Below are 55778 nucleotides of genomic sequence, written 5' to 3'. Positions count from 1 at the left end.
CCTCACCGCCGAGCAGGCCGCCGCAAAAAACTAGCAACGAACTCCGAGTTTCGTCAGTCGTGCTGGCTGGTGAAAAACGGAGTTCCGTTCGAAAGTGTTTTTGAGTCAGGTCCGCTTACCGACTATGAGCAGTTCGCCTTCTCCATCATGTTCTCCGAATTTGAGGGGGCAGGCGTCTGGAACTGGTCGACCATGCAGTTCGACAAAGAGGATGGGTGATCATGGATTTCAACAGTCTCGGGTCACTCGCCCTTCACCTGGCTGCGCAGGAGGTGGCGATGCTTGAGAGCCTGCATAAGGGCCTTGAGCAGTGCGCCAAACGGGTCGAGGCAACCGCGAAGGCAGAGATCGGCTTCTACCAGAACGGGATCGGTCCATTCCCCACCTGGGCCTCGCTCGCCGACGCTACGGAGGCTTCGAAGTCTCTGGCGGGTTACCCGATGGATGCTCCGCTGCTTGCTACTGGCGAGATGCGCAACAGCATCACCCACCGGACGTCAGGTCTCGAAACGGTGATCGGCTCAACGGATGAGAAGATGGTCTACCACGAATTTGGCACGCCAAAAATGCCTGCAAGGCCTGTGATGGGCCCTGCGGTGCTGCGCAACAAGGAGTACATCCGCCGGGTGCTTGGCGCTGCGACGGTGTCTGGCCTGATCGGCGGGTTCGGAATCCACAAGTCGTTGGGCTACGACTCTACGGTGTGACCCAGAAGCTGCCATCTGAACCCTTGACCTGTATCAGCCCATCGCTGCGACCCACGACAGGGAACACCCCGCTGAGCGGCTGACACATGTAGGTAGAGAGGTTCAGCAGTGACTCGCGCATTTCCTGCCTTTGCGCGACGTAATGCGGCTCCTCAGAAACGATGTTCCGCATCAGCGTGGTTCGGGATTTCTGTGTTGCTAGGTCAGCGCAGCCGTATTCGCCGCTGAGTTCCAGCTGCGCGCCCATCGCGGCAGCTGCGGTCAATGAGAGCGCGACCGAAAGAAAAATTCTTCTCATGGAATCACCCAAAAATAAGCGCGTAAGCGACGAAGCCGAATGCGAACAGCCCGCCGCCGGCGAACACCAACCCAAGACTGCTGAACGTAAACAGCAGCAGAGCATCCTGAATACCGATGACCGGCTTGCGGCGCCTGGATCGGGCGGCAGGCGCCGGTCTGCGCCGCTCAGATGCTTCGATCAGCTGAATAGTGCTGTGCGACTGCCGGTATTCCTGAATCTGTCCATCCACCCACTGGTATGTCCGTCGACTGTTTGCCATGTGATTAAACACCGCGAAAGGGAAGGTCATTATGGCATTCGAGGCGTATTCCGTCGCCGTCAAGCTGTCGCTGATTAACCACGTCAGCTCGGGCCTTCTGCTGATCAGTAAGGGGCTGGGCGCAACGGGTCAGGACGTCGACAAACTCAACTCAAAGCTGGCATCGATCGGCAAGCAAGGCGCCATTGGAGCAGCGATGTTCGCCGGCGGCCTGGGCTTGGCTGCAATGTTCAAGGCCCCACTGGAAGAGGCGAAGAAGTTTCAGAACGAGACCGAGCGCTTCCGCTCCCTTGGCTTGGGCGATGCGGTCACTGCTGATGCTGTGAAATTTGCCACCGGCATGAACAGCTACGGCACCAGCATTCGCGAGAACCTCGGCCTGCTGCGTGACGCCCAGACGGTTTTCGGTGATTTCCACGAAGCGCAGATGGTCACACCGCTGCTGGCGAAGATGAAGTTCGCCAACGCCGCGCTCTACGGCGACGAAGCCGGCGGCATGAAAGACAAGGCCTTCATGGACATGTTGAAGGTCATTGAAATGCGCGGCGGCCTTGCCAGCGAGAAAGCCTTCAACGACCAGGCCAACATGGTTCAGCGCGTTCAAACTGCTACCGGCGGCCGGGTTGGCGCAAACGAGTTCCTCAACTTCATCAAAACCGGCGGCGTTGCCGCCAAAGGGATGAAGGACGAGAATTTCTACTATCAGATGGAACCCCTGATTCAGGAAATGGGCGGCCAGCGGGTCGGTACTGGCCTGATGTCCGGCTATCAGAACTTGGTGCAGGGTAGGACCACTGTTCGCGCCGCGAATGAGCTGATGCGCCTGGGCATGCTTGACCCCAAAATGGTCGAGTACAGCACCACCGGGAAGCTGAAGCAGGTGAAGGCCGGCGCGCTCAAGGGCGCCGACATGATGGTCGCCGACCCGATGAAGTGGATGCAGACGGTGATGCTGCCGGCATTCGCCAGCAAAGGGATCGTCGACAGACAGGCGATTCTCAACGAGATCGGCGCGATCTTCACCAACCGGACCGCGTCGCAGCTCTACTCGACGATGTACCTGCAACAGGCGCAGATCCAGAAGAATTTCAAGTTGAACAGCGGTGCAGCCGGTATCGACGAACTTGATAAGAACGCCAAAAACACACTGGCGGGCAAAGAGCTTGAATTCGCCGGAAAGTGGAAGGACCTGATGCTCAATCTGGGCACCGTGGTACTGCCGCTGGCCATCGCTGCGCTCGACAAGCTGAACCCTGCACTGAAAAGCATGGGCGAGTGGATTGCCGCGAATCCTGGGCCGGTCAAAGCCCTCACCTACGCGCTACTGGGCCTGTCCACCTTCCTTGTTGCTGGCGGCCTGATAAACATGGTGATCGCGGCCGGGCGCGGCTTCTGGCTGCTGGGTCAAGCGCTGATTTTCCTGAACGCAACGGCGCTCGCCCCGCTGGTTCCAGCCATCGCCAGGCTGGGCACCCAGTTGTTAATCATGGGTGTGAGCGCTTATCGCGCCACGGCAGCCTTTGTGCTGTCATCTGGGTTTGTTCGGGGCATGCTGATGGCCTTCCTTGCGCCAATCAGGCTCATCGGCACTGCGCTCTACTACTTCATCGCTCCGCTGGGCCTGTTGCTCACACCCATCGGCCTTGTAGTCGTGGGACTGACGATCGGCGTGCTGCTGCTTTGGAACAACTGGAAGGAGATCAGCGGTGCACTGAAGCTGATCTGGGTCGACATCAAAACAGGCATATTCAAGCTTTTCAAGGGCGACATCGGCGGGGCGTTCAAGTCGTTTGCGTTGGTGTTTCTAACGCTTTGGCAGACGATCTTCAACACGCTGATTCAGGGCGCGAACACGATCCTGCCCGCCTCATGGCAGATCCCGAAGACGTCATTCGCCGACAGCTATCGAAACAGCCAGGCGGCACCGCCTATGGCGCCATCGCGAGCCACCGGCGCGCTGCTGAACAACCTCACCACCAAGCCCGCGCAAACGCTTGTTGCTCCAGTGCCTGCAAAACCTTCGCTGATGGCGCAATTGACGACCCCTGTTCATCTGGATGGGAAGAAGATTGCCGAGGTCGTAACAAACATCCAGGCCCGCGAGGCTTCCAGACCGCAGACCGGAACCCAAGGTTTCGACCCTACCCGCAGCATGTTGAGGCCTGGCACGTCCAGTCTCGTCGTCCCGAGGAATTAACCGATGAGCTTCACAAGCTTCCTGGACAACTTCGCTCCGGGCGGGGACCCCTTTGCCACTCGGTTGATCGTCGGTAACGTTGAGTTTACCGGCCTTGAAGTGCCTGAGGCGGTAACGATCGGCGCCAAACAGCAGTTGGTCGTGCACAAGCTGGTCGGCGGCCGCAGGGTCGTCGACGTGCTGGGCGTGGATTACGACAACATGTCGTGGTCCGGGTGGATGGTCGGCGCCACTGCGGGGGATCGGGTAAATGAACTTGAAACCCTGCGCGACACCGGTCGGCCGCTCAGTTTCAACATGGACGGTTACTACTTCAGCGTGGTCATCCAGTCGTTCAATGCGCGGTTTGAGCACGTATACCGGCGGTATTACTCGATCGACCTGCTTGTCATTGACAGGCTAGATGCGCCAGTCAAGGAAAATGCACTCTCCGGCACGCTGGATGCGTTGATCAATAGCGACGTCGGCGAATCACTAGGCCTGGCCGACATCATCAATTCTGACACCGTGACCACCAGCATCAACACGGTGAAGGATGCTGTCTCGCAGGTGCAGGGCTTCGCAAACGCCACGATTGATACCGTACAGACAGTGATCCGGCCGCTGGTAGCCGCCCAAGGAGTAGTTCAGTCGGTAATTGCCCAGGTCGGCGGGTCAATCAATGACATCACCACCCTGGGCGGCTTGATCCCCGGCAACCCGATCTCGACGGCCGCGAACAACGTCCTGCGCCAGGGCGCCGCGCTGACCCAGCTCGCGCCGCTCTACCAGATGCAAAGTGTGCTTGATCGCCTCCAGAAGAACGTTCTGGCCGGGCCGCTGGCAAATGGCACGTCCAGCATGACCACCAGCAACACCACCCTTCAGCGTGTGGCCGCAGACAGCTACGGCGACCAGTCCAGATGGACCGAGATAGCCGCGGCAAACAACATTCACGACCCGATGCTCGGGGACATCCAGACAATCAAAATACCCATAGGTGGATAATTGGACGTCAACGCGCTTGAAGTCGCTCCAGCAGCGCGCCACGTCGTCGGCCGGGTCCGCCTCAATGGGGTGGAGGTGCCGTTTGTCTCAGCCGATGTCGACAGCAACTCATTCTATTCGGCGGACACATTCACGGCGCTGTTCGCTCTGTCAGCCATGCCGGCCGATACGGGGACCCTCGCGTGGTGGAGCTCGCAGACCGAGATCGAGCTTGAGGTGTCGATAGGGGTCGGGGACGAGAATGCCACCAGGTGGGACAAGCTGCTGATTGGCGGCGTTGACCGGTGGAATTTCCATCCAGCGCGTTTCGAGGTGAGTGTCGAGGGCCGCGATTACACGGCAAAACTCATTGATACGAAGACCAGCGAGAAGTTCGCGAACTACACGACCAGCCAGGTCGCCGAACTGCTGGCGGCGCGGCGCGGACTCAAGGCTGTCGTCACGAAGACAACCACCAGCGTGGGCGGGATCACCAAATACGACCACACCCACGTCAACGACGAAAGATCGGAATGGGACCTGCTCAGTTATTTCGCCGGCATCGACGGGTTTCAGGTCTATGTGACTGGCAATGAGCTCCACTACGAGCCCGCGCTCGATCCGGATAAGGCTGATCAATACCTGATCCGCTGGGTTGCTCCTGGATCGCTCGCATACCCCATTGCGAACGTGTCTGACGACCTCAGTTTTGAGCGAGATCTGACGATTTCCAAGGGCGTAACGGTGCAGGTCAGGTCGTGGAAGGGTGGCAAGGCGTTCACCGAGAGCTTTCCTACGAGCGCGGCGAAAGGCATCCGCCCAGGCGATGCGAAGTCAAAGCGGCAGGTGTACAGCGTCGTTCGCAGCGGCCTCGACCGCCAAGCAGCACAGCAACTCGCCCAGAAACTGCACAAGCAGATTACCGACCACGAGATGCGCATGAGCGGCTCGATGCCGGGAGACAACCTGCTCACACCCAAGACCATCATCAGGGTGGAGGGCACGCAATCAGCCTTTGACCAACTGTATTACGCGGATTCAGTGCGCCGCTCGCTTAGCTTCGAGTCCGGCTATTCGATGTCCTTCACCGCGAAGAACCACAACCCGAATTCAATGGTGCTCCCATGACGATGGCAAACCTGCTCAACGCTGCCAGGCAGTATCAGGGCGACGGAAGCACGTACTCGCGCAGCGGCACCATCTCCGGCTACGACCCGGGCAGCCACTGCGTCAAGGTCACCATTCAACCGGAAGGCTACGACACAGGCTGGATTCAGCTTGCGGCATTGGGAGTCGGTAACGGTTGGGGGGTGATGGTCGGTCCTCAAATCGGCGATGAGGTCTCGGTTGCCTTCGATGACGGCGATCCAAACCTCGGGAAAGTGACCGGCCGCTACTTCAGCGACGTGAGTCCGCCTCCGGCGGTGCAATCGGGCGAGACCTGGATCGTCCACAAGTCGGGGTCGCTTCTCAAGTTTCACAACGATGGATCTGTCGAGTTGGTGGCTGTAGGCGTGGCGACCTACACCGCCACCTTGCATCAGTTTCACGGCCCCGTTGCGGTGGACAACAACGTCACCGTCACCGGCGGAGACGTCAAGGCCGACACCATCAGCCTCAAGCTGCATAAGACCAGTCAGGTGCAGTCCGGCAGCGGAACATCCGGAGTTCCAGTCCCATGAAAGACCTGAACCACTACGTCGGGGATGACCTTTCACTGTCTCCGACCGGCAGCCTGTCGCCTGTCGAAGGCATGGAGCGCGGGAAGCAGCGGATCTTGCGGCGGCTGATCACCAACCCCGGCGATTACCTGTTCCACCCCGAGTACGGCGCTGGCCTCGGCCGGTACGTTGGCGCGCTGATGAACATCCCGGAGATCATCGCGATGATCCGAGGGCAGATTCTGCTCGAAGAGTGCGTCTCAAAGCAGCCAGCACCGGTCATTTCAGTTTCGTCTTCCAACGAGACACTTTCCGTCAATATCAGCTACACCGACGCGCCCCTGGGTGAGCCGGTGACGCTCTCGTTCGAGGTAAATCGCTGATATGGCATCCCTCAACATCAAAGACTTCACCACGCTGGTCAGGGATCAGGTCACAGCGATCCAGGGCAGGGCGGCGGGGCTGGTCGATTTCACAATCGGCTCCTTGCTGCGCGCAATCTGCGAGAGCAATGCCAGCGTGCTGCAGTGGCTTCAGCAACTGATCGTCACACTGCTGGCCACAACGCGCGCATCGACGTCATCCGGCGCTGACCTCGACAGCTGGATGGCAGACTTCGGCTTCATCCGGTTATCCGCCAGTTTCGCCACCGGCAACGTGACGCATTCGCGGTTTACTCCGACGAACTCGGCACTCATCCCGGTCGGGTCGCTGGTCGGCTCGACCGATGGCTCGCAGCAGTACTCGGTGACCATCGACGCTACGAATCCGCTCTACAGTGCCACCCTCGGGGGCTATCTGATCCCGGCAGGCACGGCATCGGCTACCGTCCCGGTCATTGCCAGCACGGCAGGCGCAGCAGGCAATGCCCTGATCGGTACCGTAACGGTCATCGTGGGCAGCATCAGCGGTGTAGACACTGTCACGAACTCGACCGTGTTCACCAATGGGGTCGATCCAGAAACTGACTCGGCCTTCCGGGCGCGATTCATCCTGTGGGTGCAGTCGCTTTCGAAGGGCACCAAAGCCGCAATCGGCTACGCCCTGGCATCGATGCAGCAGGGCGTCACGTACACCCTGACGGAAAATCAGGACTACAGCGGCAACACCCTGTACGGCTACTTCTACGCAGTGGTCGACGATGGCAGTGGGGCGCCGAACAGCGCCTTTCTCGCGAGTGCGGCTGCGGCCATCGAATCAGCCCGAGCATTCACAACCCGGTATGGCGTGTTTGCCCCGGTGCTGGTCACGGCCAACGTCAGCATGACGATCACGACAGACGCCTCGGTTGCCCACGGCGTTGTGGTTGCTCAGGTGACGGCAGCGATTCAGGCCTACATTGCCAGCTTGAGGCTGGGCCAGATCCTGCCGTACACCCAGCTGGCTGCAATCGCCTATGCAGTAACGCCCGCGATCACCAACGTCTCCGGCGTGCTGCTGAACGGCGCCACCGCTGATCTCTCGGCAACAAACAAACAAGTCATACGACCCGGCACAGTGGCGGTGGCATAAATGAGCATTGGCGACCAAAGCGACATGCTTTCCAGGCTCAAACGCCTGGTACCGGCCGGCTGGTTCGGCGACACCAACCCCATCCGCGATGCGTTGCTGTGGGGATATGCCCAAGCGCTTGCATGGGGGTACACCCTCTACCTGTACGCACAGGCTCAGACCAGGATCAAATCCGCCAGCGATGGGTGGCTTGACCTGATCGGGCTGGATTTCTTCGGCAACAACCTGATTCGGTACACGAGCCAGACTGATTCCAGCTACCGGAATCGCATCCTGATCAACATTTTCCGCGAGCGTGCCACCCGGCGCGGCATGGAGCAGGTGCTGTTTGATCTGACGGGGCGGCATCCGATCATTGTTGAGCCTGCGAAGCCCGATGATTGCGGGTGTCTGGGTGTGACGCTGGGGCTCGGTGTATCAGGACCAATCGGTTCGACAAGTTGCCCCTATCAGGCATTTGTCACCGTCTACCGCCCCTCTGGAAGTGGCGGCGCGAACTGGCCCGGTCTTAGAACGAACGCCTTTGGCCTCGGCGTGGCCAGCGGGCTCATTCCACAAGCCCAGCTTTTCTCCGAAGTTTCGGATGCGGACATCGTCGCGGCCATAGAGGCGACGAAGGCCTACGGCACCACCGTCTGGTATCGAATCACCAACTGATTATTTTCATTCATAGATGCCCGCCACTGAGCGGGCTTTTTTATTGGGGAACCCATGGACAGACAGATCGTATACCCGGGCCAAATCTTGCCGGAAACCAGCCTGCTCCAGATGACCAAGGATTCCATGATCGGCATGGCAAAGCTGGCGTCCGCACTGCTGGGCACCAGCACCTATGCCAGCGGTTTCGCAGTAACGCCAACCGGCCCTGCATCGCTGCAGGTGGTCTACGCCCCAGGCGAGATTTACAGCCTGTCCAGCATTGATTCGCTGGCTTTCTCAACTCTTCCGGCCGACACCACGCACTCGATCCTCAAGCAGGGGATTCTGCTTGATGGTGGCACGCTGAGCTGTCCGGCACCTGGGACATCAGGGCAGTCGATTAACTATCTCGTGCAAGCCACCTACCAGGATTCGGATGCAGTCCCCGTTCTCTTGCCTTATTACAACAGCGCAAACCCTGCTATGCCGTATAGCGGGCTGGGCAATAACGGCCTAACCCAGAATACGGTTCGCAAAGGCATTGCGGTTGTGAACGTCAAGGCAGGCGCGTCTGCGGCTACCAGCTCACAGACGACTCCCGCACCGGACGCGGGGTATGTTGGTCTGTACGTGGTGACGGTGGCCTTTGGCCAAACCACAATTACCACCAGCAGCATCGCTGTTGCTGCGGGTGCGCCAATCATCAACTCCACAATTCATGGGCTGTCTCCAGTATTCAATGTGCCCGTTTCGGTTCCTGCAGCAGTGAGCAGCCAGCAGGCAATAAACCTTGGTCAACTGTCCCTGATCAAGGGTATTCAGAAATTCACCTCGAACAGTTCGTTCACCGTGCCTGCCGGCGTCACTCTGATCTGGGCTAGTGGTTGTGCGGCAGGGGGCGGGGCTGGATCCACGCTGAACACGAATGCATCGTCATATCTGACTGGAGGGTCAGGCGGTGGCGCTGGGCAATCGGTAATTCGTCAACCTATCAACGTGACCCCCGGGCAAATTATACAAGTAGTCATTGGTGCGCCCGGCGCGGGCGGCACCGCAGCTGGCAATAACGCAACTGCTGGCGGCGCTACCCAGCTCGGCACCTCCGGATCGCTTCTCAACCTGATTGGTGGCTCGCCCGGTACGATTGGGGTAGGTGGGACCGCATCACCTGGCAATTACGCCGGTCCGTTTGGAGGCGCTGGATATCCCAACGGTGGCGCAGCAGCTGATACGACGGTCTATGCAGGGGGCGTGGCGGCAGGCGGATTCGGTGGCGTGGGCGCAAGTACACCATTTGGCAATGCCGGGGCCCCAGGTCGCGGAGCTTCTGGTTCAAACCCCCCCGGCCTTGCAGGTTCTGGATACGGAGCAGGCGGCAGCGGGGCTGGCGGTGCATACAACTCAACGGTCAGCGCGCCCGGCGGTGCTGGGGCGGCAGGACTTCCAGGCATACTGATTATCGAGTGGTGATAGGCATGGGCAATTACGCGATCATTCAAGATGGCTCAGTCATCAATACAACCATCTGGGACGGCAATACGGAAACATGGTCGCCACCTGATGGGCAGCTAGCGGTGCAGATTCCAGAAGGGTTGGCGGTTACGGTTGGCACGCAATACAAAGATGGTGCCTTTTTCATAGAGTACGCCGAGGTGTCCCCAGACCTTGTTCCAACACCCGCTGACATACTACGCAAGAATACTATCCAGCGAGATGCGCTGCTTAGTATCGCCGCGCTAGCCATCGCTCCACTTCAGGATGCAGTCGATCTGGAGATGGCGACGGCCGCTGACGTGGCCCTGCTGAAAAAGTGGAAACAGTATAGGGTCGAGGTGAACCGAACTAAAATCACCGAACCGGCACCATCGTGGCCATCATCCCCGTGACAGCCATAATGTGCTGGTAGAAACTATGATGCTAGGAGGAGGATTGTGTTTCACATCGAGAGATATTCCTTCCTCTTAAAGCATGGCGAAACCTAAGCACAGGTCGTTCAATCAGATTATATGAAAAGATGCTGAATATAATTGAACCGACAAGTATGCAGATAATGTAGCCAGTGCTACTTGAGGGCGTGTAGCCAAATGCTTCAGCGGCATACATAATAACAAAATGGTTTAGAAACACCCCATAGCTAATGTTTCCGAGCACCTCGTCAGCTTTGCTATATCCTAACCGAAGCAGCAGTTTTATGACCGGTAGGCCAAAGACTATTCCGGCAGAGACCTCGGTGGTGTATCCGAGCCTGGGAAGGAACCCGGTTAGCGATGCGGTAAGCGCCACTAACGATACCACCCAGGCCAGCAACAGCAAGGCACTGCTTGTCTTTGTTACCCAATAGAGATAGCTACCGCATAGGAATATAAAAAGAGTTCCGGGTAACAGCCTATAGCCGTAAACATCTGAGTCAATAAGTCCTAGAGCAGGTACAATAGAAAATAAAAGCGACAAAGCAAATCCTACATAAGTTAGTCTATATATAATAAGAAATGGGATGGCTATGTAGAAGAACGCCTCCAGTCCTAGTGACCACGCTGGAGGAATTATTAGTGAATTAGTAATGCCAAACATGTATAGGTCCAGCGGCGCAATAGCGAGGCTTGGAATTATGTTAGTGACGCTTATTGCCTCTTCACTCACATTTGGCGGCAACCAAAAAATGATTATTATGCAAGATAAAGCAAAGTAAAGTAGAAACTGAGGGTACAAGCGCAGAGCCCTATCTATATAAAACATTCGAATGCGCGATTGGCTGTTATATCTTTTCGACACCAGCGCCGTCATTACAAAACCGCTTATTATCAGAAAGGAAACTACAGCAAAAACACCTGGATTATAAGTAAATAATCGAACGCCCATGTGAGACAAGGCGACAACAATAGCGAGCACTAGCCGATAGGCGCCCATATCCATATCCAATTGAGATTTGAGCCGCGCATTATGCCTACCAGATCGACACAGTGAAAGTGGCGCCGTTTGTTGAGAGCCGGATCGGTGTCTGTCGGTCCAAAAAACCAAAAGCACAGACCCCGCCACATGCGGGTCTTTTTTTGCCTGGAGGAAAGTGATGCCTATGACCACGCAGCAGCTGCTGCAGATTCTCCCTAATGCCGGCCCTCAAGCCGGCATTTTTGTGTCCGCCCTCAGCGCAGCGATGGGCAAGTATCAAATTACGACTCCGGCACGTTCTGCAGCGTTCATTGCTCAGGTTGGGCACGAAAGCGCTCAACTGACTGCGGTCGTTGAAAACCTCAACTACAGCGCCCAAGCACTGCAAAAGACCTGGCCCAGCCGATTCTCGGCGGAAGTTGCCAGTGCATGTGCCCGGCAGCCCGAGAAGATCGCAAACATTGCCTACGCCTCGCGCATGGGCAACGGCGCACTTGGCTCGGGTGATGGCTGGAAGTACCGAGGCCGCGGCTTGATCCAGGTGACAGGGAAGTCGAACTATCAGAAGTGCGGAGACGCACTTGGGATGGACCTGATCACGAAGCCTGAATTGCTTCAGGAGCCTGCGAATGCTGCGATGTCTGCGGCATGGTTCTGGTATGCAAACGGCCTGAACGCGCTGGCGGACGCCGGCGACCTGCAATCAATCACGCGGAAAATCAATGGCGGCTTGAACGGCTACGCCGACCGGGCCGAAATATATGAGCGAGCTCTGAAGGTGCTGGGATGAAATGGTCGGATATCGGCAACATTGTGGGCAAGGCCGCGCCCGTGGTCGGGACTCTGCTCGGCGGCCCGGCCGGCGGGATGGTGGGCGGCCTGATCGCGAACGCGCTGAACGTGTCGCCAGATCCTGAATCGGTGAATGCAGCGCTGGCAAATGATTCTGGCGCGTTGCTGAAGATTCAAGAGCTTCAGATCAACTCCAAGGTTCAGCTAGAGCAGCTTGCAGTCGCAGCTGAAAACAACCGCCTGCAAGCCGAGGGCGCTCAGTTCGCAGCCGAAGCAGCAGACCGCGACAGCGCACGGCAGTTGGCCGCCAAGCAGCCAAACGACCTAATCAGGCCGGCCATCACCATCATCCTGCTGGTAGGTGCGCTGTCGATCCTGGTGTGCATCTTCACCGGGGTCGGCCTGGAGGCGCTGCAGAACCCGGTGGCGGCCAGCACTATATCGCTGCTGATCGGGCTGTGGTTCAGCGAGCTGAAGCAGACGCTTGGCTTCTACTTCGGCATGACCAAGGAATCGCAGACCCAGAACGCCATCGTCACGCAGTTCGCGGTCGAGCCCGGCACGGTCACCAAACCAGATAAGTAAAAGCCCGCCAGGGGCACTCATGACCCGGCCATTTGGAGTAGAAATATGCGGACTGATCAATACATTGCTGGCCCGCTGGGGATCGTTACGATTGCCCTAAAGGCGAACGGTGGCAGCCTGAAGGTTGAAAAACAGGTAGGTGACGATTGGGTCGCTTCTGACACGTTCGCCCAGGATGGTGCTTGGCGCTTGAATCTCGGTTACTCACAGACCCGGTTCACTCCCGCCGGCGGCGCAGCCTTCGAGGTTTACCCATGAGCCTGCTTGTCAGCAACGGGCCATTGCGTTATGCGATCCGGCGAGGCCTCGGCCTACTTGGCGACAGCTTTTCCGGTAACTGTCACACCATTGCGGCCACGGCTTACGCTACCGAGGCCTACGGCTATGCCGGCATGGTCGCCGCCCGCACCGGGCTGTTTCCGAGCTATCTCGACAATCAAGGGAAAGTCGGCGATCACACCGGGCAGTTCATGGCGCGCCTTCCTGCATGCCTGACATCCGTAACGGCCGATCTGTGGCTGTTGCTTTCGCGTACCAACGACAGCACCACGTCAGGCATGACGCTGGACGACACAAAAGCCAACGTGATGAAGATCGTCACCGCCTTCCTTAGTACGCCAGGAAAGTACCTGATCGTCGGCACCGGCACGCCGCGCTTCGGCACCAAGGCGCTGACCGGACAGGCTTTGACTGACGCTGCTGCTTACAAGGACTGGGTGCTGACCTACGTCCGCCAATTCGTACCGGTCGTGAACATCTGGGACGGCTTCACCGAGGACATGACGGTCGAGGGCCTGCATCCGAACATCCTAGGCGCGGATTTCCTCAGTTCTAAGATCGTGCCGATCATCACGGCGAGCTTCGACTTCCCTGGCATTCCATTGCCGACGGATGCAACCGACATCTATTCTGCCATCCGCCCCTTCGGCTGCCTGAACCCGAACCCGCTGATGACCGGGGCCACTGGCGTGATCAACGCCTCCGCCAGCCCGGTCGGCGGCTCGGTTCTGGCCGACAACTACAAGGCATCCGGATCAGGCCTGACTGGCATCACCACGCGCTGGTACAAGGAGCCTGCCGCGTATGGTGAGGCTCAGTGTATTGAGCTCGGCGGGACGCTGGCGGCAGCCGGCGGCTACCTCTACCTGCAGTTGAACTCGAATATCACCCTGGCAAACCTCCTGGCCGGCGACGTCATCGAGATGGTTTCGGCGCCGGAGATCGTCGGAAACAGCCGCGGCATCCTTGGATGGGAGGCTGAGCTGATCATCACCAAACCAGTTTCGGGCACGTCGACCACCATCTATTACCGCTCGATGGACAAATATCAGGAGCCGTTCACGTTCCCGGCGAACTGGAAAGGCGCACTGGAAACACAGCGCTATACGTGCGACGTGACGGAAACCGTCGTCACCGCGCGCATGGGACTGTACCTGGCCGCCGGCATCGCGCAGGACTCAAAGGTAAAGGTTGCGCAGTTCGGCGTGCGCAAGGTCTGATTGCCTCCGGTCGGCAGCAATTGACGCCAGCTTAGCGGCTTCGGTTAACTGGACGCATATCCAGTTGTAAGACCAATCCATGATCCCACCTTCAAAGCACGTCGCCGATCCGCTGGCCAAATGGAAGCGCATGATCGAGAACAGACAAGATCTCGTCACCGACCCAGATGGTCAGCGGACGAAGCTGCGGGAATTGGCGATGCTTGCGTATCAGCGGTACCAGGTTGATGCCAACGAGCTGTCGGACATGCTGGAAGTCACTGACGCTGCGCGCGAGTGGGGACTGCTCGAATTGGAGGAGGGTTACCACCTGGGACTCTTCCACCGCCCGGAGCATGATATTGAGGCAGGGACGCAGTGTTTCTATAAAGGGAAGCTGGTTCGGATTCTGTGATCGTCGGCAGGACGCCGTGGGAGGGGTGCGTGAGATTTGCGTGACTTCGCGTGACCTTATAGTGATCTATGGCTATTCGATTGCAGCGAGCGCCAGAGAATTCAGCTATATGCCTTATTGTTGCTTAGGTAACGCGTGCATGGGGTGCTAGGGGTCGAGTGTTCGAATCACTCCGTCCCGACCATATTTTGTAAAGGGAATCAGCCACTTACCGGTTTGATTCCCTTTTTCATTTCTGGCTTGCGCAAAACTGGCGCAAAACTGGCGCAAAACTATCCGGCGATTTCGCTGATATCGAGGTCCGGAATGGCCTCCGACCAGATCACTTCTGCGTGCTCCTTCTGGTAGTTTTTGGTCATTCCCTCGCTGGCGTGCCCGGCGATCCTCTGCCCATCTTTCCCGGCTTTCTTGTACAGGTGCAGCGACAGTGCCCTGAACAGATTTCTGAGGCTGAAAGAGCGATATCAGCAAGTTTCCAGTTCAGGGTGGTGCTGAAGTCTGCTGGTAAGCAGCCTGGTACCGTAATGAACCGTCTTAGACTGACCAACTCAGGGAATGTCGCGGAGAAAGTATCAGTCGTGCTGGAGCCGGGCTTCGACTCCTTTGGAGACTGGAATGCAGGCACGATGAATACCGATGGCGCTTCCGAAGCAGAATTAGAGTTCGTCCCGACTAGCGAAGATCTGCTCGGCACATGCACGGTCACTTATTCAGCACTGGACGGCAAAAAGCGAAAAGCGTTTTTCACCTATGTCATTCCTGCGAGCGAACAATGGATACAGCTTGAGAGGGTGAGTTAGCTGGGCTACGCGTCATCAACGCCTCCCACGGCCCGAGCTCTTCGCACCATGTCAGCCGCAATCAGCAGAGAAGGTGATGGGAGTACTGGACGATATCAATCAAAGGTGGGGCCGGGGAACGCTGCGCATCGCTAACGTGCCCTCTGATCCGGACTGGGGAATGCGGCGGGAAATGATGAGCCAGAGCTTCACCACAAAGCTTGATCAACTTGTGACGGTGAAATGCAACTGAATGGAGAGGGGCATGGCCGTAAACGACGCTAAAGAGCGGGAGCTGAAAATCTGGAATGACTATCTTGACCATGAAGCCAGGCGGGAGAGTGCGGCGGACCGCTGGCACGGCGAACTGCTTGGTCATGCCAATGCGCTGGCTCGTCTGGGAGTGATCGATGAGGAGGAGTTGCGCGAAATGCTCGAGCTTGCCGATTCGGCATTGGAGCATGTGAAGGCCCAGCTCGAGACGCGGGAGTGGCTGGAAGAAAAGGGGTAGGGGTTGATGTAGTTCGGCAGGATGCCGGGAAGGGGATGCAGCTCGTACCACTTTCCGTACCATCCAATGGGGAAAGTAGGGGGTTATAGGGTGATCCATGGGCACTAGAGGCCCATGGAAGGCGCAGATGTCATACACCTGCTAATCCGCACATTCGGCGAAAAGCTGTAGCAAAATACAGGTGTAACTTATTGATTCTTATGGGGGCATGCGGGGCGTTTTGGTTGGCCCGGTTAACCGCTGTATCCGTTCCGAATCAATATATTAGCGGAAAGTCCCAGTCAGTGCGTGCTAAACTTTGCTCTTGCAATCGCCTATATTTCCGTTAAGGAATGTGAGTTTATCCTTCACGCATGAGAGTGTGTTATATGAGAGTATGGACGGTATTAATGCTTGTGGTTTTTTCAGGTGAGCTTTCAGCAATGGACTTGTCGAGCTCGCTGGAGGACTATAATCATATGCCACCTTGGAACCAGACCATCCATAGTGATGATCCTGATTTGACCAGTCGCTTCACAGGCAAAAAGTTCATCTGTACTAAGGTCGAAGATCATACTCCGCAAGAAAACGAGATGGCTGCTCGTGCCTTTAATGAATTCATGACGTACTCCCTGATCGGGGAGAAGGACGAGAATTTCTGGTTAGAGACTGCTCATCGTCAGCTCCGGGTAAAGTTGCTCGAAGCCGCTGTCAAGGCGGGCAGTTGGCGGGGTGACTATGTCGATGCCCTTTGGTCATCAAAGTTTGAAAGAAAGCCTGAAGTGCTTGCGGAACTCTCCGAACGGGTGCGCCATTTGGCAGCCACGGTACCCATGGCCATGTATCGATACGGTAAGTCTCTCTGGCCTTACCAGAACAGCGACATGTACTACCTCATGGATGCGGCGATTGACCGGGGCAGTCCTCATGCAATGACCTACGTGAGCGGTAACATTCTCGTTCGCTCCAATGAGTTGCGTCCGCTCGCAAAGGCTATGCTGGAGTGTGCTGCCAGCCAAGGGCATACAGAAGCTTATGATGGACTTGGGACGCTGGCGGATATGGAGGGCCGCCGACTGGATGCTTATCGTTTATGGGCAAAAGGCGTCAATGAAGGATGCGAAAAATGTATTGCGAAAATGGAAATGCTCAAGCGAGCACGGGCCAATACCCCTGCGAAGCTAGAGGTTAAAAGGCAGTTGCTTAAAAAATTACAGTTGGCGGATCCGTCCAGTGCTGAAAAGTATAGAAAGGAATTGCAGTATCTGAATTTTCAGGATATCCAGATAAAAATTCCAGAACTTGAGCAACTGAAAAAATTCTATTCAGATAATTTTCTATATCAAGTAACTGAGCTTCCCGAGTCGAGGCTGCGTCCTTCAGGTGATCTGATTTTTTATCCGAGCGACGCTGAGTTGCTATTGTTATTGCAGGTGGAAGCAGGGCTCGTTGGCGAGCTCTAACACGCCTTGACGATGGCTTTCAAGGCGCTTGACCTAGTAGACGCACAACGGTTGTCACAACATGGGCATCTGCACTGCCTTCATCCGCTGCTTTGCGGAAGTACGCTGAGACATGCTTTCATCCTGCTGCAGCCCAGCCGCACAGTGTTCAAGGTACACTGCGGTGATTTAGCAACCCGCCGCCACCTTTGCATCGATAAGTTGCTGGCTGAGGCGCAATCGCTGGTCACCACTCAGCTTGAACTGACCACGCATGGCACCGTTCTGTAGGTTGATGTTGGTTATTCTGAAATCTGACTGCGGAGCTCGTCGCACTCCTGCCTGAGATAGTCGTTTTGGGCGGAAATGCGCTGAAGGGTGTTGATCTTTGCCCAATCCTCTCCCGCCTGGCGGAGGCAATCGGATATTCGCGTCTTCGCTGCGTTCAGCTGTACCCGCAACGTATCTCGTTCGCGGGAAACCTCGGCGTGCATCTCAACAAGTGTTGCGACGTGCTCTCTGCTGAGCTCAAGCATGCGCTGGAGCATTTTGAGTAACTCCATAATGTTCTTATATACAGCATTATGCGGCGGGGGATTGGGGGCTTGGTGTTCGTCGGCAGGACGCTGGGGAAGGGGAATACTGTAGGAATATCCAACGCTAAGTTATTGTTTTTTATAGGCAGAAGCTGCCATTTCTGAAGGTCTTAAAAGGAATGTTATTCTTTATAAATCAAAATTTTGGCTGCGGTTAACGATCACCTTGACATGGTGGGGGTTTAAGCAGGCTCCACGATTGCCGCGGGGCCGCCGCTACTTTACTTGCCGAGCTTCTTGCGGACGTCCGTCACCATCGGGCCGACCGCTTTCACGGCGGCTTTGAGCTGATCCTCGGTGACGCCAAATTCTTTCGTCCAGTACTTCAGCTCCCAAGCCTCAGATGTGTTCACGCGAGCTCTGTCTTTCGGGCCACGGTTGTGCAGATCATCAGCCATCTTCAATTTCCTTTTGGTGGGCCTGGGGCAGTCCAGGTCAATCCAGCGTAGACCATCAGGTAGTGGCCGCCGCCCAATGCGTTGATGCGCAAAACCTCGTCTGGGGGCCGCGTGTTTCCGTTTGCATAACCGCAAAAAAGTGGATAATTTGCTACCCCTGAACGGCATACATATTCTTACAATTCATTAGCTTATGTCTCTACAGCCCCCAGCATGGGGTGCTAGGGGTCGAGTGTTCGAATCACTCCGTCCCGACCATATTTATCAATGACTTAGCCCAATCTTCTCAGGTTGGGCTTTTTCATGTCTGGAGATTTTCGGGGCTCATCCTGCCTTCATTGTTGCAGACACGTTGATTCCTCATCCGCCGTACGCCTTCAGGCTTCAAGGAGGAGGTGTGGACGGCGGGATTCACAATGCAACACCGTCATATAACGGAATTGAAATGGGTTGGTTTGCGATGTTCGTGCTGCTCGGGATTGCCCTATGGGCAATGGCTGTCCTCTTGCTGTCCTTCGATCTGGATGCTTCAGCCGCAGCCCTGTTCCTTTTCGGTCTGGCCACGATTTGGCCAAGCATCTTTTACGGTCGCGCCGGTACTTCCCGCTTCGTTGGCTGGTACGAGTCCTTGAAGATAATGTTGAGGGGCTGGCTCTGAGGACCGATGCGCCAAGAGTTTCGCTTTCCAGCTCTCCTCACACCGGTAGGCATGTGGATAGAGGGTGAGAGGGGATGGCTGGCCTCCGGCGGCAATCGCAGATTCCAGGGCATCAAATCTATGGATGGATGCGCTACCGGGTTGTCTGAGGGGATGCTGCGACCATTCGGGAAACGGGATCATGACGGGCTGATCGCACAATCTTCATCAGCGTGCTCATTGTGCATACCGGACGCGAAGCCTGAGTAGTTGGCCCGATGATCGTTTTCGACGGTAGCGAACAGTTCGGCGTCTGATGGGTTTCAATGCTGCGTTTTAGAGTGCGGGTCGCTTTGGTAAGTAGCGTGCGCGGCGAATTTTATTCATAGGGAGTTTTGAATGTTGCCGATCAGAACGTCCATTATGTTGCTGTGTCTGGCTGTGCTGGGATATACCGGAAGCTCTGTCGCGAGCCCGGAAGATGACAAGCGGCAAGGACTTGTAGTACTGGTTGCAATGGAGCAGGTCTGCAATAACGCGAATCCTGGTATGAAGAGCGATGTTGAGAACGTCATGGCATCGGATTCCACTATCGACGAGGCAACAAAGGCGGAAGTGAGAAAAATCAAATCTGACCCTGCCTATAAATTCAAAGTGAGCAGCATGGCTGACAACTTGATGCACTCCCCAATGGGGGCGTATGTCGCCAAAGACATGTGCAAGCATTACGGCTCGAAATAATCAATTTCAGCCCGCGCTAAGGGGGGGTGGAGGATCGCCTTGCGCGGTGCATACGTCTTTCGCATCCCGCTGCGCACTCTGTGAATGCGCAGGAGGGTGGTTCGGTCATTTGACTTGCCCGAGAACCTCGCGACTGAACCCCTGGATTCCCCTGTGTGCGTTCACTTTCAGGCATTCTGCACCACCCTGTAGCAAGCGCTGGACGTGCCATCGAGAACGGCTGGAACAATGCGCGAGCGCTTCGTAGGCAGTGGCGCCTGCGAGTTGGCGAAATCAGTCGCGAAAATCACCGAGATCGTTGCTCAGTATTCGAGGCTGAGACTCAGTGTTTCGTATGGAGGTGCTGTGCTTCATCTCGCTTCATGGCACTGATACGACCGAGCGTCCAGAAGGAAATCCCGAAGAAGAGCAGCGAAATCAGTACGCCGCCGCTCATGATGTAAAAACCCGGCCGAAAGCTATGGACGTTGGCGGCGACGGCGCTGTAATCCGGAAACCAGCGCGAATAGATCAGGGTGACGTCTTGGTCTACTCCACAGTTTTCCCTCTCGCCGCATCCTGTGTCCAGGTATTGCCCTTCGTGAGGTCGGTTATCTTGGTCCACGTAACGGTAGTGGACGATTTTAGCAAGTCGGTTTCGCGGGATTTCCTCCAGATGCGTCACCGTGCCGTTCACTTGGGCCCCATTCCACTGAAGGGCTGCATAGGTGAAACCTTCGTGTCTCGCCATCGCGGCGAATGCTAATAAAACACAGCATGCGATAGTTAGCAGGACGACCCGGTTGTACAGATGGTCTCGTTCTGCCTCACGTGGATTAAACATTTAATGCTCCATGGCTTACGGGGAATGTGTACCTATCGGCGACGTACACAAGAACTTTATCATCAGGGCCAGCCAGGGCTAGGCCCCTTCTCTTCTGCTCCATGACTCGCGCAGTGCACCTGGACCGCCAGCAAGTTGGAAACTGGGGCCATCCTGTTACCCGAACTGCTTGCAATGGCTCAGAGGTCGACTTACCCCATACAAAGAGTCGGCACTTCATCGAAACTGACGACCCTTTTCCATGCGCGGACGCGTAGGGGTGAGGATCGCACTTTATATGAGAAGTAAGAGAAATGTAGCATTAGGCCATCTACGGGCAATTTAAGTGTGTACAATGCGCGGCGCTCAGTTCCAGCTCTGGCTGAGCATTATTTATATAGGGAATTCAGATGTACGTTCTTCGCAACTTGTCAGCAGCCGTTTTGTTAGTTTTGACTGCTGGCTGTGCCTCCGGTTTGGATCACACGCAAGAATCTGAACTGGCTGGCTATCGTGCCAACCATCTTGACGTTCAAGAAAAAAGTCCAGGCCTGGCCGCAGGACTGGGCCTCCTGCCTGGCGGTGGATCGTTCTACGGGCGCGCTTACGGCTACGGTGTTGTCAACCTGTTGCTGTGGCCATTGTCCATTATCTGGGATCCTGTCAGTGGCTACGACGCAGCTGAGTCCATCAACTATCAGGCATCAAAGGCTCATGTAGCCAGCTTGAAGCGACGGGACATGGATCGTCTTGACGCCAGGCTTTCAGCTAACGAGATTGATCTGAAAACCTACACTCTGGAAAAGCGAAAAGTTGACAATCTGTACTAATGATTCCTAAACATGGATGGAACCCGCTGTAATGAGCTGAGCGTCATGCGCAGTACTTACGGTGGCCCAGTCCTATCTTTTCCCACCGGCAGGGAATTGACTCTGCCGAGTTGGGTATAGCCTCCCGTTGAAAGGACGGAGTCTGGTCGAAACGATACTGTGGCAACCCCTCGACGAGCCCGTCGATTGAGCGCTGCATGACTCGGTGGCAGGCAACGAGTTGGCGCCTCTCAGTACCGACGTACATCAGGGACGTGTGCCTTCAATAACATCGTCGCTGATTCGCTGATTCGCAGGTTTGCCATTGCAAGGGATGGTCCATTTCGAACCCAGTGGATTGCTCGGCCGTCGTGTCGCAAATCTTCATCATCTCGACGCGAGTCGTCGGCGCGACGTTGTAGCGCTCCACATTGATAACCAACTGCTTTGGCGCGAGCCCCTCAGGGACGATGGTCCGCAGGCTCGTCGATCGAGTAGCGTCCGCACCTACGGTCACCCGTCGAAAATTCCTACACAGAACGTTGACCGCATGCTGGCCAGTACGTTAACTGTATGTACATACAGTTATTCACGGCAAGGCTTGCATCATGAGCGTCACTATTCTTGGCCCATTATCGGCCTGCGGCGAAAAGCTGCGTCTCTACTCCTCTCACGTACCGGCCGGCTTTCCATCGCCAGCGGCTGATCACATCCAGATGCACATCCCTCTGCACATGCGCGGGGAAGAGGTCGTTCTGAAGTCGGAAAACCCGAACTACCCCTCTCGCCAGGTGATGGAAGGGGATGAACGGGTGATCTGGGGCGTGGTGATTCAGCGTCCGCGATCATGACAAAGCCTGAGCCCGTCTTTGCGCTGATTGACTGCAACAGCTTTTATGCCAGTTGCGAGCGTGTCTTTCGGCCTGACCTCGCCAAAACGCCCATCGTGGTGCTGTCCAATAACGATGGCTGTGTGATTGCTCGAAGCTATGATGCAAAGCCGTTCGTGAAAATGGGTGCGCCTTACTTTCAGATCAAGGATCAATTGCGCCGCGACGGTGTGATCGCGTTTAGCAGCAATTACGCGCTGTATGGCGACATGAGCGAGCGGGTCATGAGCATCATCGAATCGATGGTCCCCGCGCTGGAGGTCTACAGCATCGACGAGGCGTTCGCTGACCTTTCTGGCATCCCCGGCGACCTGACGGCTTTCGGAAGGCAGATCCGGGCGACCATCTATAAACGCACTGGTATCCCGGTGGGCGTGGGGATAGCCCGCACCAAAACATTGGCAAAGCTGGCCAATCACACGGCAAAACGCTTGCTGGCGAAGACCGGCGGGGTAGTCGATATCTGCGACCCGTTCAACCGTGACTGGACGCTGCGTAACACGGAAGTCGGCGAGGTATGGGGCGTAGGCAAGCGCATGAAGGCCCACCTTGAAGTCATGGGGATCAAGACCGCAATGGATCTGGCAAAGGCCGATCCCTGGACGCTGCGGCAGAAATTCAGCGTTGTGATCGAGAAGACTGCGCGCGAATTGTCGGGGACGTCATGCCTGGAATTGGGGGAGGCCGATCCACCTAAGCAAGAGATCTGCTGCAGCCGAATGTTTGGAAGCCGTTTGACGACTATCGAGCCCATCAAGGAAGCCGTCGCCACATACACCCAGCGCGCCGCAGAAAAACTCCGGGCACAGAACTCGCTGTGCAAGAGGATCCGGGTCAGCATCCGAACGGGGATGTTCAACCCTGAGGAGGCCAAATATGCCAACGGCGCGATGGTTGAGCTGCCGTATCCCACCAATGACGTGCGCCTGATGACGAAGGCTGCGACAGAGGCGGTCAATCGCCTGTTCCGGCCGGGCTTCAAGTACAGCAAGGCCGAGGTGCTGCTGATGGATCTGCGCCAGCCCGGCGAATTTACCGACGACCTGTTTGCCCATTCGCAGCCAATGGAAGCCGAGAAGGTGATGAACGTGCTTGATGAGATCAATGCCAAGTGGGGGCGTGGAACGTTGCGCGCGGCAAGTGTGCCGTCTGCCCCTGGTTGGGCAATGCGTCGAGACCTAATGAGTCAAAGCTTCACGACGCAAATGGATCAGCTGTGGACCGTGAGGTGCAATTAGGGGTGTGATGTTAGGCAGAACGCCGGGGAGGGGATGGAGCTCCCGCTGTGACGCAACAGCGGGATTAAAGCTCTCGTACCACTTTTTGTACCACCTGGTGCGTTTGAGCGGGTAAAGGAGGGTTGATCCGGGTAAGCAAACCCCCGAAATCATTACCCTAGTCTACTGGGATCAACGCACCCGGAATTATGTCGCAGTTGACCCATTCATCCGTGAAACCCAGATTTCAAAGCGGTAGTTCCGCTTAGTCCCTAGCCCATTCCGATGCGAGGAAAACAGGTGCGTACTGGCTTCCGTGGGGCGGATGGAGTATGAATTATGCTGCCGAGGTTAGCCAATTTTCTAAATAGCGTGTTGCTTCAGTCGAACGTTTAAGGTGTAGGACGGATCAGTTACGTAGCCTTAAGCACGTCATCAGAAGTGAGCATGCGGCGCCTAACCAGATGGATCGTGGCTTACTGAACATTAGTATTAGACTATAGGGGCTCCGGATGGATCGAGTACAGACTCAAATAGCAAGGCTGACGCGTTCAATTCTTCTGAAACGTCCTGTTGACGGGAAAATTCCCTCAGCGCAATTTTATGGGGGACGAGGGAAAGCCTTCTCATTTTCTGGCGGAATGGGGTTGAGTTGGTGGTATGGCAGGGATACTTACGATGCGACCGATGCTGTAGCTTCGCTACTTATCGAAACCGAGCTCGAGTTCAATGACTGCGATCTCGAATCGGTTAATTCCATCGTGATGACAACGCTGCAGAAAGTCTGTTTTGATTCACCGTTCTTCAATTCTGATGAGGTTGCGTTTGCTCTAAAGGCTACGCTTTTTGAATGCAGAGGCGTGGATGTTATTGAGCTCACCCAATTCATCCTGGGCGAGATCAAATCAAACCTACGTGGAATTGTTGGAAGGAGGTGTACCGTTTATCCGTTAACCAGATTCAATGGGCCTTCCGTTTTCTTGCCAAAAGAAGGACTTCATTTGATTGCCTGCAGCGATGAAGTTGGTTGGAAAGGTTTATGCGATCAAGGATATGTTTTTGACGGCTGGACGCCAAAATCACCCTTTACTGCTACAAGTAGATTCGGCTTTATGGATCAATTCGGGTCCGGGTTTCACTATATCTTATTAGCTGAAGAGTATGGAACGCAGAAAGGAGCGAAGTTCTCAAGTAGCTTGAAGTTCAGGATGTTAATTACTGTGCTTTTCGCTTACGCGTCTGAGTTTTCCAGTCATGGCTATTCAAAATCTATGGCCCAGCCATTCTCCAACTGCATACAGTTCCCTCATCAAACCGCGCCTGACCGCTCGATTACGTTTAGCGACTGTGGCGCACTTTCTCCATTTTACGCATCAGATATCCAAATTAATGATGAGCTAGCGATCAAAATAAGGGTTTGGTATGAGTCGCTAAATGAATGCCCTCTAAATCACCAGCAGCGCATAAAGAAAGCAGTTAATTTTTTCAATCGTGCCATGAACTCGGACGATATAGAGTCATATATAAATTATTTCATAGCCTTGGATGCTTTGTTTGGTGTTCGCGGATCCGTCGAAAAGTCCATCATCGCTGGAGTAGCTAAGCTGGGATTGAATGCGAAGGCTGCAGAAAAAACACGTTGGCTGTTTGATTTACGGAATGAGCTCGTTCACGGCGGAAGTCGCTACATTTCTGAATGGCCAAAATACCAGAAGTATATAAAACATTTTGGAAGCAAACCGCTGGCCGATCTTAAGGACATCGCGCAAAAGGCGATATTAAGAGCGCCTACAATAACACCAGCTGCGACGCATGTTGATACTGAACCACCGCGAAGAGATCCAGCGTAGGGTCATTGATCGATCGTTGGATCGTCATCTATCTCAGCGTACGCTGTAGACGCCTTCGTCGTGGCGTGTGAGGCGCAAAACCACCTCTGGAGACCCCGTCTTTCCGTTTGCAAAATCACACGAAAGGCCGTATTTTGCGACAGCGATTAGGGTATATTTTCTATATAGATCAAGGGGTTGTGAGCCTATCGTCCCCAGCATGGGGTGCTAGGGGTCGAGTGTTCGAATCACTCCGTCCCGACCATATTTTGCAAAGGGAATCAGCCACCTAGCGGCTCGATTCCCTTTTTCATTTCTGACTTGCGCAAAACCCGCGCAAAACTGTATGCCGCATTCACTCACACAACAGTTTTGAGAGCATGCCGTCCGATCACTGATCACTGATCACTGATCACTGATGCCTGATGCCTGATCTCAACTCCCCCGTGCAACACATACCGCCGATCACGCCCTCGAATGACGGCAAATGGCTACCGCCCGTCCGTCCCTCATGGCGATTTGCAATGAAGCGTCGATTGCGCTGTCAGAGTAATCCCTTCGTGATGAGCAGAAATATGTTTGCTTCAGATATGAACGCCGAAGATAGCGGGCGCCTGCTGGATGAGCTCAATCGAGCCACGGCAGAGCTGATGTCCATGGACAGTGCCGCGTTCGGGCGTGAGCAATGGCAACGGGCGCACCGTCGTCAGCAAGCTGCATTTGCCGCGTGGCTGGTCTACATCAGAAAAGACCCTGTATTTCAGAACCGGTCGAAAAGCGCGCCGCTTGAGGCTGAGCATGTCGTCAAGCGTCTGCCAGCGGCTGATGGCTTCATTCGCTGAACGGGCGGAGTATCGGTCACCGTGCACACTGCTTAGTGCGGTGACCGTAGCGGGACCACAGGCGGGCATGCCCATGTCCCGTCATGGCCAATCGACCTGCAACGCTTTGCCGACACACCGCTCATCCATCCCCCGGCACTAATCCCCCTCAATCCACCTCTGTCCTATAAGCGCAGATTTCCTGCGACTCGTACTGGAGGTCATCATGGGTATCGAAGACAACGGGCCAGATAACGCGTATCAGGGTCCAGCCGAGCCGGGCAGCAAAGAAGAGGTTTATCCCGACGCGAGTGCAGACTCGGCTGAAGGCATCGACAATAATGAGGACGCAGCCATCGCAGCTCGAAACAAGGGCCTGGATGAGATGGAGATCCCCGATAATCCCCCTGTCGACGAAGACGAGGAGCCATCGCCGGGCAACAGCTAGACGCGGCGCTTTACACCAAACCCCACCCTGCGTGGGGTTTTTCCTACACAACGACTACTGTGTTACACAAATGAGCCACTCGTCGGAGCGTGAGCACTATCAAGGGGTTGGCTACTCAATGTACTAGCCAAAAAAAATAAGGGACCCCGGATGAGACCTCAGATCAACGATATTCCTAACGCACTCGACCTGATTAGCGAGCTGGACAAGGCCACGGAGCAGATGATGTCTATCCCCGTCGACCATATCGGTGGTACTCAGTGGGAAAAGGCTTTCGTGCGGCAGCAGAGCGCTTTCAGGCAATGGCGCGACTATCTGTACTGCAAAGCCGATGAGCGTCCAGCGGTGCGGTTACTGAACATCGCGTGATCAGCCAGTGGGCACGCCTTAAACCTTTTAAACATGTTCAACATGGTCGGCCAGTCCGCTAGCGACGCCCCGCAATCCGCTCCACGGCAGCTAACACCTTGGGCCGCTGCGCGTGCCATTCGCCTTTGGTAATGCCCAGCAACACCACGTTGATGCGTTTGCCATCGCGAATAATATTTTCCCGCCGCACGCCCTCAGTCACGAAGCCGAACTTCTGGTGCATCTTGATCACCGCCGGGTTGATCTCGAGCACTTCGCAGTTGAGTTTTTCCAGCCCTGCGGTGCCGAACGCGTAGTCGAGTATCCACCACTCCACCTGACTGCCAAGGCCTTTGCCTTGCAGCGTGGTGTCCAGATAAAAGGCCCAGTCTGCAGTGCGGTGGGTAGTGTTGATGGCGCTCAGAGCGACGACGCCCACCGGCGCGCCCTCAATCACCACCACGAAGACCTGCTGCCGTGAACTGCTACGCAGGCCCTCAAGCCAGTTGAGATGCTCGGCCTCGCTGATCTCATGGTCCGTGTACATGAACTTGCGCACGTCTGGCTGATTGCGCAGTAGCCGGACGTGGGCCTGTTGGTCGGCGGGCAGGCCGAGGATCGACACGACTTTCATGGAGTCCCTTTTGAACACGTTATACGGCGATTGAGTCCCGATTCAGCCTGCACAGCGAGCGCTGCTTCAACACGTGCAGGGCGGCAAAAAGGGGTTTTTTCAAAGTCACTGGAACGAATCGATTGGCGCTTCAGTCAACCTTTCTCACACCCAGGAGGCAGAATTATCATGGCAAGCGATATCACAGAAAAACTGCGTGACGATCTTTATCAGAAAACCCGTTCCGAGCTGAACACTTTTCTCGATGAGACCAATGCCTTGCTGGCGGCAGGGGATGCCTTGAACGAGGATCGCACCACCCAGGCCCATGAGCGGCTCAAGGATTTTCTCGCCCGTGGCACCAGCGCGGTGACCGAGATCGAAATGGACGCCCAACCTGCGCTGACCCGCGCGGTGGGCAATGCCAAATCCTACGTGACGACCCATCCCTGGGCGGCCGTCGGTGTTGCAGCCGGCCTGGGCCTGGTGGCCAGCCTGTTGCTTAAACGCAACAGGGATTGAGGACGCCATCGTGGTTCGCCGTCGATTTCCGGTGGATCCGTTAAGTCCGACCAGCGGCCGGCTTGCGTTTGCCGGCCTTTGCACGCCCGTCATTTACCCTCGTTATCGCCTGGTACTGTTCATGGCGGGTACCGTAGCGGACGATGGATTCGGCACCGCTCTAGCGCCGGCCGCTGTCTTGCGCAAGCATAAATGGGGGATACGCATGAATGTCGACGAAGACACTGTTCGTCAGTTGGCCCAGTTGATCTGGGAAACCGAAGGCAAGCCTGAAGGGCAGGAGTCCCGTCACTGGGAAATGGCGACACGCCTGGCGGAGTCCGCTGCCATGGCGCCGGTCCGCACTTCAAGCAAGCACAAGGTCGATACGTTGTTCCCGTCGCCCGATGAGGCAGACCCCGACGTGTGATTGAGTCTAGAGCTCGCCCAGGCGCGGTGTCAGGGCGAAGCTCGGATCAACGCCGCAATCCAACACCTCGCGGCTTCAGACTGACCCGCAGGCCTGCCGGTCAACGCGGCGATCAGCCCGCCGCGCGTCCATCAGCGCCCAATACCACATGCCCAGCCCGCCCAGCGTCAATGCCGCTGCCGCATAACCCGTGGCCGGCAAACCGAAGCCTGCGGCAATCACCACGCCGCCCACCAGCGGGCCGATGGCGTTGGCCACATTGAAGGCGCTTTGCACCAGTGCCCCGGCCAGTGATTGGGCGTTCGGCGCCACGTCCATCAGACGGGTCTGAAGGATGGCCGCCAGACCCACGCCGCAGCCAATGAAAAACACCAGCGGAATGAGCAGCCAGAGATTGTCCGTGGCCGAGGGGTACAGCGCCAGTACGAGTGCGGTGAAGCCCAGCGACACGCCAGCGGCGAGCATCGTGGCGCGGTCCGCAGCCCAGCCGCAGACCAGATTGCCCACTGTGGTGCCCAGGCCAAACACGGCCATCACCACCGGGATCATGAAAGCGGAAGCGTGGGTGACCTCGATCAGCGTGGCCGCCAGATAGGTGTACACGCAGAAGATCCCGCCGAAGCCGATGCCGGCAATGCCCAGGGTGAGCCAGACCTGCCGCGAGCGCAGGGCATTGAGTTCCCGCAAGGGGCTGGCGTCAGCTTCAGCGGGAGTAGCGGGTGCCAGGAAACGGATCAGCACGGCGGTGAGGACGGCGAGCCCGGAGACAATGGCCATGCCCCAGCGCCAGCCGATGGTCTGGCCGATCCAGGTGGCGAACGGCACGCCGATGATGGTGGCGATGGTCAGCCCCATGAACACCCGGGAAACCGCTTGGGCGCGACGATTCTTGGGCACCAGCGAAGCGGCCAGCAGCATGGCCACGCCGAAGTACGCGCCGTGGGGAAACCCGCTGAGAAAGCGGAAAAACACCAGCCATGGCAGCGAAGGCGCCACGGCGCTCAACGCGTTGGCGATCCCGATGAAGGCGGCGAGCGCCACCAGCAAGGCGCGACGAGGCAGGCGCACACCGAGGACCATGATCACCGGCGAGCCGATGACAACGCCCAAGGCATAGGCACTGATGGCATGCCCGGCCAGCGGCTGGGTGACCTGGAACTCACTGGCAATGAACGGCAGCAGGGTCATTGACGCGAATTCGGTGGTGCCGATCGCGAACGCGCCCATGGCGAGGGCGAACAGCAGCCAGCCCATGTTGAAATGTTGCGGGGAGTGGGAGGTATTCATGGGCGATCGAGAAGGGTTTCCGGGAACAAGCATGCTGTGATACCTGAAACCGATTTCAGTTCAACCTGCATCTGGCAGCCTCGGTTAAACGTGGTCTCCAACCCACCCTTGCATCAGATAGCCTGCGCCATACGGGCCTCAAGCATCGTCTTCACCTCGGGCCATTCGTCATCGATGATGCTGAAGCGCACGGAGTTACGTTTGCGACCGTCGGGCATGATCCGCTCGTGGCGCACGATGCCTTCCTGACGCGCGCCGATGCGCAGGATCGCGGCGCGGGAATTCTCGTTCAGCTCGTCGGTGGTGAACTGCACGCGCACGCACTGCATCACCTCGAAGGCGTAACGCAGCAGCAGGTATTTCATCTCGGTGTTCAGCCCCGAGCGCTGCACCGATTGCCCGAGCCAGGTATGGCCGATTTCCAGCTTGCGGTTATGGCGGTCGATCTTCCAGAAACGCGTGCTGCCGACGACCTCACCTGAACTGCGCTGCACAATCGCGAACGGCATGACGGTGCCGGCGGCTCGACCGGCCAATGCGCTATCCACATAGTGCTGCGCCGTGGACGGCCCCGGAATCACTGTCACCTTCATATTCCACAGCTCACCGTCCTCGGCCGCGCGCACCAGCAGTGGCGCATGATGCGTTTCGAGCGGCACGAGCTCCACTCGATCGCCGGTCAAGGTCACGTACTCGCTGGGGACAGTGGCTGGGCTCATGGGCTATCAGTCCTTGGGCTTGGCGTCAGGCAGGGCGGCGCCTTTGGGCCACAGCATCCAGATCTGCCCTTGTTGCTTCATGTTCCCGGCCAGCTCGCCGGCCGCGTCGCCGGTGCCCCAGAACATGTCAGCACGGACTTCGCCGGCGATGGCGCCTCCAGTGTCCTGGGCCGCGACCGGGCGTACCAGCGGCGTGCCGTCGGGGCGGGTCGACGACAGCCACAACAGGCTGCCGAGGGGGATCACCTTGCGATCAATCGCCACGCTGTAGCCGGCGGTCAGCGGCACATTCAGCGAGCCGCGCGGGCCTTCGGTGCTGTCCGGGCGCAGGGTGAAGAACACGTAGCTTGGGTTGCTGCCCAGCAATTCATTGACACGCTCGGGGTGCGCAATCGCCCAATCGCGGATGCGGCCCATGGACACTTCGTCCTTGGTCAATTGGCCTTGCTCCACCAGCCAGCGGCCGATCGGCTTGTACGGGTAGCCGTTCTGGTCGGCGTAGGCGATGCGCAGCTGACGGCCGCTTTCCAGCTGGACCCGACCCGACCCCTGAATTTGCAGGAACTGCAGGTCGATGGGGTTTTCCAGCCAGGCCAGCACGGGGGCATTGGCGCCTTTGTTGCCGATGGTCGCGGCATCGTCGTAGGGACGCAGCACACGGCCATCCAGGCGTCCGCGCAGGCGCTTGCCCTTGAGCTCGGGATAGATGCTGTCGAGGTTGACGATGATCAGGTCATCGGGCACGCCATACACCGCCACCGGGTGCTCATCGTTGCGCTGCTCGCTGCCTTTATAGATCGGTTCGTAATAGCCGGTGATCAGGCCGTTTGCGCCGTGCTCGGAGGAGCGCAGGCTGTAGACCTGCAGCTGATTCTTGAGGAAATCGCGCACGGCGGCCGGGTTTTGCGGCACCTGGGCGGCGAGGGCGCATGTGCCACCCCAGACCGGGTCCTTGGCCAGGCGCTTGCACGCCGAGAACCAGCTGTTATAGCCCGCCATCAGGTCGGTGTCGTTCACCGCCGGCAGTTTATCCCACTCGACGCTGACGTAGGTCGTCGCTTCGGAGGGCTTGGTTTTCGGCGCGCCGCCGTCGCAGGCAGCGAGCAGGGCGATCAGTGGAGCGAGGCAGAATACGAAACGGCGCCAGTGCAGGCTTGTGGTCATCACGCGGGGTGTTTCCTGAAAATCATGCGAAGGCGGCTAGCTTGGTGAAAGCCGAGGGCTGCGTCAAATGGATGAGGGAATCATTTGCATGAAAGCCGACGTGGTGGCCGACTCGCCGTAGAGGTGACACCAAAAGGCGGCGGGTTTGCCGCCGACAGAACGCCGATGGTGAGATGACGCCCTGCTGCACCGGGCAAAACCTTTTTTTTGGCCCCTCATCCTTGTCGGCATTCGGTCGATAGCTCATCAGGAATATTCAAAAACAATTACAAAATATCTGACATGGGGTCGACGATGTTCAAAACAGTGCAGGCGCGTTATACGGTCATATTTGTGGCGTTGATCCTGGTGATCGCAGTGATCACCGAGCAGGGGATCGTGCATTTCGTCACGCCCAAGGTGCGGGAGACTCAGGAAAAAGTGGTGCTGAGTCAGGTCGATCAGATCGGCACGCGTATTCTGTCGGACCTGGCCCGCGTAGAGGCCCAGTCCCGGGCGATTACCCAGGCGGTGCCGCTACTGGACAGCGATGGCATCGACAAGGTGCTGCCAGGCCTGGTTGATCAATATGGCGATCAGAAAGTCTTCGGCGGCGGCGTGTGGCCGATGCCGGACAAGCGCACCCCGGGGCGCAACAAGTACAGCTCGTTTTTCCACCGTGACGGCAGCGGCCAACTGGTGGTGAGCACGTTCTGGAACTCCGACCCCGCGCCCAACTACTGGGAACAGCCGTGGCACCGCGCCGGGCAGAACGCACCCAAAGGCAAATGCGCCTGGGCGGCGGCCTATCAGGACGAAGCCAGCCCGCAGCCGCGCACCAATTGCGCGATGGGCATCTACAAGGATGGCGCGCTGTACGGCGTTTCGACCATCGACGTCACCCTGGGCTTCTTCAACGGCCTGATCCAGGAAAAGGAAAAAGACATTCAGGGTCAGGTGATGATCGTCGAGCGCGACGGCAAGATCCTCACTAACCAGAGCCGCATCCCCGGCGAAATCATCCTCAAGAACATTTCCGGCTTCAGCGGCCAGTCGATGTTCGCCAAAGCCATTCAGGACGGTCTGGGTCAAGTCTCCGGCGACGGCGTGTATTCCCAGGAATACATCGACCCGCAACTGGGTGACCTGACCTTCTTCCTGCGTCCCGTCGTGGGCACGCCGTGGATGATCGCCACCTCGCTGCCGACCGCCATGCTCACCGCCAGCAGTACCGAAGTGCTGAAGACCCTGGGCTGGTTGCAGATTCCACTGGTCATTCTGTTGCTGGTGGTGCTGGGCTTTGCTTTCCATCGGCTGCTGGCACGTCTGACCGTTCTGCGCACCAACATCGACGCGCTGTCTTCGGGTGAAGCCGACCTGACCCGCCGTATTCCGATCAAGGGTGAAGACGAACTGGACGCGGTCGGCCACTCGATCAACAAGTTCATCGCCTTCCAGCAAGCCATGATTGTCGAGGTGCGCAGTGGCACCGAGCAGATTTCCGCCGGCCTGCTGCAGTTGCAGGATCAGTCGCGCAACATCAACCAGATCCTCAATCGCCACGCCTCGGAAACCGATCAGGCGGTGACCGCGATCAACGAGATGAGCGCCACCGCCGACAGCGTTGCCGAGAGTGCTACGCAGACGGCGAGCTTTACCCAATCGGCGAACGATGCCGCGCAGCGTTCCCGTGACGTCGTCGACGAAGCGTCGGTCAGCGTGCGGGCGTTGGTGGCAGAAGTTGAAGACGCCACCCGGTATGTGCAGGAAATGCAGGTTGACGCCAAGCGCATCACCGACGTGCTCGGGGTCATAGGCGGCATTGCTCAGCAAACCAACCTGTTGGCGCTCAACGCGGCCATCGAAGCGGCGCGGGCCGGCGAGCAGGGCCGAGGCTTTGCCGTGGTGGCCGACGAGGTGCGGGCGCTGGCCGGTCGCACCCAGCAGAGCACGTCCGAGATCAACGAAATGCTTGCGCGACTGGAGCAGGGCGTCAGCACCGCGGTGGGCGCGATGGAAAAAACCAAGATCAGTTGCCAGTCCACGGCCGATCGCACGTCGCGGGTCAACGAGGGCCTGGACGGGATGGCAGGTTCGGTGCTGCGCATTCATGACCTCAGCGCGCACATTGCAACGGCGGCGGAGGAGCAGAGCGCGGTGACCGAGGAGATCAACCAGAACATGATCGCCATTCGGCACATGGTCGGTGAACTGGTGGGCTGTGGTCAGCAGACCGACACCAGCGTAGACGCGCTGATGGCGTCCAACGAGCGGCTGGTGGCGATGATCGATCGCTTCAAGGTTCGCTAACCGGCCATCCATTCACTCGTGCAAAGCAAGCCGGAGCCCTTGAAGCTCCGGCTTTTACGTGTGTGGATTCAGTAGCTTTCGCCGCGAATGTATTCCTGCATTTTTTCGATCAGCCTGGCCTGTTCCGCAATAGCCTCCTTGACCAGGTCGCCGATGGACAACAAGCCGATCAGTCGGCCCTCATCCACCACTGGTAAGTGGCGCAATCGGCGGTCGGTCATGATGTTCATGCAGTGGTCGACCGTGTGCTGCGAACCCACGGTCTGTACGTCGTGGGTCATGATGTCGCTGACCGGGGTGCCGGCCGAGGCGCGGCCCTTGAGCTCCATCTTGCGGGCGTAATCACGCTCGCTGACGATGCCTACCACCTTGCCGTCGCGCACCACCGGCACGGCACCGATGTTTTTCTCGGCCATCAACTTGATCGCCTCGATGACCATCTCCCCGGGACCGACGGTGTGGACGTCAGCGTGATGCGGGTCTTTCAACTTCAGTAGTTCGGCTACGGTCGTCATGCTGGCCTCTCCGGCGCGTTTCTTGTGAGCACGGCCAAGCTGGCCGTGCATAGAGAATCGTCGAGAGATGGCATTCCGGCAAGTTTGAAAGCGCCATGCCCAGCACTGAAAGCGTCAGCGACCTGATTTCCCGTTGCAGCATCCGTGCGCCGGCGCGAGGTCAGCCGATCCGCCGCGACAGGCCGCCCTGTCCCTGTGCATGAATCGGTGTCTTTGCCGGCGATGCAGCGCGCTGCTGCAGCAGACCGGCAACGTCACGGGTCTGCAGAACAAACCCTTGCACCCAATCCACGAACGTCAGTTCATCGAGGGCGTTGAGCGGCAGTTGCGTGCACAGGCGCACCGCGTGCTGCTCATCCAGGGCCAGCCAGCAGCCACCCATGGCGCCGCTGTCGAAGTTGAGCCTCATCAGCCGCTCATACAGGCCCGGGTCGGGACGCAGCGACAGTTGGCAATGCAGGATCGCGACGTCGCCCGCCGCGGGGATCTCGATGATGACCACTTCGCGGCCCTCGTCGAACAGCGCGCACACGCCGTTTTCGAGCTGCAAGGCGGTGCCCAGTTGTTTGCCCAGTGCCTGAATGCAGGCATCTGCTTGTGTCGTGGTGTTCATCATCTGCGGTGTCCTGTCCGGGTTTCAATTCGATCAATGGAGGGTCAGGGGCGGCGGCCTAGCGCGGCCGGAAGGCGCCGTTGTTGGCCTGGCCCAGCTCGTGAGCGGGCTGTGGGTCGCCACGGTCGGCGATGTCGCCGTCTGCGGTGGCCTTTTTCGGGTTCGTTTGGTCTGGGCCGTAGTCGAAGGTGACTTCGCCCATCAGGCGTTCGATGCTCAACGCGCTGCCGCTCTTGTAGCTGACGAAGGGGAACGGGGTGCCGAACGAGTCTTCTTTCGCGGCGGTCTTGAAGACCGCGATGCTCTTGATGCGCAGATTGTTCTTGTCGTTGAGTATGTCCTTGAGCATTGCGTCGGTCAGCCGTCCGCTCAATGCGCCGTTTTCGATGCGCTCCTTGATGTCGTCGCGGACCTCTAGCTTGATTTCCGCGCGAGTGGTGCCCTTGGTGTCCTTCATCGCGTCGAGCAGGCCTTTGAGCTGCGGGTCGGCGCTCATCATGTCGTGAATGCGCTCGGCGTTGCCTTCGTTGCAGTCGCGGCCGAGCATCTGTTTGACGCGGTCGATCTGCCGCTTGGAAGGCGCGGCCTGGTCCAGCCGGTTAACGTTGTTGTGCTTGACCACCATGTCCATCAGCGACATCAGGCTCGAGCCCTGGCCGGCAGCGGTGTTCTGCCGGTCGAGCTGGCGCAGGCTCTGGCGTGCGGCGTATTGCGCGTCGTTCTCGTTCGGCGTGTCCTTCAGGTATTTGGCCTTGAGGTCCTGCAGCACCTGCTCGGGATTCTTGCCGTCGGGCGACGGATTCTTGCTCATGCCGGGGAAGGCCTTTTCCAGTGTGTCACCCAGGGTTTTGACGTCGGCGGTTTGCAGCGGCAGGGCGTTCTTGAAGCGCACGTCGTAGCTTTTGCCGGTCTTGTTGTCGAACGCCAGTGTCGCGCTGACCCCCAAGGGTGCGCCGCCGGCCACGAACAGGTTGCTGGGGCGCGAAGTAAAGACGGTGCTGAACATCCGCGCGTAGCCGGTCACCGAGCCTTTTTCGAGGAAGCGCGCGCGGTTGCTGCTGTAGATGTCGGTGTGCAGGCCGTCGCTGCCGTGGCCCTCGGTGCGTTCCCGTTCGGCGCTGAGCAGTGACACGGTTCCCAGCAGGCCCGCGCCGAAGCGCATGAAGCCGGCCACAGGTTCCGCATCGGTCTGGCCCTTGTTGGTCCGGGATTCGAGGTTGACCCCGGCATCCAGGTCGAAGGCGTGTTTGCCCGTGGTGCGCACTTCCTTCTCGACGCCGCGATCCATCAACTCCATGGGTTTGAGGCCTCCCTGTGCCGGGCGCTTGCTGCTGGCCAGTTGCGTCTGCATCAGGTCAATCATGAAATCATCGATTTCGTCGTCGCGGATGAAAAAGCTCAGTGCCGTGCTGTTGGCGTATTTGTACTTGGCGTCCAGGCTGCCGCCGAACCAGCCGCCGTTGGTCTGGAGGTTGGCGTGGCTGTCGCCGGACGTAGTTTTGGTGTCACTTTTCCCGCCGCCAAAACCGAAGCTTCCGGTGCCGCTGATGGCGCCTTCGCGGTTCATCGAGACTTTCAGGCCGCGGTCGAAGCGGGTGAAGGTCAGGCCGTAGGTCCGCTCTGGATCGATGTTGCCGCGAAAACCCAGGAACGCGGGCTCTGCCGGCCCCGCGACGCCACCGGTGACGCCGCCGCCGTAATTGCGGTTCAGCTTGAGACTTTCCCGAGGCTCAAGATTCTGGAGCGCCTCGGTCAGGGCGAGCATGACAGCGGCGTTATTCGGGCCGGCAGGGGTTTGCAGCCCCTGCAGCACGTTGCGCTTGAGCGGGTGGTTGTCCTTGCGCAAGTGCTTGAGCAGGTTCTTGGTGGCGTCGTAACTGGCTTCGAGGGAGGCATGGTCACGGAAGCCGGCATCGGTGTAGCGCTTGACCGGGCTGCCTTCGTAGGCGTCGTTGTGCAAGGTGGCCAGCGCTGTGGCGATGGTGTCGAAATCCTTCGCCCCCGGTTTCTTCACTTCATTGGCGAACCCGTCAAGGGCGGCGCTGATGTCGTTGAGCACCTTGACGTCCAACGCCAGACGAGCGCGCAGCAGCGCCTGGTTATCGCCTTGGGTGCGAGAGCCATCCAGCGGCGATTGGGTGTTGCGCCGCTCCAGCGTGAAATGCGCGTTCTCCAGCTTGGTGAGCAGCTGCCCGACTTCGTGAGCGTTGTCGATGCCGCTGTGACGAAGGACGCTGGCCACTTGCGGCAGCATGTCATTGTTGCGCGGCTTGCCCTGGAAGGCCGGGTTGATCGCGCCATTTTTCAGCAAAGCGCCTTCGTCCTGGGCCAGTTCGCGCAGCGTCTTGTGCAGGTCTTCGGTGACGCTGGTCTGGAACCAGTTGAACAGCTCGGCCAGCTCGCTCGATTCAGGGGACATCAGGCGGGGCGCCAGGTCATCAATGCGCGCAGCCATGGGCCTGGGCTGTGTGCCAGTCGCCGCACCGGTCGCCGCGGCCGCACGGGTCTGCAGTTCGCGCAGCAACGCGGTTTCTTCGGTGTAGATCGGCCTCAGGCCTTCGCGGCCTTTCCAGGCGTGCTGGAGGCTGTCGGCAGGCACTTTCACCGCGCCGGTCAGCGAAAGATGGGAGGTCAGGTAGTTCTGGGTGAGGGACGTAGGGGCGTATTGCTTTGCCTTCATGCTCTCGACGTTGTTACTGCCCATGACATTGACGGTGACCTTGGCCGAGCCCCTGCGCAGGGGCTCCGGCTCGGCTGCGGCCAGCCGATTGAAGGCTGTGTGGTCATTGCGCGGGGCGGCTGGTGCGGGTGTTGCGGCTTCCCATCCGATCGCGGTTTTGACGAATTCTCCGGCGCTGGTGGTGGCCAGCAAACGTCCGTCGTGATTGGGGCGCAGGTCCTGAAGAACGGTCCCCGGTGGGGTGGTCGGGCCCTGAACCGCTTGCCAGGTCCGCTGAGGATTGAGCTTTCGGGCGTTGGCATCGTCGCCGCTCAGCTGGAACACTGCGCCGCCGCGCAGGGCAAACCAGTGCTTGCCGCCCGTGCTGATCGCCTGGATATCGCCCGCGCCGGGCGGCTTTGGCAACAGCGCGCGCTCGCCGTTCTGGTCGTGCAGGCGCAGCTCACCGCCGCTCAGGGTCATGAAATTCTGATCGTTCTGCACGGCCAGCTTGTCTGCCACCAAATGCTCGGCGCCGCGCAGGGCGGTGCCCTTGGCTTCAGTCCCGCGACCTTGCAGGGCCAGGTCGGCGCCGCGGCCCATGTCATGGGCGGCGGCCTGGGGTGCCACTTTCAACTGTTTGAGCTTGCCATCCTTGTCGATGAGGTAAGCGAAGCCGTCCTGGCCAGCCTGCAACGCCTTGATGTCCTTTTCGGAGGTCTTCTTCCATTCCTCGGTGCGCGGGTCTTGCACCAACAGCGTCTTTTCGGTGGTTTCTTTCAACTCTTCAACGGGCGGGTTGTGCACTAACCGCTTGTCGAGGGGACGTACGTATTCGCCGCGCGGTGCCTGAACCAGCGCTGAGCGTTTTTCCTCGTGGAGGGCGATTTTGCCGCGCGGCAGCTGAATCTGCGTGGCGGCGTCAGGGGTCAGGGCGGGCAAGCCGCGCTGGCGATCCATGACCAGCGGCGCCATGGACCAGCCGGGGACGAAGTCCTGTCTTTGGTCATCCCACGCAGCACTGTGCTCCAGGCCTTGCTGATCCTTGACCCGGGCGTGCAGGACGTTTGCTTCATCGTGAAAGAAGTCGCTGACGGTATGGTTGCCGAAGGCCGCCTGCAGGGCGCGCGAGGGTGGCGCTTGCTGCAGTGTGAGCTCACCCGCGACGAAGATGTTGTTTCGTCGCTCTGCAGCGCTCGGTAGATCCGCCTGCAGGAGTTTGCCCGAGGCTGTGGTCGCCAGCAGACGATCGCCGACGACCGCCACGGATTTGGCTTTCATGGCCTCGTCGTTATCCGTGCCGGTGGGGGCAATGAGCTGAAGCGCATCATTCAGGCCGGGGCCGAGCCTGTTGCGCAGTTGGAGCAACGGGTTGCCCGAGGCGTTTTCGCTGAGCGCCATCAGTTCACCGGCCGTGGAGCGTCCGAGGGCCGTGACCTTTCCTTTGAAATCCAACGGCGTAGTCAGATCATTCAGCGAGTACACCTTGCCTTTGTCGTCGAGCCCGAACAGGTTGCCGTCGCCGATGTTATGCAGGGTTTTCAGCGTTGCGCCCTGGGTGTTTTCCTGCCATTGACCCCCTTGCAACGCGTACAGCTTATTTTCGTGAATCCGCCAGGCCGTGTTGCTGGCGTCTTTGTGCACGCCGGTGATCTGCGCACGATGGGCATCGGTGGGCATCGCCACATGAGAGGCATTGTAGGGCTGGTTTTCACTGCTCTTGAACAGGGAAATGGCCGTATCACTGGCATGGGCGTGCAGCAGCCGGTGCTGCGTATCGACCAGCAGGTATTCGGTTTTCTCTGTGCTCTGATTGAGCTGCGCAAGGCCCTGATAGCGCTGGTCGTGTTTGCTCAGAATGCCTTCGAGCAGACGCTCGGTGCGATTGGTCTGGCCGGGGGCGCCAAAGACCAGTTTTTGATTGTGCAGCGCCATGCTCAGACGGGGTGTCATCGCCATGGCTTGCGGCTGGGCTGTCGCGGGACCGGTTGGAGCGGTTGGCGCCGGACCGGGTGGCGGCACAGTCGCCTGCGCCGTGGCTGCAGCGCTTGTGGCAGTCGTTGCGGCGGTCGTGGTTGAGGCACTTGCCGGATTGGGTGCCAGCGCCGTGTGCGTGGCGTTCGCAGCCCCCGCGCTGCGGGGAATTGATGAGGCGTCGCCCGGCCGGGCCTTGAACAGACCGCCTGCGAAGTTACGGCTTTTCTGCAGCGTTGACCGACTGGCAGTGGCCATGCGCGCCAGAACGTTTTTGCGCTGCGTGGGGCCGGTTGCTGTTCCTGTTGCAGCAGCAGGGTTCAGGTGGGTGGTGCCGACATTCGTGGTCTGGCCACGTAACACTGGAGGTAAAGCCATGCTGACGCCGTCCGTGCAAGTGAGTGCTTTGCAGGGTGAGTGGCGTCAGGCGGGCGGGTGGTTCCCGATTCTCCGAAAAGATCAGGCAGACCCGTCAGAGGGCTTGCGGCGGGGGCGGGAGATCACCGACTCGATGTTCTTGCGTCCGATCAGCAACGGGCTTTTGGCTTTGCGCGAGGCCGGCATGTCGGCCAGCCATTTGTACATCACCAGGCAATCCACCAGCCCGAGCCGCGCGTGGCGGTAAGCGCGGGGCAGGCGCCCGACGATCTCGAAACCGAGTTTCTGCCAGAGCGCGACGGCGACTTCGTTGGTGGCCACCACGGAGTTGAACTGCATGGCCGAGAAGCCGCTGTCCAGCGCCAATTGCTGTGAGTGCTCGCACATCAGGCGCGCGACGCCGCGACCCCGCGCGGCAGGGGTAACCATGTGGCCGCAGTTGCTGACATGACTGCCAGGGCCGGCCGCGTTGGCCTTGAGGTAACAGCTGCCGAGCAGCACGCCGTCTTCTTCGGCGATCAGCGTGTGCAGCGGGTATTCCAGCCACAGGTGCCGGGCCTGCTCGTAGGTCAGGTCGGGGGCGTAGGCGTAGGTTTCCTGCGCCCGGACCACGGCCTGAAAGGTGGGCCAGAAGACCTCGAAGTCATCGGTGGTCATGGGGCGGATGTGGATCATGGGCATTCCATCGGGTTGCGAACATCACCCGTAGGAGCCGGCTTGCTGGCGAATGGGAGGGTTCATTCGCCATCAAGGGGTTTGGACGGACGCCTTCGTCCGATCGCGGCCCGCAGCAAGCCAGCTCCTACAGGAACTGCGTTTATTCCGGACAGCGTGGGAAGCCGCCGGATGTCAGGTAGCACTACATCGAGTAAGTCAGGACACCACCCGATAACACGGCACATACGCCGCGCCGCCCGGCAGTTTCATCCGGTGCTGCTCGACGAAGGCCTGCAACAGCTTGTCCAGCGGCTTCATCACTTCGGCGTCACCGTGGATTTCATAGGGGCCGTGTTCCTCGATCAGGCGAATGCCCTTGTCCTTGACGTTGCCCGCCACAATCCCGGAAAACGCCCGGCGCAGGTTGGCCGCCAGTTCGTGGGGCGGCAGGTCGCGGCGCAGTTGCAGGCTGGCCATGTTGGCGTGGGTCGGATCGAAGGGGCGCTGGAAGCTCTCTTCGATCTTCAGCAGCCAGTTGAAGTGGAACGCGTCGGCGCGGTCGCGGCGGAACTGGCGCACCGAAGCCAGGCCAAGGGTCATCTGCCGCGCCACTTCCGACGGGTTGTCGATGATGATCTGGTAATGCTTGTGCGCTTCTTCACCCAGGGTGGCGCTGACGAACGCGTGCAATTGCTCCAGGTACGGCGCGGTGCTTTTCGGGCCGGTCAGGATGACCGGGAACGGCAGCTCCTGGTTGTCCGGGTGCATGAGGATGCCGAGCAGGTAGAGGAATTCCTCCGCCGTGCCCGCGCCACCCGGGAAAATGATGATGCCGTGGCCGACGCGCACGAAGGCTTCCAGGCGCTTTTCGATATCCGGCAAGATCACCAGTTCGTTGACGATCGGGTTCGGCGCTTCGGCGGCGATGATGCCCGGCTCGGTCAGGCCCAGGTAACGGCCGCCGGTGATGCGCTGCTTGGCGTGGGCAATGGTCGCGCCCTTCATCGGGCCTTTCATCACGCCCGGGCCGCAGCCGGTGCAGATGTCCAGTTTGCGCAGGCCCAATTCATGGCCGACTTTCTTGGTGTATTTGTATTCCTCGGTGTTGATCGAGTGGCCGCCCCAGCACACCACCATCTTCGGCTCGACGCCGGGGCGCAGGGTGCGGGCGTTGCGCAGCAGGTGGAACACGTAGTCGGTGATGCCCTGGGAACTGCTCAGGTCGATGCGCTGGCTGTCGAGCTCGCTCTCGGTGTAGACGATATCGCGCAGGGCGCTGAAGAGCATTTCCCGGGTGCTGGCGATCATCTCGCCGTCGACGAACGCGTCGGCAGGGGCGTTCAGCAGTTCGAGGCGCACGCCACGGTCTTGCTGGTGGATACGCACTTCGAAGTCCTGATAGGCCTCGAGGATGGTTTTGGCGTTATCGACATGGGCGCCGGTGTTGAGGATGGCCAGGGCGCACTGGCGGAACAGGGTGTAAATGCTGCCGGAGCCTGCGGCGCTGAGCTGCTGGACTTCGCGTTGCGACAGTGTTTCCAGGCTGCCCTTGGGGCTGACCGAAGCGTTGATGACGTGTCTTGGAGCCATTCTTGATTCCTTGAAAGCGGTGCCGGGCGCCGCGAGGGGGCAGGGCACGAATACAGTGAGCGTTCGAGACGTTCACCCATGGGGCCATTTTTTACATCGCTGGGTCAGGAAAGCAAACGTTGTGAGCGCGAATCTGGAAATTTCCCGTGGCCCCGGTATGCTGCACGGCGACGTCCAGACCCATCGGCCCTCCCGACGCTATGATCTTCAACTTCACGATTTTTCTCCTCACCCTTGTCGCCATGGAAGGGGTCGGCTTTCTCGCCCACAAGTACGTCATGCACGGCTGGGGCTGGTTCTTGCACAAGTCCCACCACGAAGAGCAGCTCGGCGCCTTCGAAACCAACGACATCTATCTGCTGGCGCTGGGCGTGGTGGCGATCGCGCTGATCGTCGCGGGCAACAGCGGCCATGACCCGCTGCAATGGGTGGGCGCTGGCGTTGCCGCGTTCGGCCTGATCTACTTGTTTGTTCACGACGGCATGGTCCATCGCCATTGGCCGGTTCGCCCACGGCCGCGCAGCCGCTACCTCAAACGCCTCTACCACGCGCACTTGATGCACCACGCCGTGAAAGGACGACGCAACAGCGTGTCGTTCGGCTTTCTTTATGCGCCGTCGGCCGCCACGCTGAAAAAGCAGCTGCGCGATCATCGCTCTGCCTCCAGCGCGGAGCGCTGCCGGGATCTCAGTGGCGCTGCCATGGGCACCGATCTGCAGAACGGCTGAACGGATTCCACTTCGAACCTGTCATTAATTTCATGTGCGTCGCGCTGTTCAGCGTCGTGTTGCTGTCGTAGAACTGACGGTCAGCCGTTTCACGCTGTTAACCCAATCGAATTTCTTCTCCGGAGAACCCCATGACTCACCCATCGACACAGGCAACGGGCAAAACCGTCACCTTCAAACGCCCCGACGGCAAAGAGTTGAGTGGCTATCTGGCCAGCCCGGCCAAGACCGAAGGCGCACCGGCCGTGGTAGTGATTCAGGAATGGTGGGGCCTGAACGATCAGATCCGTGGCGTGGCCGATCGGCTGGCGGCATGCGGTTATCTGGCGCTGGTACCTGACCTTTACCGTGGCGAAATGACGGTTGAGGAAGAAGAAGCCCATCACCTGATGGACAAACTCGACTTCGCCGACGCCGCCACCCAAGACATCCGCGGCGCTGTGCAGTACCTCAAGGGCCACAGCCAGAAAGTCGGTGTCACCGGCTTTTGCATGGGCGGCGCGCTGACCCTGCTGGCACTGAACTTCATCCCCGAGCTGTCCGCTGGCGTGGTGTTCTACGGCATGCCGCCGCTGGAATTCCTCGACCCTGCGGCGATCAAGGTGCCGGTGCTGGCGCACTGGGGCACTCAGGATGAGTTTTTCCCGGCGGACGGCGTCGATCAGCTCGAAGCCAAACTCAGCGAAGGCGGTGTCGACCTGGAATTCCACCGCTACCTGGCGCACCACGCCTTCGCCAACGAAGAAGCCGTCGGGCCTGGCCGGATTCCGGGCACGCAATACGACCCGGTCTGGGCACAACTGGCCATGGACCGCACGCTGACGTTCTTCGGCCGCACTTTGTGGGGCTGAAGACAGCGGTGTGATAGTGCTGCATCGCCTGGTATCAGCAGGCGATGCAGTTTGCTGACGCCTTGTACCGTCCTCATCCCAGTGATTTCAAGGATTGGATCGTCCACACCAAGCGAGTGACCAGCTCGCCGAAATCTCTGGACTGGTTCCAGAGCAACAAGGTGTCTGTCGAGTCCAAGCGCGTTGAATACTGGCCGGTCTGGCAGAAGAAGAGCGCGGCGGATGTCGAGTTGCGCACCCTGCACGCCGCTGACGGCCTCTGATAGCCTAGCCGCTTGCCAAGGCGGATTGCACTAGCGACCAGCGCTTACTGCACCCCGAACATCGCCGTCCAGTAAATGCCGGCGTCGCTTTTCGGGTCGGTGGCGTAGGCCGCGCCGAGATCATGAAACTGCGGGTTCATGATGTTGGCGCAATGGCCGGGGCTGGCCAGCCAGCCCTCGACCACCTTGCGCGCATTGTCCTGCCCGGCGGCAATGTTCTCGCCGATCTGCTGGCCGATATAACCGGCCAGCTCCGCACGATCCCCCGGCGTCCCGCCGTTGCGACCCTTATGATCAAAATAGTTGTTGTTGGCCATGGAGCGCGAGTGGCTTTCGGCTGCGCTCATCAGTGTGTCGTTCCACACCAGCGGCGCGGCGGCGGAGAACGACTGAGCGCCACATTGTTGCGGTTGCTTGCGCGCTTCATTGATCAGACCGAGCAGCTTCTGGCCCTCTGCCTGCGCGTTACCCAACCCGCCTGCGAGCAGTGGACGCGCGAGCACAATGCGCCAGTCGCGGTCGTTGTGGCTGACGCCGATGTCGACGAACTGCGGATTGAGCACCACCTGACAAAAACTTTCCTGAATCGCCGCCATCGCCGCCTGCGCATCGCGCGGACCCGAGAGGGTGATCGCCTGGACGCTGACCATCGAATATGACGCCCGCGCCAGCATCGGCTGCAGATCGACCGTGCCGCTGGCCGGGAGGTTCAGGCGCGGGTCGCTGTTGAGTGGCGGCAGCTCGGTGGATGCCACATTGGCGCAAGGCTGGGCCTGGCTGCGGTAGGAATTGATTGACTGGATCAGCTGCGTTTCCTCGCTGGCCACGGCCGTCCCTGCCATAAGAAGCGCCAGGGGCACAACAGCGAGACACTGGATGAATGATCTGAAACGCATGGAAATCTCCCTCGAACTGACGCGCCCACGGTGCGCGATTTTACCTGTCGCGAAATAGTCTGAGCCGCACAAACCGTGGAGGTTGCAGCGATGAGCAGGGTTTTTGCAATAGCCGAGGTGAAAACCCGCTGTTTCGCCACATAATCAGCGCTCGACCCTGCAGTGTGACTTCGATGACCACGACCATAAAGCGACTGACCCCGGAATATGCCTCGGCGTATCGAGCCCTGATGCTTGAAGCGTACGCCCTCCACCCTGATGCGTTCACGTCCGACGTCGGCGAGCGCGAAGCCTTGCCGATCAGTTGGTGGGAAAAGCGGCTTGTGGTCGGGCCTGACGCGACGGAGGTGGTGTTCGGCGCCGTTGAAGCAGGAAGGTTGCTGGGGGTTGCCGGCCTGTCTGTGGAGCGCAGAAAGAAGGCCCGTCACAAGTCCACGCTGTTCGGGATGTACGTTCCCCACGCGCATCGGGGCAAGGGCATTGGGCATGATTTGGTGCACAGTGTGTTGGAGCATGCCCGGACGCAGCCGCAGTTGGTGCTTGTCCAGTTGACGGTGACCGAGGGCAATAGCGGCGCGCAGAACCTGTATGAACGGATGGGGTTTGAGGTGTTTGGGGTAGAGCCGTACGCGGTCGCCGTGGGGGAGCAGTATGTGTCGAAGGTTCACATGTGGTGTGATTTGAGGTGTCGGGCGGCTGACGCTTGAGCCACGAGCGCGGCGCTTTTCCACGTCACCCGTCGAAGGCGAAGCGGCCTGCCGTGAGGCAGAGCCGCCGTAGCGCTTGATCTTGAGATCTTGATCCTGGCCTTACAACAACGCGGCCCCCACCAGTCCACTCACCACCCCGACCAGCATGGTCAGCACACCCACGGTCACCAGCACGTTGGCGTCGAAGGATTTGCGCAGCATCAGCAGCGACGGCAGGCTCACGCTCGGCAGGGTCATGAGCAATGCCACTGCAGGTGCAGTGCCCAGGCCCAACGTCAGCAGGGTTTGCACGATCGGGATTTCGGCGGCTGTCGGGATCACGAACAGCGTGCCGACGATCGCCAGCGGCACCAGCCACAGCAGGCTGTTGCCCATGGCACCGTCGACGTGGGGGAACAGCCAGACCCGCGCGGCACCCAGGATCAGCACGGCGATGACGTAGATCGGGATAGTGGTCCAGAACAACTGCCAGAGCGTCTTGCCCCAACGCACCAACAGGCTGCCTTCGTCCGGCATCTCGGCGTTGGCCACGGCTTGCAGCGCCTGTTCAGGCACGGCCTCCGGGCGCGAGATACGCTGAGCCACCAACGACACGCCGATCACCAGCACCAGGCCCGCCACCAGTCGCAGCGCCGTGAAGCCCCAGCCCAACACGAAGCCCATGAACACCAGCGTGGCCGGGTTGAGCACCGGGTTGGCGATCCAGAAGGCCAGCGCCGCGCCCACCGAGACGTTTTGCTTGCGCAAGCCCGCAGCCACTGGCGCCGCACAGCAGCTGCACATCATGCCTGGCAGGGCGAACAGGCCGCCGCGAATGGTCGAGCCCAGCCCGGCACGTCCGAACATTTTCAGCAGCCAGTCCCGGGGAATCAGCACCTGCAGCAGCGAGCCGAGGATGATCGCCAGCACGGCGGCTTTCCAGATCGCCAGAAAGTACACCTGGGCGTACGCCAATGCAGCGGCCCACGGCGTGGCCGGATTGTCATTGATGATCGAGCCGCCGATGCTATGGGTGTCGGCAGCGATGAAGGACTTCAGGTAATACGGCGACCACTTGACGTAGTACAAGCCGATGGCGGCCACCAGCAGGAACGCCAGGGGTTTCCACCAGAACGACCAGCCGCGGCGTTCGGAGGTGAGCGGGAGGGCAGTCATGACAGGCACCAGAGCAGGAAATCGTGGGGGCGGGATGATACGCCGTGGCCGGGCATTATAGTAGGTGTCGCAAGGGATGTCGGCTCACGCCCGCCCGCCGAAATCCAGCCCGGACGCACGCAGCAGTTCCTGGGTGTAGGGCTGTCGCGGGTTGCAGAAGATCTCCCGCGCCGCGCCTTGCTCGACCACTTGGCCGTCCTTGATCACCAGCACCTCATGGGCCAATGCATGAACCACCGCCAGGTCGTGGCTGATGAACAGATAACTGAGGCCGTGACGAATCTGCAGATCCCGCAGCAACGCGATGATTTGCTTTTGCACGGTGCGGTCCAGCGCCGAGGTGGGTTCGTCGAGCAGGATCAGCTCCGGTTCCAGCACCAGCGCCCGGGCAATGGCCACGCGCTGGCGCTGCCCGCCGGAGAATTCGTGGGGGTAGCGATGGCGGCTGTCCGGGTCCAGGCCGACTTCGCCGAGCACCCGAATCACCGTCTGTTCACGCTGGGCCGGGGTGCCGATGCCGTGGGTCAGCAGCCCTTCGGCGATGATCTGCTGCACGGTCATGCGCGGACTCAGGCTGCCGAACGGGTCCTGAAACACCACCTGAATGCGTTTGCGCAACGGCCGCATCAGTTGCTGGCTGCGCAGGCTCAGTTCCTTGTTGCCGAAGCGGATGCTGCCTTCGGAATCGATCAGCCGCAGGATCGCCTGGCCCAGGGTCGATTTGCCCGACCCGGACTCGCCGACGATGCCCAGGGTCTGGCCTTTCAACAGCTCGAAACTCACCCCGTCCACCGCCTTGATGTACTGCCGCTCGCGCCGCAGCAACGGCTTGGGCAGGGGAAACCAAACCTTCAGTGCGTCCACCGACAGCAGCGTCTGGGTATGCTCGCCGGGCACCGGTTCGCCGTCGGGTTCGGCATTGATCAGCAGGCGGCTGTAGGGGTGTTGCGGAGCGGCAAACAGCGTTTGGCAGTCAGCTTGCTCAACGATTTCGCCGGCGCGCATCACGCAGACCCGTTGGGCGATGCGCCGCACCAGATTGAGGTCATGGCTGATCAGCAGCAGCGACATGCCCAGCCGTTGCTGCAGGGATTTGAGCAGTTCGAGAATTTTCAGCTGCACCGTGACGTCCAGCGCCGTAGTGGGTTCGTCGGCGATCAGCAGTTCGGGTTCATTGGCCAGCGCCATGGCGATCATTACCCGCTGGCGCTGGCCGCCGGACAGTTGATGGGGCAGGGCCTTCAACCGCTGCGGCGGGTTCTGAATGCCCACCAGCCCGAGCAATTCCAGGGTGCGCTCGCGGGCCGCCTTGCCCTTGAGGCCCTTGTGCATGGCGAGGATTTCGCCGATCTGTTTCTCCACGCTGTGCAAGGGGTTCAGCGAGGTCATCGGCTCCTGAAAGATCATGGCGATGCGGTTGCCACGTAGCCCCCGCAGCACCTTGTCGCTGGCCTGCAGCAGATCGACGCCCTTGTAACGAATGCTGCCCTGGGTGCTGACGGACTTGGCCGGCAGCAGGCGCAGGATCGAGTGCGCGGTCACCGACTTGCCCGAACCGGACTCGCCGACCAGCGCCAGACACTCGCCGGGCTGAATGTCGAGGTCGATGCCGTGCACAACTTCGGCGCCGTTGAAGGCTACGCGCAGGTTGCGGATCTGGATCAGAGGGTCAGTCATGGCAGCGCTCAAGTCCGAGGGTCGAAGGCGTCGCGGCAGGCTTCGCCGATAAACACCAGTAGCGTGAGGATCAGCGCCAGGGCGCAGAACGCCGTGACGCCCAGCCACGGCGCCTGCAAGTTGCGTTTGGCCTGGCCGATCAGTTCGCCCAGGGACGCGCTTTCGGCGGGCATGCCGAAGCCAAGGAAATCCAGCGCGGTCAGCGTGGCGATGGCGCCGGTGATGATGAACGGCAAGTAGGTGAGGGTGCTGGTCATGGCGTTGGGCAGAATGTGCCGCCACATCAAGGCGCCGTCACTGAGGCCCAGGGCGCGGGCGGCTTTGACGTATTCCAGGTTGCGCCCACGGAGGAATTCAGCGCGGACCACGTCGACCAGCGCCAACCAGGAAAACAGCGACATGATCCCCAGCAGCCACCAGAAATCCGGTTCAACGAAGCCCGACAGAATGATCAACAGGTACAGCACCGGCAGCCCCGACCAGACTTCCTGCAAACGCTGGCCGATCAAATCCGCCAGCCCGCCGTAATAGCCCTGAATCGCCCCGGCAAACACGCCGATCACCGTGCTGATGGCGGTCAGCGCCAACGCAAACAGAATCGACACCCGGGTGCCGAACAGCACCCGCGCCATCACGTCCCGGGCCTGATCGTCGGTGCCAAGCCAGTTGCGTGCGCTGGGCGGGCTGGGGGAGGGCTCGCGGAGTTCGTAATTGACCGTGTCGTAGCTGAACGGGATCGGGGCGAAGAGCATCCAGCCGCCCTTACTTGCGATCAGTTTGCGCACGTAGTCACTTGAATAGTCTGGCTCGAAGGGCAGTTCGCCGCCGAAGTCGGTTTCCAGGTATTGATGCAGGGCCGGGAAATACAGCGCGCCCTGATAACGGACGAGCAAGGGCTTGTCGTTGGCGATCAGTTCGCCGCACAGGCAGATGACCAACAGCGCCACGAACAGCCACAGCGACCACCAGCCGCGCCGGTTGGCCTTGAAGTTGGCGATGCGGCGCCGGTTTTGCGGGGAAAACTCGAACATCAGGCGCTCCTCGCGGAAAAGTCGATGCGCGGGTCGACCAGCGTGTAGCACAGGTCGCCCACCAGCTTGATCAACAGGCCGAACAGGGTGAACAGAAACAGCGTGCCGAAGACCACCGGATAATCCCGGGACACCGCCGCTTCGTAGCTCATGCGGCCGATGCCATCGAGGCCGAAGATGGTTTCGATAAGCAGCGAGCCGGCGAAGAACACCTCGATCAGCGCCTGGGGAATGCCCGCCACCACCAGCAGCATGGCGTTGCGGAACACGTGGCCGTAGAGCACGCGCTGTTCGCTGAGGCCCTTGGCCCGGGCGGTGACCACGTACTGGCGGCCAATCTCGTTGAGAAAGCTGTTTTTGGTGAGGATGGTCAGGGTCGCGAAGCCGCCGATCACCAGCGCGCTGACCGGCAGCACCAGATGCCAGAGGTAATCGCCCAGCTTGCCCAGCGGCGAGAGGCTGGCGAAGTCGTCCGAGAACAGCCCCTGGGCCGGAAACCAGCTCCAGTAGCTGCCGCCGGCAAACACCACGATCAGCAGAATGGCGAACAGAAACGCCGGGATGGCGTAGCCGATGATGATCACCGTGCTGCTCCAGACATCGAAGCGGCTGCCATGCAGCACGGCCTTGCGGATGCCCAGCGGGATCGAGATCAGGTACGTGATCAGCGTCGCCCACAGCCCGAGGGATAGCGTCACCGGCAGTTTTTGCAGAATCAGCCCGGTGACCGTGGCGCCGCGAAAGAAGCTGCTGCCAAAATCCAGCTGCGCGTAGTGAGTCAGCATCAGCCACAGGCGCTCGTGCAGCGGCTTGTCGAAACCGTATTGGTGCTTGATCGCCTCCACCAGTTCAGGGTCCAGACCCTGGGCGCCCCGGCTGATGCCGCCGGTGGCCGCGACCTCGCCACCGCCGCCACCAATTCCGCCTGTTGGGCCCATGCCCTGAACCCGGGCGATGGCTTGCTCGACGGGACCGCCCGGCGCGGCCTGCACGATGAGGAAATTGACCACCAGAATGCACAGCAGCGTGGGAATGATCAGCAGCAGGCGACGCAGGGTGTAGGCGAGCATGTCACTGGCCCTCCGTTTCTGGCATTGGCGTTGGCGCAGGACGGTCGTTCGACACACTGCGTTGTGGCGCCGAACCCGCAGCCATCTGCGCATCGGTCAGTGGCACGCGGCTGACTTCCCACCAGCTTTCCAGGCCGACGTCGTAGATCGGCTCGATGGCCGGTTTGCCAAAGCGGTTGGCATAGACCACCGGTGTGCCTTGGGAGTAATAGTTCGGAATCATGTAGAAACCCCAGAGCAGCACCCGATCCAGGGCGCGGGCGTAGTGCAGCATGTCGTTGCGGTTGTTAGCTGCGACCAGGCCGTCGATGAGGCGATCGACCGCCGGGTTGCGCAGCACCATGGCGTTGGAACTGCCGACCTGGCGGGCGCTTTGCGAGCCGAACAGGTTGTACAGCTCACGGCCGGGGGAGAGGATCGGATTGCCATTGCTCGGCAAGGTCACCACGATCATGTCGTAGTCCCGGGCGTTGAGGCGGTTCATGTACTGCGCCGAATCCACCCGGCGGAAATTCAGGGTGATGCCGATCTGCGCCAGCACACGCTTGTACGGCAGCACCAACCGCTCGAAGCCGCCCTGGCCGTCGAGGAAGGAAAATTCCAGCGGCTGACCGGCGGCGTTCACCAGCCGGTTGTTCTTCGCGTGCCAGCCAGCGTCGGCCAGCAGCTTGAGAGCCTTGAGCTGTTTGTCGCGGATGTAGCCGCTGCCGTCGGTCTTCGGTGCGCGCCAGACCTGATCGAAGACTTCGTCCGGCACCTGCCCGCGCAGGGGCTCGAGAATGCTCAGCTCCTGGGCGTCGGTCAGCTTGGTGGCGGCCATTTCGCTCTTCGGGAAGTAGGTTTGTTCGCGCACATAGAAGTTGCGCATGATCTGGCCGTTGACCCACTCGAAATCCCAGAGCATGGCCAGGGCCTCGCGCACACGGCGGTCCTGGAAGACCGGCTTGTCGAGATTGAACACAAAACCCTGACCGGCCACCGGGCGGCGTTTGGCCAGAATGGTCTTTTGCAGACGGCCGTCCTGCAGGCTCGGTGCGGTGTAGCCGACGACATAGCCCGCCGAGGAGAACTCGCGGTTGTAGTCGAAGTTGCCGGCCTGGACCAACTGACGGGCCACGTCGACATCGCCATAGAAATTCACCGTCAGCGCGTCGAAGTTGTAGAGCCCACGGCTGACCGGCAGGTCTTTGCCCCACCAGTCCTTGACCCGTTCGAAGCTGACGCTGCGCCCGGCGTCGACCCGCGAGACACGGTACGGCCCGCTGCCCAGCGGCGGTTCGAAACCGCCGCCCTTGGTGAAGTCGCGGGTCTTCCACCAGTGCTCGGGCAGGATACGCAGGCTGGCGATGTCCAGTGCGAGGGTGCGGTTGGTGCCGGTCTTGAAATCGAAACGGATCTGCCCCGGCGCTTCAATGACCGCGTCCTTGACGTCGGCGTACAGCGGTCGATAGCTGAAGCTGCCCTGGGTGATCAGCGTCTGCCAGGTGTAGCGCACGTCTTCGGCGGTGATCTGCGTGCCGTCATCGAAACGCGCCTTGGGGTTCAGGTAGAAGCGCACCCAGAGATTGTCGGGGTCGCGTTCCATCTTCTCGGCGACCAGCCCGTATACCGTGTAGGGCTCATCGAGTGAGCGATAGGCCAGCGGCGCATACACCCACGTGTCGATCTGGCTCACGGAAATGCCTTGATCGACATAGGGCGTGAGGTAGTTGAACTGGCCGATCTCCTCGGACGCGCGGCTCATCGAACCGCCCTTGGGCGCGTCAGGGTCGACGTAATCAAAGTGCTGAAAATCAGCGGCGTATTTCGGCGCTTCGCCATAGACGGTCAGTGCATGCACCGGTGTGGCGAAAACCTGAGGAGCGCCAAGCAGCAGCGAGGTAAACAACAGCACCGTGTACAGCAATGCCACGCCCTGCAGCAGGCGTGGCAATGAAAGAGGAGGGGTGCACATGGGCGGACAATCCTTGGGTGCAGCCCGACGCGCCGGAGCACCAGCGCGTCGGGCGTCAGCGCTTAGAAGTGGTACGTGGCGCGGGCGAACAGCGTGCGGCCCAGTGGATCGGTGTAGCGCGGGTCGTAGCCGGACTGGAAGTTGTAAGCCTGGTTGGTGAACGGAGGGTTGCGGTCAAACATGTTTCTCATGCCGACATCGACATCCAGTACTTTTTCGAAGGTGTAACCCGTCGCCACGTCCCATACCGAGTAGGACGCAACGCGCGCGTTCGTGTCGCGGTCGTAATCGTTGTAGCCAGTGGTGAAGCGGTTGGTCAGCGTGGCACGGGCCGGGCCCAGGTTCCAACTGGCTGTCAGGTTGTGTTTCCAGCGCGCAATCACGCCATCACCCTGGAAGTCGCCGACTTTGTCGGTATAAGGCCCTTTGATCGTGCTCTGGAAATCATAAGCGTCGACGTAAGTGCCTTGCAGGCCGAGGCCGAACTGGCCGTATGGCGTGTTCGGGAAGCGGTAGTCCAGCGAGACGTCCACGCCGTTGGTATCGACGTTACCCAGGTTGGAGTTGGTCGCGATGATGTTGGCCAGCGTGCCGTCGGCATTGCGCACGTAACGGTCGGCATAGGCCGTTGAGTCAGAGAACACTGTGGACTCCGGAAACGCCTGGATCTGGTTTGAGATGTGAACCCACCAGAAGTCCAGACCCACCGACAAATCGCGAACAGGCTGATAAACAAAGCCGAAGGTGACGTTACGGGCTTTTTCAGGCGCCAGGTCCGGATTGCCGCCGATCTGACTAAGAAATTGCTGGCCGCAGTCGCGACCGGCGTTGCCGCCAGGCTGCACCACGCCACCGGTACACAGGCGAGGGTCGTTGTAGGACGCTTGGGTGAAGGTAATGCTTTGCGGAGCATAAAGCTCATACAACGATGGCGCGCGGAACCCTTCGCTGTACGCACCGCGAACCACCAATTGCTTGAACGGCTGGTAGCGGAACGAATACTTAGGGTTGGTGGTGCTGCCGAAGTCACTGTAGGCATCGTGACGAATAGCGGCGCTCAGCTCCAGGCTGTCGAGCACGGGCACGTTCAGTTCGGCGTATTCAGCTTTTACAGTACGGTCACCGGTCACGCTGCCGTTTGAGTCCAGGCCCAGGCTGCTGATGTCATCGACGAACGGGTTGAAGTCCTGGTGGAATTTCTCTTTACGGTACTCACCGCCCAAGGCCAGGCCGGAAGGGCCCGCGCCAAACCAGTCACCGATTTCACGGCTGACTCGACCGTCCAAGGCCATTACACGACCGACTGCCGAGGAATACTGGCCGTGATACGCCGCGTCGTCGATGTACTGCTGGCCCGCTGCGGACTGGGCGCCGAACGGGTTGATAGTGCCGTTGGCCAGGCCGGCCACCATGGCGCTGTCGCTGACGTAACCATTGGTGACGGACGAGAGAATTTTGTTCTGGTTATACGAGGCGCCGACGTTGTAGTCCCAGCCGCCAACCAAGCCGTCGAAGGTCAGCAAAATACGCTGGCTGGTGTTCTGGTCTTTGGATTCGCGGCCGCCTGCAGCGGTTTCACGCCAGTTGAGATCTACAGGTTGGGTCGGGTCGAGCGCGAAATTGCTGGGTAGCGGTGTGATGCCGTTCCCAGGGTAATAAGGGGAAGACGGGGCCAGGCTTTGGCCGGTCAGTGGTGCCGGAGCAATGGCGGTGGCGTTGTTGTTGCGCGCCCAGAAGTACTCCAGGCTGACGTTATGATCGTCGGCCAGCTTGCCAGTGGCTTTACCGAAGAACGACGTTTTTTCAGTCTGCGGCACCAGATCAATGTATTGCTTGGTGTCGAAGCGGCAAAGGCCACGGCTCAGTACTTGGCCTGGGCCGCTGCAATTGCTCCCCAGCAACGGGTTGCTGGCATTGTCGCCCTGGTTGTAGTTGGCCGGGAACGAGGTCCCCGAGGTCTGGTCAAGGCCGCGGCCAGGTTGGTAGCTATTGGCAAACGAGCGGTCACGGGCAGCGAGGTTGCCTTGGGTGTTGTAGTTGAACACGCCCATGACATTGAAACGCTGTTCCTCCAGATCGCCGTAGCCCCAACTGGCGCTCATGTCTTTGGTGTCACCGCCGCCGGCAGCGGTAGGGGACGAGCCACCGAGGCTAAGCGAGCCGTCGGTCAGCGCTTTTTTTGTGATGAAGTTGATCACGCCACCAATGGCGTCGGTGCCGTACAACGCCGATGCTCCGTCACGCAGCACTTCCACGCGTTCGATGGCGGCGAACGGGATCATGTTCAGATCGACCGCTCCACCTGCCGAGTTGGTGCCCGACAGCGCGTTGTTGGCAAGGCGACGACCGTTGAGCAGCACCAGGGTTTTGTTCGCGCCAATGCCGCGCATATCGGCGAACGAAGCGCCGCCAGTCGCTGAGCCCACGGAGCCTGCGCTGTTGTTGATGGACTGACTGCCAGTGATGCGCTGAACCAGTTCGGCGGTCGTGGTGACGCCCTGTTTCCTGAGATCATCGGCGCGCAGGATGGTAATAGGCACCGCCGTTTCGGCATCGACCCGGCGAATCGCCGAGCCCGTTACCTCTACCCGTTGCAGTTGCGTGGTCGCAGGCGCTGCAGCGGAGGCTGGTGCGGCAGCTTCGCTGGCGCCATCGGTGTTTTCTGCGCCATAGGCCGGGCTCATGCCGACCGCCAGTGCGCAAATCAGCGCACGGGGGTGGCGTTGTACGGCAACAACAAGGGGCTTGAGGGTAAAACCGGGAAAGCTCATCAGCATGGTAGTTTCCGACTTATTCCAGATGTTATTGAAATGGCCTTGTGAGCCCTCGTTGCTCCGACGCGGTGATGGCGGTCGGGAATTTCCTTATTTCAAGCAAGCCGCTCCCCTCCGAGGCAAAAAACCGGACGGCGGTGAATCGGGAGTAGGGTGTGCAGCGCCGCAGCGGGGTGCGGCGCCTGCTTCAGGTGCAGATCAAGTGCGGGTCATGGGCCGATCATTTCGAGGTCATCACTGAAATTTTGGTAATGCCCGAGCGCTCGATCGACGCCATCGCCTTGGCCACCTGGCCGTAGTTGACGTTGGTGTCGGCCTGCAGCTGTACACGGACCTCCGGGTCCTTGGCCTTGACGTCCTTGAGGCTGAGCTCCAGGGATTCCGGCGCGACTTCGGATTTGGCCAGGTAGAACTTGCCGTCCTGATCGACGCTGACCACCACCGGGTCTTTCTTGTCGGCGGCGGCGGCGACGGCGTCGGTTTTCGGCAGGTTGACCTTGATGGCGTTGGTCATCAGCGGCGCGGTGACGATGAACACCACCAGCAGCACGAGCATCACGTCCACCAGCGGCGTGACGTTCATTTCGCTGAGCACTTCATCGCTGTCTTGGGTGGAGAACGACATCAGCTCG

Annotated in this window: 57 protein-coding genes and 5 pseudogenes (2 of these 62 only partly in view); 36 read left to right on the top strand and 26 right to left on the bottom strand. The window is 59.4% G+C overall.

Features of this window, described 5'->3' with window-relative positions:
- Together OKW98_RS18420 and OKW98_RS18415 are read left to right on the top strand one after the other, a co-directional pair.
- Window positions 1-34 carry the 3' portion of a hypothetical protein gene (locus OKW98_RS18420; protein ID WP_265386067.1) on the top strand. It extends 374 nt beyond the left edge of the window, so the window shows 34 of its 408 coding nt (coding positions 375-408); its start codon lies beyond the left edge, outside the window; its stop codon occupies window positions 32-34.
- Window positions 35-221: 187 nt separating this feature from the next.
- Entirely contained in the window at window positions 222-707 is a 486-nt protein-coding gene (locus OKW98_RS18415; RefSeq protein WP_265386066.1) for a hypothetical protein, read from the top strand.
- Here the strand turns inward: OKW98_RS18415 and OKW98_RS18410 are convergent.
- Both OKW98_RS18410 and OKW98_RS18405 read right to left on the bottom strand, forming a co-directional pair.
- Window positions 697-1005, bottom strand: coding sequence for a hypothetical protein (locus OKW98_RS18410; RefSeq protein WP_265386065.1), 309 nt, complete (start codon window positions 1003-1005; stop codon window positions 697-699). The two genes, OKW98_RS18415 and OKW98_RS18410, sit on opposite strands and share 11 nt — an antisense overlap.
- Before the next feature lie 4 nt (window positions 1006-1009).
- The gene (locus OKW98_RS18405; RefSeq protein WP_265386064.1) at window positions 1010-1297 is read right to left on the bottom strand and encodes a hypothetical protein; all 288 of its coding nucleotides are present in this window, start codon (window positions 1295-1297) and stop codon (window positions 1010-1012) included.
- A 1-nt stretch (window position 1298) separates the two neighbouring features.
- On the opposite strand from OKW98_RS18405, the gene OKW98_RS18400 reads away from it, so the two are divergent.
- From OKW98_RS18400 to OKW98_RS18360, 9 genes are read left to right on the top strand one after another with little or no spacing between them, the layout of a single operon-like run.
- Window positions 1299-3464: a hypothetical protein gene (locus OKW98_RS18400; RefSeq protein ID WP_265386063.1), complete on the top strand. Its 2166-nt coding sequence runs from the start codon at window positions 1299-1301 to the stop codon at window positions 3462-3464.
- A 3-nt stretch (window positions 3465-3467) separates the two neighbouring features.
- Window positions 3468-4451, top strand: a complete 984-nt coding sequence (locus OKW98_RS18395) for a hypothetical protein (RefSeq protein ID WP_265386062.1) — start codon at window positions 3468-3470, stop codon at window positions 4449-4451.
- On the top strand, window positions 4452-5558 hold the full coding sequence (locus OKW98_RS18390) for a rhs element Vgr protein (protein ID WP_265386061.1): 1107 nt from the start codon (window positions 4452-4454) through the stop codon (window positions 5556-5558). It abuts the gene before it with no gap.
- Window positions 5555-6112, top strand: a complete 558-nt coding sequence (locus OKW98_RS18385) for a phage baseplate assembly protein V (protein ID WP_265386060.1) — start codon at window positions 5555-5557, stop codon at window positions 6110-6112. The genes OKW98_RS18390 and OKW98_RS18385 overlap by 4 nt, the downstream gene beginning before the upstream one ends.
- The gene (locus OKW98_RS18380) at window positions 6109-6474 is read left to right on the top strand and encodes a phage tail protein (protein WP_265386059.1); all 366 of its coding nucleotides are present in this window, start codon (window positions 6109-6111) and stop codon (window positions 6472-6474) included. Before OKW98_RS18385 ends, OKW98_RS18380 begins: the two co-directional genes overlap by 4 nt.
- Before the next feature lies 1 nt (window position 6475).
- The gene (locus OKW98_RS18375) at window positions 6476-7603 is read left to right on the top strand and encodes a baseplate J/gp47 family protein (protein WP_265386058.1); all 1128 of its coding nucleotides are present in this window, start codon (window positions 6476-6478) and stop codon (window positions 7601-7603) included.
- Window positions 7604-8260, top strand: coding sequence for a hypothetical protein (locus OKW98_RS18370; RefSeq protein WP_265386057.1), 657 nt, complete (start codon window positions 7604-7606; stop codon window positions 8258-8260).
- Window positions 8261-8314: 54 nt separating this feature from the next.
- On the top strand, window positions 8315-9712 hold the full coding sequence (locus tag OKW98_RS18365) for a hypothetical protein (protein WP_265386056.1): 1398 nt from the start codon (window positions 8315-8317) through the stop codon (window positions 9710-9712).
- Between the two features lie 5 nt (window positions 9713-9717).
- On the top strand, window positions 9718-10128 hold the full coding sequence (locus tag OKW98_RS18360; RefSeq protein WP_265386055.1) for a tail fiber assembly protein: 411 nt from the start codon (window positions 9718-9720) through the stop codon (window positions 10126-10128).
- Window positions 10129-10159: 31 nt separating this feature from the next.
- Here OKW98_RS18360 and OKW98_RS18355 read toward each other — a convergent pair whose 3' ends face one another.
- Window positions 10160-11323, bottom strand: a complete 1164-nt coding sequence (locus tag OKW98_RS18355) for an acyltransferase (protein ID WP_322114153.1) — start codon at window positions 11321-11323, stop codon at window positions 10160-10162.
- Here OKW98_RS18355 and OKW98_RS18350 point away from each other — a divergent pair.
- The 5 genes from OKW98_RS18350 to OKW98_RS18330 all read left to right on the top strand — a co-directional run bounded on the left by OKW98_RS18350 (window position 11310) and on the right by OKW98_RS18330 (window position 14401).
- Window positions 11310-11921: a glycoside hydrolase family 19 protein gene (locus OKW98_RS18350; protein ID WP_265386054.1), complete on the top strand. Its 612-nt coding sequence runs from the start codon at window positions 11310-11312 to the stop codon at window positions 11919-11921. The two genes, OKW98_RS18355 and OKW98_RS18350, sit on opposite strands and share 14 nt — an antisense overlap.
- On the top strand, window positions 11918-12508 hold the full coding sequence (locus OKW98_RS18345) for a hypothetical protein (RefSeq protein ID WP_265386053.1): 591 nt from the start codon (window positions 11918-11920) through the stop codon (window positions 12506-12508). Before OKW98_RS18350 ends, OKW98_RS18345 begins: the two co-directional genes overlap by 4 nt.
- A 45-nt stretch (window positions 12509-12553) precedes the next feature.
- A complete protein-coding gene (locus OKW98_RS18340) occupies window positions 12554-12766 on the top strand; it encodes a hypothetical protein (protein WP_265386052.1) in 213 nt (70 codons plus the stop codon).
- Window positions 12763-14007 (top strand): SGNH/GDSL hydrolase family protein, encoded by a 1245-nt coding sequence (locus tag OKW98_RS18335; protein WP_265386051.1) that lies wholly within the window; start codon window positions 12763-12765, stop codon window positions 14005-14007. Before OKW98_RS18340 ends, OKW98_RS18335 begins: the two co-directional genes overlap by 4 nt.
- A gap of 79 nt (window positions 14008-14086) precedes the next feature.
- Window positions 14087-14401, top strand: a complete 315-nt coding sequence (locus tag OKW98_RS18330; protein WP_265386050.1) for a hypothetical protein — start codon at window positions 14087-14089, stop codon at window positions 14399-14401.
- Between the two features lie 272 nt (window positions 14402-14673).
- On the opposite strand, the pseudogene OKW98_RS18325 reads toward OKW98_RS18330, so the two are convergent.
- Window positions 14674-14835: pseudogene (locus tag OKW98_RS18325) on the bottom strand (integrase); the annotation flags it as partial.
- A 400-nt stretch (window positions 14836-15235) separates the two neighbouring features.
- Between OKW98_RS18325 and OKW98_RS18320 the strand changes: the two are divergent.
- The 3 genes and pseudogenes from OKW98_RS18320 to OKW98_RS18310 form a co-directional block, all read left to right on the top strand.
- Window positions 15236-15433, top strand: a pseudogene (locus tag OKW98_RS18320) (DUF4113 domain-containing protein); the annotation flags it as partial.
- A gap of 12 nt (window positions 15434-15445) precedes the next feature.
- Window positions 15446-15691: a hypothetical protein gene (locus tag OKW98_RS18315; RefSeq protein ID WP_265386049.1), complete on the top strand. Its 246-nt coding sequence runs from the start codon at window positions 15446-15448 to the stop codon at window positions 15689-15691.
- A gap of 389 nt (window positions 15692-16080) precedes the next feature.
- Complete coding sequence (locus OKW98_RS18310) at window positions 16081-17133, top strand: hypothetical protein (RefSeq protein WP_265386048.1); 1053 nt, start codon at window positions 16081-16083, stop codon at window positions 17131-17133.
- A gap of 64 nt (window positions 17134-17197) precedes the next feature.
- On the opposite strand, the pseudogene OKW98_RS18305 reads toward OKW98_RS18310, so the two are convergent.
- The 3 genes and pseudogenes from OKW98_RS18305 to OKW98_RS18295 form a co-directional block, all read right to left on the bottom strand.
- Window positions 17198-17412: pseudogene (locus tag OKW98_RS18305) on the bottom strand (sel1 repeat family protein); the annotation flags it as partial.
- A gap of 2 nt (window positions 17413-17414) precedes the next feature.
- Window positions 17415-17660 (bottom strand): hypothetical protein, encoded by a 246-nt coding sequence (locus tag OKW98_RS18300; protein WP_265389864.1) that lies wholly within the window; start codon window positions 17658-17660, stop codon window positions 17415-17417.
- A 269-nt stretch (window positions 17661-17929) separates the two neighbouring features.
- Window positions 17930-18106, bottom strand: coding sequence for a DUF3606 domain-containing protein (locus OKW98_RS18295; protein ID WP_265386047.1), 177 nt, complete (start codon window positions 18104-18106; stop codon window positions 17930-17932).
- Window positions 18107-18503: 397 nt separating this feature from the next.
- Between OKW98_RS18295 and OKW98_RS18290 the strand changes: the two genes are divergently transcribed.
- Window positions 18504-18764, top strand: a complete 261-nt coding sequence (locus OKW98_RS18290; protein ID WP_265386046.1) for a hypothetical protein — start codon at window positions 18504-18506, stop codon at window positions 18762-18764.
- A gap of 378 nt (window positions 18765-19142) precedes the next feature.
- Window positions 19143-19484 carry a hypothetical protein gene (locus tag OKW98_RS18285; protein ID WP_265386045.1) on the top strand — a complete coding sequence of 114 codons (342 nt, stop codon included), beginning with the start codon at window positions 19143-19145 and terminating at the stop codon, window positions 19482-19484.
- A gap of 322 nt (window positions 19485-19806) precedes the next feature.
- On the opposite strand, the gene OKW98_RS18280 is transcribed toward OKW98_RS18285, so the two are convergent.
- Window positions 19807-20307, bottom strand: a complete 501-nt coding sequence (locus OKW98_RS18280; RefSeq protein WP_265386044.1) for a DUF3592 domain-containing protein — start codon at window positions 20305-20307, stop codon at window positions 19807-19809.
- A gap of 389 nt (window positions 20308-20696) precedes the next feature.
- Here OKW98_RS18280 and OKW98_RS18275 point away from each other — a divergent pair, with 389 nt between their 5' ends.
- The 7 genes and pseudogenes from OKW98_RS18275 to OKW98_RS18245 all read left to right on the top strand — a co-directional run bounded on the left by OKW98_RS18275 (window position 20697) and on the right by OKW98_RS18245 (window position 26669).
- The gene (locus tag OKW98_RS18275; RefSeq protein ID WP_265386043.1) at window positions 20697-21116 is read left to right on the top strand and encodes a hypothetical protein; all 420 of its coding nucleotides are present in this window, start codon (window positions 20697-20699) and stop codon (window positions 21114-21116) included.
- Window positions 21117-21703: 587 nt separating this feature from the next.
- Window positions 21704-21956 (top strand): annotated as a pseudogene (locus OKW98_RS18270) (hypothetical protein).
- Window positions 21943-23223, top strand: coding sequence for a translesion error-prone DNA polymerase V subunit UmuC (gene umuC, locus OKW98_RS18265; protein ID WP_265386042.1), 1281 nt, complete (start codon window positions 21943-21945; stop codon window positions 23221-23223). Before OKW98_RS18270 ends, umuC begins: the two are co-directional and overlap by 14 nt.
- 491 nt (window positions 23224-23714) lie before the next feature.
- Window positions 23715-25052, top strand: coding sequence for a HEPN domain-containing protein (locus tag OKW98_RS18260; RefSeq protein WP_265386041.1), 1338 nt, complete (start codon window positions 23715-23717; stop codon window positions 25050-25052).
- 404 nt (window positions 25053-25456) lie between these two features.
- A complete protein-coding gene (locus OKW98_RS18255) occupies window positions 25457-25873 on the top strand; it encodes a hypothetical protein (RefSeq protein WP_265386040.1) in 417 nt (138 codons plus the stop codon).
- A gap of 205 nt (window positions 25874-26078) precedes the next feature.
- Entirely contained in the window at window positions 26079-26300 is a 222-nt protein-coding gene (locus OKW98_RS18250) for a hypothetical protein (RefSeq protein WP_265386039.1), read from the top strand.
- Window positions 26301-26450: 150 nt separating this feature from the next.
- Window positions 26451-26669 carry a hypothetical protein gene (locus OKW98_RS18245; protein WP_265386038.1) on the top strand — a complete coding sequence of 73 codons (219 nt, stop codon included), beginning with the start codon at window positions 26451-26453 and terminating at the stop codon, window positions 26667-26669.
- 58 nt (window positions 26670-26727) lie between these two features.
- On the opposite strand, the gene pseH is transcribed toward OKW98_RS18245, so the two are convergent.
- Window positions 26728-27282 (bottom strand): UDP-4-amino-4,6-dideoxy-N-acetyl-beta-L-altrosamine N-acetyltransferase, encoded by a 555-nt coding sequence (pseH, locus tag OKW98_RS18240; protein ID WP_265386037.1) that lies wholly within the window; start codon window positions 27280-27282, stop codon window positions 26728-26730.
- Between the two features lie 168 nt (window positions 27283-27450).
- Between pseH and OKW98_RS18235 the strand changes: the two genes are divergently transcribed.
- Together OKW98_RS18235 and OKW98_RS18230 are read left to right on the top strand one after the other, a co-directional pair.
- Window positions 27451-27783 carry a DUF883 family protein gene (locus OKW98_RS18235; RefSeq protein ID WP_265386036.1) on the top strand — a complete coding sequence of 111 codons (333 nt, stop codon included), beginning with the start codon at window positions 27451-27453 and terminating at the stop codon, window positions 27781-27783.
- A gap of 205 nt (window positions 27784-27988) precedes the next feature.
- The gene (locus OKW98_RS18230) at window positions 27989-28192 is read left to right on the top strand and encodes a DUF2934 domain-containing protein (RefSeq protein ID WP_108120285.1); all 204 of its coding nucleotides are present in this window, start codon (window positions 27989-27991) and stop codon (window positions 28190-28192) included.
- Window positions 28193-28267: 75 nt separating this feature from the next.
- Here the strand turns inward: OKW98_RS18230 and OKW98_RS18225 are convergent, their stop codons facing one another.
- The 3 genes from OKW98_RS18225 to OKW98_RS18215 form a co-directional block, all read right to left on the bottom strand.
- Window positions 28268-29479 carry an MFS transporter gene (locus tag OKW98_RS18225; protein ID WP_265386035.1) on the bottom strand — a complete coding sequence of 404 codons (1212 nt, stop codon included), beginning with the start codon at window positions 29477-29479 and terminating at the stop codon, window positions 28268-28270.
- Window positions 29480-29592: 113 nt separating this feature from the next.
- Window positions 29593-30198, bottom strand: coding sequence for a GNAT family N-acetyltransferase (locus tag OKW98_RS18220; RefSeq protein ID WP_265386034.1), 606 nt, complete (start codon window positions 30196-30198; stop codon window positions 29593-29595).
- Window positions 30199-30204: 6 nt separating this feature from the next.
- Window positions 30205-31362 (bottom strand): murein transglycosylase A, encoded by a 1158-nt coding sequence (locus OKW98_RS18215; protein WP_265389769.1) that lies wholly within the window; start codon window positions 31360-31362, stop codon window positions 30205-30207.
- 282 nt (window positions 31363-31644) lie between these two features.
- On the opposite strand from OKW98_RS18215, the pseudogene OKW98_RS27625 reads away from it, so the two are divergent.
- Together OKW98_RS27625 and OKW98_RS27620 are read left to right on the top strand one after the other, a co-directional pair.
- Window positions 31645-32730, top strand: a pseudogene (locus OKW98_RS27625) (cache domain-containing protein); the annotation flags it as partial.
- Window positions 32731-32805: 75 nt separating this feature from the next.
- Window positions 32806-33651, top strand: a complete 846-nt coding sequence (locus OKW98_RS27620) for a methyl-accepting chemotaxis protein (RefSeq protein ID WP_416148513.1) — start codon at window positions 32806-32808, stop codon at window positions 33649-33651.
- A 68-nt stretch (window positions 33652-33719) separates the two neighbouring features.
- On the opposite strand, the gene OKW98_RS18205 is transcribed toward OKW98_RS27620, so the two are convergent.
- From OKW98_RS18205 to ppnN, 5 genes are all read right to left on the bottom strand, one after another.
- Window positions 33720-34166 (bottom strand): CBS domain-containing protein, encoded by a 447-nt coding sequence (locus tag OKW98_RS18205; RefSeq protein ID WP_265386032.1) that lies wholly within the window; start codon window positions 34164-34166, stop codon window positions 33720-33722.
- A gap of 160 nt (window positions 34167-34326) precedes the next feature.
- Window positions 34327-34782 carry a type III secretion system chaperone gene (locus OKW98_RS18200; RefSeq protein WP_265386031.1) on the bottom strand — a complete coding sequence of 152 codons (456 nt, stop codon included), beginning with the start codon at window positions 34780-34782 and terminating at the stop codon, window positions 34327-34329.
- Window positions 34783-34837: 55 nt separating this feature from the next.
- Window positions 34838-39790, bottom strand: coding sequence for an AvrE-family type 3 secretion system effector (locus tag OKW98_RS18195; RefSeq protein ID WP_265386030.1), 4953 nt, complete (start codon window positions 39788-39790; stop codon window positions 34838-34840).
- Window positions 39791-39871: 81 nt separating this feature from the next.
- The gene (locus OKW98_RS18190; protein ID WP_265386029.1) at window positions 39872-40465 is read right to left on the bottom strand and encodes a GNAT family N-acetyltransferase; all 594 of its coding nucleotides are present in this window, start codon (window positions 40463-40465) and stop codon (window positions 39872-39874) included.
- Window positions 40466-40663: 198 nt separating this feature from the next.
- On the bottom strand, window positions 40664-42037 hold the full coding sequence (gene ppnN / locus OKW98_RS18185) for a nucleotide 5'-monophosphate nucleosidase PpnN (protein ID WP_265386028.1): 1374 nt from the start codon (window positions 42035-42037) through the stop codon (window positions 40664-40666).
- A 200-nt stretch (window positions 42038-42237) separates the two neighbouring features.
- Here ppnN and OKW98_RS18180 point away from each other — a divergent pair, with 200 nt between their 5' ends.
- The 3 genes from OKW98_RS18180 (at window position 42238) to OKW98_RS18170 (ending at window position 43879) form a co-directional block, all read left to right on the top strand.
- Window positions 42238-42765: a sterol desaturase family protein gene (locus tag OKW98_RS18180; RefSeq protein ID WP_265389768.1), complete on the top strand. Its 528-nt coding sequence runs from the start codon at window positions 42238-42240 to the stop codon at window positions 42763-42765.
- A 131-nt stretch (window positions 42766-42896) separates the two neighbouring features.
- A complete protein-coding gene (locus tag OKW98_RS18175) occupies window positions 42897-43616 on the top strand; it encodes a dienelactone hydrolase family protein (protein ID WP_265386027.1) in 720 nt (239 codons plus the stop codon).
- Window positions 43617-43660: 44 nt separating this feature from the next.
- Entirely contained in the window at window positions 43661-43879 is a 219-nt protein-coding gene (locus OKW98_RS18170; protein ID WP_265386026.1) for a hypothetical protein, read from the top strand.
- 44 nt (window positions 43880-43923) lie between these two features.
- Here OKW98_RS18170 and OKW98_RS18165 read toward each other — a convergent pair whose 3' ends face one another.
- A complete protein-coding gene (locus OKW98_RS18165; RefSeq protein WP_265386025.1) occupies window positions 43924-44721 on the bottom strand; it encodes a CAP domain-containing protein in 798 nt (265 codons plus the stop codon).
- A gap of 227 nt (window positions 44722-44948) precedes the next feature.
- Here OKW98_RS18165 and OKW98_RS18160 point away from each other — a divergent pair, with 227 nt between their 5' ends.
- Complete coding sequence (locus OKW98_RS18160; RefSeq protein WP_265386024.1) at window positions 44949-45482, top strand: GNAT family N-acetyltransferase; 534 nt, start codon at window positions 44949-44951, stop codon at window positions 45480-45482.
- Window positions 45483-45584: 102 nt separating this feature from the next.
- Here the strand turns inward: OKW98_RS18160 and OKW98_RS18155 are convergent, their stop codons facing one another.
- From OKW98_RS18155 to OKW98_RS18120, 8 genes are all read right to left on the bottom strand, one after another.
- Window positions 45585-46640: a permease gene (locus tag OKW98_RS18155; protein WP_265386023.1), complete on the bottom strand. Its 1056-nt coding sequence runs from the start codon at window positions 46638-46640 to the stop codon at window positions 45585-45587.
- Window positions 46641-46724: 84 nt separating this feature from the next.
- A complete protein-coding gene (locus OKW98_RS18150; RefSeq protein ID WP_265386022.1) occupies window positions 46725-48317 on the bottom strand; it encodes an ABC transporter ATP-binding protein in 1593 nt (530 codons plus the stop codon).
- Between the two features lie 8 nt (window positions 48318-48325).
- Window positions 48326-49348, bottom strand: a complete 1023-nt coding sequence (locus OKW98_RS18145) for an ABC transporter permease (RefSeq protein WP_265386021.1) — start codon at window positions 49346-49348, stop codon at window positions 48326-48328.
- A complete protein-coding gene (locus OKW98_RS18140) occupies window positions 49348-50418 on the bottom strand; it encodes a microcin C ABC transporter permease YejB (RefSeq protein ID WP_265386020.1) in 1071 nt (356 codons plus the stop codon). The genes OKW98_RS18145 and OKW98_RS18140 overlap by 1 nt, the downstream gene beginning before the upstream one ends.
- Window position 50419: 1 nt before the next feature.
- A complete protein-coding gene (locus OKW98_RS18135; protein WP_265386019.1) occupies window positions 50420-52372 on the bottom strand; it encodes an extracellular solute-binding protein in 1953 nt (650 codons plus the stop codon).
- Window positions 52373-52434: 62 nt separating this feature from the next.
- Window positions 52435-55149, bottom strand: coding sequence for a TonB-dependent receptor (locus OKW98_RS18130; RefSeq protein ID WP_265386018.1), 2715 nt, complete (start codon window positions 55147-55149; stop codon window positions 52435-52437).
- Between the two features lie 217 nt (window positions 55150-55366).
- Complete coding sequence (locus OKW98_RS18125; RefSeq protein WP_265386017.1) at window positions 55367-55771, bottom strand: ExbD/TolR family protein; 405 nt, start codon at window positions 55769-55771, stop codon at window positions 55367-55369.
- Window positions 55771-55778 carry the final stretch of a MotA/TolQ/ExbB proton channel family protein gene (locus OKW98_RS18120; protein WP_265386016.1) on the bottom strand. It continues 700 nt past the right edge of the window, so the window shows 8 of its 708 coding nt (coding positions 701-708); its start codon lies beyond the right edge, outside the window; it ends in the stop codon at window positions 55771-55773. Before OKW98_RS18120 ends, OKW98_RS18125 begins: the two co-directional genes overlap by 1 nt.

Origin of the sequence: Pseudomonas sp. KU26590 (assembly GCF_026153515.1) — a bacterium.
Lineage (GTDB): Bacteria > Pseudomonadota > Gammaproteobacteria > Pseudomonadales > Pseudomonadaceae > Aquipseudomonas.
This window is presented reverse-complemented; position numbering and strand designations above follow the sequence as displayed.

Coding starts and splice junctions, on each gene's coding strand:
- OKW98_RS18415 (WP_265386066.1), top strand. CDS start 222: ATGGATTTCAACAGTCTCGGGTCACTCGCCCTTCACCTGGCTGCGCAG.
- OKW98_RS18410 (WP_265386065.1), bottom strand. CDS start 1,005: ATGAGAAGAATTTTTCTTTCGGTCGCGCTCTCATTGACCGCAGCTGCC.
- OKW98_RS18405 (WP_265386064.1), bottom strand. CDS start 1,297: ATGACCTTCCCTTTCGCGGTGTTTAATCACATGGCAAACAGTCGACGG.
- OKW98_RS18400 (WP_265386063.1), top strand. CDS start 1,299: ATGGCATTCGAGGCGTATTCCGTCGCCGTCAAGCTGTCGCTGATTAAC.
- OKW98_RS18395 (WP_265386062.1), top strand. CDS start 3,468: ATGAGCTTCACAAGCTTCCTGGACAACTTCGCTCCGGGCGGGGACCCC.
- OKW98_RS18385 (WP_265386060.1), top strand. CDS start 5,555: ATGACGATGGCAAACCTGCTCAACGCTGCCAGGCAGTATCAGGGCGAC.
- OKW98_RS18380 (WP_265386059.1), top strand. CDS start 6,109: ATGAAAGACCTGAACCACTACGTCGGGGATGACCTTTCACTGTCTCCG.
- OKW98_RS18375 (WP_265386058.1), top strand. CDS start 6,476: ATGGCATCCCTCAACATCAAAGACTTCACCACGCTGGTCAGGGATCAG.
- OKW98_RS18370 (WP_265386057.1), top strand. CDS start 7,604: ATGAGCATTGGCGACCAAAGCGACATGCTTTCCAGGCTCAAACGCCTG.
- OKW98_RS18365 (WP_265386056.1), top strand. CDS start 8,315: ATGGACAGACAGATCGTATACCCGGGCCAAATCTTGCCGGAAACCAGC.
- OKW98_RS18360 (WP_265386055.1), top strand. CDS start 9,718: ATGGGCAATTACGCGATCATTCAAGATGGCTCAGTCATCAATACAACC.
- OKW98_RS18350 (WP_265386054.1), top strand. CDS start 11,310: ATGCCTATGACCACGCAGCAGCTGCTGCAGATTCTCCCTAATGCCGGC.
- OKW98_RS18345 (WP_265386053.1), top strand. CDS start 11,918: ATGAAATGGTCGGATATCGGCAACATTGTGGGCAAGGCCGCGCCCGTG.
- OKW98_RS18340 (WP_265386052.1), top strand. CDS start 12,554: ATGCGGACTGATCAATACATTGCTGGCCCGCTGGGGATCGTTACGATT.
- OKW98_RS18335 (WP_265386051.1), top strand. CDS start 12,763: ATGAGCCTGCTTGTCAGCAACGGGCCATTGCGTTATGCGATCCGGCGA.
- OKW98_RS18330 (WP_265386050.1), top strand. CDS start 14,087: ATGATCCCACCTTCAAAGCACGTCGCCGATCCGCTGGCCAAATGGAAG.
- OKW98_RS18315 (WP_265386049.1), top strand. CDS start 15,446: ATGGCCGTAAACGACGCTAAAGAGCGGGAGCTGAAAATCTGGAATGAC.
- OKW98_RS18310 (WP_265386048.1), top strand. CDS start 16,081: ATGCTTGTGGTTTTTTCAGGTGAGCTTTCAGCAATGGACTTGTCGAGC.
- OKW98_RS18300 (WP_265389864.1), bottom strand. CDS start 17,660: ATGCTCCAGCGCATGCTTGAGCTCAGCAGAGAGCACGTCGCAACACTT.
- OKW98_RS18295 (WP_265386047.1), bottom strand. CDS start 18,106: ATGGCTGATGATCTGCACAACCGTGGCCCGAAAGACAGAGCTCGCGTG.
- OKW98_RS18285 (WP_265386045.1), top strand. CDS start 19,143: ATGTTGCCGATCAGAACGTCCATTATGTTGCTGTGTCTGGCTGTGCTG.
- OKW98_RS18280 (WP_265386044.1), bottom strand. CDS start 20,307: ATGTTTAATCCACGTGAGGCAGAACGAGACCATCTGTACAACCGGGTC.
- OKW98_RS18275 (WP_265386043.1), top strand. CDS start 20,697: ATGTACGTTCTTCGCAACTTGTCAGCAGCCGTTTTGTTAGTTTTGACT.
- umuC (WP_265386042.1), top strand. CDS start 21,943: ATGACAAAGCCTGAGCCCGTCTTTGCGCTGATTGACTGCAACAGCTTT.
- OKW98_RS18260 (WP_265386041.1), top strand. CDS start 23,715: ATGGATCGAGTACAGACTCAAATAGCAAGGCTGACGCGTTCAATTCTT.
- OKW98_RS18255 (WP_265386040.1), top strand. CDS start 25,457: ATGCCTGATCTCAACTCCCCCGTGCAACACATACCGCCGATCACGCCC.
- OKW98_RS18250 (WP_265386039.1), top strand. CDS start 26,079: ATGGGTATCGAAGACAACGGGCCAGATAACGCGTATCAGGGTCCAGCC.
- OKW98_RS18245 (WP_265386038.1), top strand. CDS start 26,451: ATGAGACCTCAGATCAACGATATTCCTAACGCACTCGACCTGATTAGC.
- pseH (WP_265386037.1), bottom strand. CDS start 27,282: ATGAAAGTCGTGTCGATCCTCGGCCTGCCCGCCGACCAACAGGCCCAC.
- OKW98_RS18235 (WP_265386036.1), top strand. CDS start 27,451: ATGGCAAGCGATATCACAGAAAAACTGCGTGACGATCTTTATCAGAAA.
- OKW98_RS18230 (WP_108120285.1), top strand. CDS start 27,989: ATGAATGTCGACGAAGACACTGTTCGTCAGTTGGCCCAGTTGATCTGG.
- OKW98_RS18225 (WP_265386035.1), bottom strand. CDS start 29,479: ATGAATACCTCCCACTCCCCGCAACATTTCAACATGGGCTGGCTGCTG.
- OKW98_RS18220 (WP_265386034.1), bottom strand. CDS start 30,198: ATGAGCCCAGCCACTGTCCCCAGCGAGTACGTGACCTTGACCGGCGAT.
- OKW98_RS18215 (WP_265389769.1), bottom strand. CDS start 31,362: ATGACCACAAGCCTGCACTGGCGCCGTTTCGTATTCTGCCTCGCTCCA.
- OKW98_RS27620 (WP_416148513.1), top strand. CDS start 32,806: ATGATTGTCGAGGTGCGCAGTGGCACCGAGCAGATTTCCGCCGGCCTG.
- OKW98_RS18205 (WP_265386032.1), bottom strand. CDS start 34,166: ATGACGACCGTAGCCGAACTACTGAAGTTGAAAGACCCGCATCACGCT.
- OKW98_RS18200 (WP_265386031.1), bottom strand. CDS start 34,782: ATGATGAACACCACGACACAAGCAGATGCCTGCATTCAGGCACTGGGC.
- OKW98_RS18195 (WP_265386030.1), bottom strand. CDS start 39,790: ATGGCTTTACCTCCAGTGTTACGTGGCCAGACCACGAATGTCGGCACC.
- OKW98_RS18190 (WP_265386029.1), bottom strand. CDS start 40,465: ATGATCCACATCCGCCCCATGACCACCGATGACTTCGAGGTCTTCTGG.
- ppnN (WP_265386028.1), bottom strand. CDS start 42,037: ATGGCTCCAAGACACGTCATCAACGCTTCGGTCAGCCCCAAGGGCAGC.
- OKW98_RS18180 (WP_265389768.1), top strand. CDS start 42,238: ATGATCTTCAACTTCACGATTTTTCTCCTCACCCTTGTCGCCATGGAA.
- OKW98_RS18175 (WP_265386027.1), top strand. CDS start 42,897: ATGACTCACCCATCGACACAGGCAACGGGCAAAACCGTCACCTTCAAA.
- OKW98_RS18170 (WP_265386026.1), top strand. CDS start 43,661: ATGCAGTTTGCTGACGCCTTGTACCGTCCTCATCCCAGTGATTTCAAG.
- OKW98_RS18165 (WP_265386025.1), bottom strand. CDS start 44,721: ATGGCAGGGACGGCCGTGGCCAGCGAGGAAACGCAGCTGATCCAGTCA.
- OKW98_RS18160 (WP_265386024.1), top strand. CDS start 44,949: ATGACCACGACCATAAAGCGACTGACCCCGGAATATGCCTCGGCGTAT.
- OKW98_RS18155 (WP_265386023.1), bottom strand. CDS start 46,640: ATGACTGCCCTCCCGCTCACCTCCGAACGCCGCGGCTGGTCGTTCTGG.
- OKW98_RS18150 (WP_265386022.1), bottom strand. CDS start 48,317: ATGACTGACCCTCTGATCCAGATCCGCAACCTGCGCGTAGCCTTCAAC.
- OKW98_RS18145 (WP_265386021.1), bottom strand. CDS start 49,348: ATGTTCGAGTTTTCCCCGCAAAACCGGCGCCGCATCGCCAACTTCAAG.
- OKW98_RS18140 (WP_265386020.1), bottom strand. CDS start 50,418: ATGCTCGCCTACACCCTGCGTCGCCTGCTGCTGATCATTCCCACGCTG.
- OKW98_RS18135 (WP_265386019.1), bottom strand. CDS start 52,372: ATGTGCACCCCTCCTCTTTCATTGCCACGCCTGCTGCAGGGCGTGGCA.
- OKW98_RS18130 (WP_265386018.1), bottom strand. CDS start 55,149: ATGCTGATGAGCTTTCCCGGTTTTACCCTCAAGCCCCTTGTTGTTGCC.
- OKW98_RS18125 (WP_265386017.1), bottom strand. CDS start 55,771: ATGTCGTTCTCCACCCAAGACAGCGATGAAGTGCTCAGCGAAATGAAC.